We start from the raw sequence: 57,671 nt of genomic DNA on the forward strand, positions 1-57,671 counted from the left end.
TGGGCGGGGGCGGCGAAGGCCAGGAATCCGGTGGCCAGTCCGCCGGCGATGATGGTGGCGAATCCGAACTTGTTCATCTTCTCTACCTCTTCTGCGTCTCTATCGGTCTGGAGGATTTTCCTGGCCGGTCTGACTGCTTCAACCCGCAGGTCAGGGCCATCCATCCCGTTGGCAGTGATTGACCGACGCATGGCAGAAATCCGCCGAGACTGCTGCCAGATCACAAAATCTCGCGAAACGGCGATCTCCCAGCAGTCTCGGCGAAACAGGGCTCAGCCGAGCAGCGCCGCGCGCCAGGTCGCCAGCTTCACCTCGAAGCGCATCGTCTGCGCCGGACTGGTCGACGGCAGCCGCGAGAACTCCAGGTTGAATTCGCCGTCCGCCAGCCGCCGGAAGTTCTTCTCCGCCGCGGCACCGTTGAACAACACCCGCCGAATGGTCGGGTACTCGGCGAAGAACGCCGGAAAATCGTTGACCACCATGCTGTCCGGTCGCACCGCGGAGTCGAGGCTGCCCGCGCGGCGACACGAGCGCAACACATCCCATACGGCGACCCCGTTGGCGATGAGCGCGGCGGTCCGGTCGGGGTACGGGTCGTCGGCGGCGAATCCGTACAGCGTTCCCATGATGCGCCAGAACGCATTCTGCGGATTGCCGTAGTACTGGTGCTTGGCCAGCGCCAGCACGCTCGGCGCGTTCCCGAGCACGAGCACCTCGGGCGCGCCGCCGGCGATCGGCGCGAACCCCTGCACCAGATCCGGTGTGGACGTCATCGCTTCAGTACATCTCCTTGCAGACCTGCAGATGCATCCACGTCTCACTCCACAGCACCTGGGGCAGGGCATTGATCCGGCCGAAGATGTCCGCGGCGTCATCACGGGTCACCCCGTCGACGGTCGCAACGACGTCGAACCGGCCGACCGACGTGACGACCAATTGCAACTCCGGCATCTCGACGAGCTGTTGGAGTCCGGTCGCCACGCCCCGCATGCGGATCCCGATCCCGAAGCGCAGCAGGTTGTCCTCGCCCTGGCGGTTTTGAATGACACCGATGCGCACGATCTGTTCGGCCAGCAGGCGACGCACCCGGGTGCGCGCCGTCGTCACCGAGATATCTACAGCCTCAGCGAGATCCGAGTACGACGCGCGGCCGTTGCGGCGCAGGTGCTGGATCAGGGCACGGTCGAGGTCATCCAACATCGGTGCGGCCACCCGTACCGGTTCGAGAACGTCACGCAGGATCTGCGAGTACATCACCGTGTTGGTGGTGACGACAGACGGGTGCCGACGGATTTCGTCGAGCGTGTGCTGGAAATCGGTCTGTGACTGCGCGCGGATCTCGGCGACGAGGGACATGGCGCCGGCGGTGATGCTGAGGAACACGACGTCGGGCAGGGCGGACAGATCGGCGGCCAGCCGCTTGACGTCCCCGTCGGCGATTACCGAGGCGTGTCCGACGACGTGGAGGCCCTGGACCTGAGGATGGACGACGCCCACGACCTTGACGCCGTCGCTCTCGATGAGCCGGCTGAGGTGCCGGGCCGCCGTCGGGCGCGACACATGGATACGACGAGCGAGTTCTTCCTGGGAAATTCGTCCGTCGCGACGGAGTTCGTGCAGTACGGCGCGGTCGATGTCGTCGATGGTGGGCCTGCCTCGGGTGAAGTGGGCCCACCCTAGACGACGAACAGATCGACCGCCAGTCCGCGATGTGACGCAGAACCGACATGCCCAGACGGCCATCTGAATGTCGAATGATCCGACTGGAGGTCTGTGACGACAAAATAGGAATCTCGCTGATATTCGATCGTTCGTTTTGGTGAGCGGAAAGACGGCGCCACCTGCGTAATGGCGGTGACGGAGCAACAACGGTTCGGCCGCGATTGACAGATTCGCTGATGAGGCGCTTCAGCACGAACGAATCGCTCAGAGGCTGGGCTAGATTCGCCGACCATGACTGGTCTACCTCCCGCGGCCGAACTGCACGGACACGTCGCCGTCGTCACCGGCGCGGCATCGGGCATCGGTGAGGCGTCCGCGCGTCGGTTCGCCGAGGCCGGAGCCGCGGTGGCGGTGCTCGACCTCGACGGAGACCGTGCCGGCGCCGTCGCGCGGGACCTGAGGACCGCAGGTCACACCGCGAAGGCCTTCGCGTGCGACGTCGCCGACGAGCGCGCCACCCATTCCGCCATCGCCGCGGTCGCCGACCACTTCGGCACGATCACGGTCGCGCATGTGAACGCGTCCACCATGATCCCGTCGGGAAACGTGCTCGACATGCCGATCGAGCACTGGGACAGGACCTTCGCCGTCAACTGCCGCGGCGCATTCCTGACCGCGCGTGCGGTGCTCGGCGTCATGGTCGAGTCCAAAACGGCCGGGGCACTGTGCTTCACCGGATCGGACACCGCCCTGCGCACCAGCGCGAACTATCCGGCCTATCTGTCGACCAAGCACGCCGTGATCGGGATCGCCCGCTCCATCGCCGTCGACTTCGGCGACCGCGGGATCCGCTCGAACATCGTGACCCCCGGCGTCACCGACACCCCGGGTTTGCACCGGCTCTACTCGAGCGACGGCCGCGACCCCGCGTCGGTGGTGGCCGACAACGCCCGGCTCAGCGTGCTCGGCCGGATCGCCACCCCGCAGGACGTCGCCGAGGCCGCGGTTTTCCTGTGCTCACCTCGCGCGGCCTACATCACCGGCGCCAACCTCGTCGTCGACGGCGGGATGACCGTCCGCTACGACGCCGAATGACCTTCACCCCCACACGAAAAGGTCCCACATGACTGAACCCGTGGACGCCGTCGGCCGCGTCGAGACGCGCGGCATCGACTACATCCCCAAGGCCGAGCGCCACGCCTCCCCGTGGAACCTCTTCTGGATCCTCATCGGGGGAGACCTCGCATTCAGCCTGATCGTCTTCGGCTGGCTCCCGGTCAGTTTCGGACTCGACTTCTGGCAGTCGGGCTGGGCCATCATCGTCGGCAACCTGATCGGGGCGCTGATCCTCGCGCCGATGTCGCTGTTCGGGCCCCGCACCGGCACCAACAACTCGGTCAGCAGCGGCGCACTGTTCGGAGTCGTCGGACGCATCATCGGTTCGGTGCTCGCGTTGTTCTCCGCGTTGGGCTTCGTGGCGCTGGCCGTATGGACCGGGGGCCAGGCCATGGCGGCCGGCCTCGCCAAACTCGCAGATGTCGACGTCCAACCGTGGATGCTCGCGGTGAGCTATGCGGCCATCGTTTGCGTGGTGGTCGGCATCGCGGTGCTCGGGCACGCGAACCTGGTGCTGGCCAACAAGTTCATGGTCCCCGCCGTCGGTGTCATGCTGCTCATCGGCGTCGTCGTGCTGGCCCCGCAGTTCACCGGCGGCGTCAGCGGGAACTACCTGCTCGGCTCCTTCGTCCCGACCTGGGTGCTCGCCGTGATCACCGTCGCATCGGTCGCCGTCTCCTACGGCCCGTTCGTCGGGGACTGGAGCCGTTACGTCCCGCGTAGCGCATCACCGCGGAAGCTGTTGCTCGCTACGGGATCCGGCGCGTTCATCGGCCTGACCGTCACGTGTCTGTTCGGTGCCTTCACCGCCTCGATGTTCGTCGACCCGGCGACCGACTACGTGCTGGGGCTCACCGACGTCGCCCCCGGCTGGTACGCCGTGCCGATCCTGCTCATCGGGCTGATCGGCGGTTGCGGGCAGGGCGCCATCGGGTTGTACGGCACCGGGCTGGACTTCTCGTCCCTGGTGCCCCGACTGAGCCGGGTCGCCGCCACGCTGACCATCGCCGCGGTCGCCACCGCGCTGGTCTACATCGGTACGTTCGTCGTCGACGCCGTCTCGTTGATCAACGCGTTCGTGGTGATCCTCCTGGTGATCACGACCCCGTGGATGGTCATCATGATCGAGGGGTTCATCTACCGCCGCGGCCTGTTCCACCCGGCCGACCTGCAGGTGTTCAACGAGGGCCGCGCAGGCGGGCGCTACTGGTTCACCGGCGGCGTGAACTACCGCGCGGTGTGCGCCTGGGTGCCCGGCGTCATCGTGGGGCTGTTGTTCACGGCGACAACGGTGTTCACCGGTCCACTCGCCGCGGTGGCCGGTGGTATGGACCTGTCGTTCATCCTCTCCGGTGTCGTCGCCGGAGTCGTGTACGCCGCCGTGCTGAAGGTGGCTCCGGAGCCGCCCGCGATCCGCGGCACGAGCTTCGGATCGCTGACCGCCCGCGACGGCAGCACCGTGCCCGAGGATGGCGAAGACGCGACCCTGATCGGAGAGATGAGCGCATGACCGCAGGCACCCCACGTACCGCCTTCATCACCGGCGCGGGCAACGGCATGGGGAGGGCCCACGCCCTGACCCTTGCCGCGGCCGGATACACGGTGTGCGCCACCGACATCGACGAGAGCGCGGTGACCTCTGTGGCCGACGCGGCCAGCGGACTCGACGGCCGGGTGGTGGCCCGCAAGCTCGACGTCACCGACCGTGCGGAGGTCGAAGCGGTGGCCGAGGGGTTCGCGCAGCTGGCCGGCGGTATCGACGTGCTGGTGAGCAATGCCGGGCTGATCCACACCAATGAGACGCTTGCCGACACCGACGACGACACCTGGCACCGCACCTTCGCCGTCCACGTCGACGGCGCCCTCAACACCAGCCGGGCGTGCCTGCCGTGGCTGAAGGAATCGGGATCCGGACGCATCATCATCATCAGTTCGATCTGGGGCCAAGCGGGCATCGGCCACTCGTATGCCTACTGCGCCGCCAAGGGAGCGCTGATGGCGTTCGCGAAGAACGCCGCCAAAGAGCTGGGTCAGTACGGCATCTCGGTCAACGCCGTCGCACCCGGCGGTGTCCACACTGCCATGACCGCGGAATTCAGTCAGGCCGAACTCGAAGACGACTACCGTACGGTCCCGCTAGGCCGCTACGCCGACCCGGAGGAGATCTCCTACCTCATCGAGTATCTCGCCGGCCCGCGATCGGCGTTCCTGACCGGCCAGACCATCTCCATCAACGGCGGCCAAGTCATCGGGGGCTTCTGACCATGACCCCACCCATCCTGATCACGGCGGCCGGGTTCGCGGGCACCCCGGCACCCGGCATCACCGCCATGGTGGTCCGCAACGGTGTCATCGAAGCCGTCGGCGATGCCGACACGCTGCGCGCACAATGGCCGCACGCGGCGGCCACGGACTACGGATCGGCCTGTGTATTACCGGGCTTCAACGACTGCCACATGCATCTTGGCATGATGGTCTCCCAGTCGATGGGCGTCGACCTCTCACCGGAGCGCACACCGGACCAGGCGGATCTGGCGGCACGGCTGTCGGCCGCGGATCCGGACTCCCGCGGGTGGGTCCGCGCATCGCGCTACGACCACACCCGGACCACCGACGGCGAGATCCTCACCCGCGCAGACCTCGACGACCTGGTGCCCGACGCACCCGCGGTCGTCGGACACATCAGCGCGCACTGGGGCGTGGTCAACAGCGCCGCGCTGCACCGTGCCGGGATCACCGAGGACACCCCCGATCCCGACGGCGGCGCCTACGGCCGCGACGCCGACGGCCGCCTCACCGGGCAGGTGTTCGAGCAGGCCTTCTTCGACTTCGTCTACCCGTCACTGAGCCGCAACCTCGACCTCACGCCCGACATCAGCGGTGACGAGGCGCTGAACGCGTTGCGCGCCAGCGCCGAAACGCTACTCGCCGCCGGGATCACCTCGATCGGCGACGCCATGATGGGACCCGAGGAACTTCGCCTGTTCCAGCGTGCCCGCAACCGTGACGCGCTGCCCGTGCGGGTCAACGCCCTGATGACCTTCCCGCACCTGCCCGCGCTGCGGGCCGTCGGGATCGTCGACGGGTTCGGTGACGAGTGGCTGCGCATCGGCGGTATCAAGGCGTTCGTCGACGGGGCCGTGGCCGGCCGCAGCTGTGCGGTCGCCGAACCGTTCGAAGGCAGCGACGACCGCGGGGTCATGGTCACCGACCTCGCGTCGATCACCGACCTCGCCGCCGACTGCGCCGAGGCCGAGTTGACACTGGCGATCCACGCGAACGGCGAACGTGCCATCGGGCTCGTCCTCGACGCGGTGGAATCGCTGGCGGCGCAGGGACGTCCCACACCGCGCCTGCGCATCGAACACTGTTCGGTGATCACCGACGAAATCCTCACCCGCATGCGGGAACTCGACGCCGGGGCCGCACCGTTCGCCGGCTACCCCTACTACCACGGCGACAAACTGCTGCAGTGGTACGGCGAGGAACGCGTCGAGCGGATGTTCGCGCACCGCAGCTTTCTCGACGCCGGGATCACCATCGGCGGATCATCGGACTACCCCTGCGGGCCACTGCCCCCGCTGGCGGGGATTCAGAGCTGCGTCACCCGCACCAGCGCCGCCGGGATGCCGGTCGGCGTCGGCCAACGCATCACCGTCGAGGAAGCCCTCGATGTCTACACCCAGGGTTCGGCCCGACTCGAGGGCCGCGCCGACGTCAAGGGCAGGCTGCAAGCGGGCCAGCTGGCCGATTTCACGGTGTTGCAGGCCGATCCCCGGACCGCCGATCCGTCCACCATCGCCCAGATCCCCGTCATCGCGACCTGGGTGGCAGGAATCAAGAAATGGGAGAGGAACCCACAGTGACCGTCCACGCCGACGACCTCCGACACCTCGATCGCCACGGATTCGAGGAGGATCCGCGTCCGTTCACCGTCGACGAATACCGCAGCCGCGTCGCCCGCTTCCAGGACGGTATGGCGCAGGCGGGTGTTGACGTGCTGGTGGTGACCACGCCCGAACACCTCAACTACCTCACCGGTTTCGACCCGCTGGGCATCTATCTGTATTCGGCGGTGGTGCTGACCGCCGATGCCGGCGAACCGATCTTGCTGACGCACAAGTGCGAACAGGGTCTGGCGTGGAGCCAGTGCTGGATCAGCGACGTGCGCATCTGGGAACACGGTCAGGATCCCATCGCGATGACCGCCGACGCCGTGCACGAGCAGGGGACGGGTGCCGACGCACGCATCGGGCTCGAGATGGGCAACTGGTACCTGCTGCCCGCCTGGTACGAACAGCTGCGCGCGGCGCTGCCGCAGGCGACGTTCCACGACGCCACCGCGATCGGTCAGGAAGCGCGGATCATCAAGTCGCAGGCCGAGATCGAGCTCATCCGGCGCGCGGCGCACTACGCCGACATCGGCTTCCAGGCCGCCGTCGAGCACCTCCGGCCGGGGGTGTCCGAATTCGAGCTCAACGCGCGCATCCTCGCCGCCATGGCCGACGCCGGTTCCGAATACGCCGCGCTGCCGATGATCATCGGCAGTGGGCCGCGCAGCGGACTGTTCCACGCCGCACCCAGCGCGCGCATCGTCGAGGACGGCGACCCGGTGATGTTCGAGATCAGCGGGGTCTCGGCCCGGTACAACAGCAACATCGTGCGCACGATCGTGGCCGGCCGGGCGGGCGACGAACTCGCGCAGTTGCACAAGATCGTGCTCGACTCCTTCTGGGAGCCTTTCGAACTGGTGAAACCCGGGGTGAGCGTGGGGGAGTTGGACCGGCTGAGTCGCCAGATCCGGAGCCGCTACGCCGAATACATCCCGGCACGGGTCGGGTTCGGCATGGGGCTGGCCTACCCTCCGGTGTGGGTGGGGCGCCCCGACATCCTCGACGGTGACGAGCATGTCCTCGAACCGGGCATGGTGTTCTCGATGGAACCCTCGATCGCCCACTACAAGGGCATGAGCGTCATCTACGGGTACAACATCCTGGTCACCGAAACCGGGGGAGAGATCCTCCATTCCACGCCCCGCGACCTGTTCGAGGTGCTGAAGTAGCGGAAGCCGCCGCCCGATCCTGGGTATACGTTGGGGCGTGACCGAAGCCCGCGAGACCACGAATCGTGACGACGACGACGTCGAGGCGCTCCTCGACGGGCTGGCCGGGTCGGCGCGCACCGAACGCGCCGAACTGATCGACTGGTTGCTCGACCGCGGCTTCAGCATGACCGAGGTGCGCGAGGCGATCGCCCCGATGCTGCTGGCCTCGCGCAGACACGTCGGCGACGACGGCGTCTACGTCTCCGCCCGGGAGACCAGCGAGAAGTTCGGCATCGACTTGGACCTCTTGCAGCGGGTGCAGCGGGCCATGGGTCTGTCGCGCGAGGACGATCCCGACGCCGTCGTGCACCTGCGCGCCGACGCCGAGGCCGCCGCCCTCGCCCAGCGGTTCATCGACTTCGGGCTCGACCCCGACCAGGTCGTTCAGGTGGTGCGGGTGCTCTCAGAGGGCCTGGCCAAGGCCGCCGAGGTGATGCGCTACACCGCGTTCGCGGCGGTGCTGACGCCCGGCGCGTCGGAGTTGGAGATCGCCAAGAAGTCCGAGGCGTTGGTGCGTGAGCTCGCACCGATGCTGGGCCCGATGGTCGAGGACATGCTGCTGCTGCAACTGCGGCACGCGATGGAGACCGAGGCCGTGTCGGCCACCGAGCGGGCGGAAGGTGTGCCGCTACCCGGCGCCCGCGAGGTGTCGATCATGTTCGCCGACCTGGTCGGATTCACCCGGCTGGGCGAGGCGCTGCCGCCGGAGAAACTCGAGCAGCTGGCCCGCCGACTCGGCGATCTGGCGCGCGAGCTCGCCGTGGCGCCGGTGCGGTTCGTCAAGACCATCGGCGACGCCGTCATGCTCGTCAGCACCGATCCGGCGGCCCTGCTCGATGCGGCGTTGGCCCTGCTCGACGCCGCGACCAGCGACCAGGACTTCCCACGGCTGCGGGTCGGGGTGGCCGCCGGACAGGCGGTCAGCCGGGCGGGGGACTGGTTCGGCAGTCCCGTCAACCTCGCGAGCCGGGTGACCGGCGCGGCCCGCCCCGGAACGGTGCTGGTCTCTCAATCAGTGCGCGACGCGATCGGCGACGACGAGCGGTTCTCCTGGTCGTTCGCCGGCGCCCGTCACCTCAAGGGCATCAAGGGCGAGACGAAGCTGTTCCGCGCCCGCCGTCCCTGACCGTCACCGCGACGGCGTGAATGCCCGCAGCCGCAGGCTGTTGGACACCACGAACACCGAGCTGAACGCCATCGCCGCACCCGCGATCAGCGGGTTCAGCAATCCGAGCGCGGCCAGCGGCAGTGCCGCCACGTTGTAGGCGAACGCCCAGAACAGGTTTCCCTTGATCGTGCGCAGCGTGGCGCGCGACAGCCGGATCGCATCGGGGACGGCACGCAGGTCGCCGGTCACCAGCGTGAGGTCCGACGCCTCGATCGCGGCGTCGGTGCCGGTGCCCATGGCCAGCCCAAGGTCGGCTTGGGCGAGCGCGGCGGCGTCGTTCACCCCGTCGCCGACCATCGCCACGACCTTGCCGTCGCGCTGCAGCCGACGCACCGCGTCGAGTTTGTCCTCAGGCAGCACCTCGGCGAGCACGGTCTCGACGCCCACCCGCCCGGCCACCGCCTCGGCCGCGCGCCGGTTGTCACCGGTGAGCAGCACCGGGGTCAGCCCGAGTGTGCGCAGGTCGGCGATCGCGTCGGCAGCGTGGTCCTTGACCGTGTCGGACACCACGACGACCCCGCGGATCGCGCCGTCGGCGGCGAACCACACCGGGGTCTGACCCTCGGCCTCGGCGGCGTCGGCGATCTCCCGCAGGTTGTCGGGCACCGGCGCGTTCAGCCACTCCCGACGGCCGGCCGCGACGCGGTGCCCGTCGACCACCCCGCGAACCCCGCTGCCGCCGTGGTTCTCGAACTCCTCGACGGCGGACAGTTCCCCACGCGTCGCGGCGTATCCGGCGATCGCCCGGGCGATCGGATGCTCCGACGCGTTCTCCAGCGCGCCCAGTAGCCGCAGTGCCTCGTCGTCGCAGTGGGAGGCGACCACGGCCATCTGCCCGGTGGTCACCGTCCCGGTCTTGTCCAGCACCACGGTGTCCACCCGACGCGTCGACTCCAGCATCTGCGGACCCTTGATCAAGATGCCCAGCTGGGCGCCGCGGCCGGTCCCCACCAGCAGCGCGGTCGGCGTCGCGAGTCCGAGCGCACACGGGCAGGCGATGATCAGCACCGCCACCGCTGCGGTGAACGCCGCGTCGACCGCCGCCCCGCTCACCAGCCACCCCGCCAGGGTCAGCACCGCCAGGCCGATCACCACCGGGACGAACACCGCCGACACCCGGTCGGCCAGGCGCTGCACCTCGGCCTTACCGCTCTGCGCCTCGTTGACCAGCCGCGCCATCTGCGCCAGCTGGGTGTCGGCGCCGATCCGGGTGGCGCGCACCGTGAGCCGGCCGCCGACGTTGACGCATCCGCCGACGACATCGTCGCCTGGCCCCTTCTCGACGGGTACCGATTCGCCGGTGAGCATCGACGCGTCGACGGCCGACGAGCCGGACACCACCACCCCGTCGGTCGCGATCTTCTCGCCGGGTCGCACCACGAACTCGTCGCCGACCGCCAACTGGTCTATCGCGATCCGGTCCTCCCCGGAATCCCGCAGTACCGCAACGTCTTTGGCGCCCATGTCGAGCAGGGCGCGCAGCGCTGCGCCGGAGCGCCGTTTGGCCCGGGCCTCGAAGTAGCGGCCCGCGGTGAGGAACGTCGTCACCGCGGCGGCGACCTCGAAGTACAGGTGGGGTTCGGCGGCGTTCGACGGCAGCAGGTCGAACGCCATCGTCATCCCCGGCATCCCGGCGTGGGTGAAGAACAGCGCCCACAGCGACCATAGGTAGGCCGCGGACACCCCGACGGAGATCAGCGTGTCCATGGTCGCGGCGCGGTGGCGGAGGTTGGTGAGCGCGGCCCGGTGGAACGGCCAGGCGCCCCACGCCACGACCGGTGTGCTCAACGCGAGCGCCACCCACTGCCAGTAGTCGAACTGCAGCGCGGAGACCATCGACAGCAGCACCACCGGGAGGCTCAGCGCCGCGGAGACCAGGAGTCGCAGACGCCACGGTGCGGCCTCGTCGGTGTCGGGCCGGTCTGGGGTGGGCAGCGTCGCGGTGTACCCGGTCGCCTCGACGGCGGCGACGAGGTCCTCCGGCCGCACGGTGTCGGGGTAGGAGACGGTCGCCTGTTCGGTGGCGTAGTTGACCGCGGCGCTCACGCCCTCGATCCGGTTCAGCTTCTTCTCGACCCGCGCCGCACAGGAGGCGCAGGTCATCCCGCCGACGGTGAGGACGACCGAGGTCATGCCGCGGAGTTGACGTCGTATCCGCAGTCCTCGATCGCCGCGACGACGGCGCCCTGCTCGGGGGTGCCGGACACGGTGACGGCGGCGGCGTCGAGGTCCACCGTGACGCCGGTGACGCCGGGCAGCGGTTCGACGGCCTTGGTGATGCTCGAGACGCAGTGCGCACAACTCATACCGGCGACGTTCAACTTCAGGCTCATGCCGTCGACTATACCCCTAGGGGGTATGACGAAACGGGTCAGGCGAAGTCTGCCGCCAGTGACCGCTTGTCGATCTTCTCCCCGGCCAGCGTCGGCAACGGTTCGCTGCGGATCAGCCAGCGGGTCGGCACCGCGAACGAGGACACCACACCGGCGAGGTGCGCGCGCAGCTCGGCGTCGGTCGGCGGTGGTGCCCCGGTCCGGTAGACGACGACGGCGGCGAGCTCCTCGCCGAGATCGGGGTGGGGCAGGCCGAGTGCGGCGGCTTCGACGACGGCGGGATGGCGGGTGAGTGCCGCCTCGACGTGCGGACACGCGATGTTCTCGCCGCCGCGGATCACGATGTCCTTGCTGCGGCCGTCGATGTAGAGGTAGCCGTCGGCGTCGAGGTGGCCCAGGTCGCCGGTGTGCAACCAGCCGTCGGCGTCGACGGCCTGGGCGGCGCCGCCGCCGGCATAGCGGAGCATCACCGTGGGGGAGCGGGCCAGCACCTCGCCCACACCGTCGGCGTCGGGCCGGTCGATGCGCAATTCAACGACGGGGTACGGCTTTCCGACCGTCCCGGGGCGGTCCCGCAGGTCGCGGCTGTCGGCGACGGTGAGGAATCCGCCCGCCTCGGTCATGCCCCAGGTGTTGGAGAGGCCGCGGTCCCGCAGGTTCGGCAACTTCTCCCGGATCCGTTCCAGCAGGGCCGGACTCACCTGCGCACCGCCGAGCGGCCACGACCGCAGACTGCTGAGATCCCGCGTACCGAAGTCGGGGTGTTCGAGTACGCGGACGGCCATGGTCGGCACCGCACCCCAAACCTGGATGCGCTCGCGTTCGATCAGCGCCATCACCTGTCCGGCGTCGAACCGGCCCTGCGCCACAACGATTCGGCCGCCGGTGAGGAAGTGGGTGAACAGGCTCGACACCCCGCCGATGTGGAACATCGGTGTGCTCGCGAGGCTGATCGCCTGCGGGGAGTCCGCGTCGAGCAGGTGCGGCAGCCTGCCGTTGCGGGTCAGGATGTTCTGCTGGTTGGCGATGATCGAGCGCCGGGACAGCTCAACGGCTTTCGGCATCCCCGAGCTGCCGGAGGTGAACAGCACCATCGCGACGTCGTCGATGTCGGAGTCGACGCCCGGGGTCTCGATTCCCGGTGCCTCGAACGTGTCGGCGAGGTCGGTCAGCGGGCTGGTGGGTACGGGCGTGTCCAGCGCGGTGTCGGTGAGGATGTGCCGCAGATCCAGAGTATCGACGGCGTGGGCCACCTCGGCGCGACTCCACCAGCGGTTGCCGAGGACCGGAACCGCCCCGTCGAGCAGCAGGGCGAACACCGCGGCGACCCATTCGGGGCTGTTGTAGCCGAACACCAACACCCGGTCGCGGGGCCGGATGCCGAGGGCGGCGAGGTGTACGCGCACGCGGCCGACCGCCCCGCGGAACCGCGCGTAGGAGATCCGGCGGTCGCCGTGGACCAGGAACTCGCGGTCGGTCCAGCATTCCGTGCCCGCGACCAGTTCGGTGATCGTGGTGGGGCCGCGGCGGTAGAGGCGCCCGCGATGGCCGGCATAGCACCCGCTGACCGCCTCGGTGTCCCAGTTGCTCACGCGCCGACACTACGGTTCGTGACGCTTTTCCCGCCGAATCCGTCAACAACCGTAGTGTCGCGGCCGGGTTTCGCCCGTGGTGAAACTCTTCTACCTGCGATGCAACGGTGTAATCATGTAATCATGAAGACACATCATCACCGCCGCCCAGGGCGGCCGGGCGGGTGGCAACAGGCCGACCAACCCGATGCGAGCGACGCCGCGGACTGGTTCGCCGGCCGCGTCCCCGACGAATGGTTCGCGGGCGACCCCACCGTGGTCGTCGACCGCGAGGAGATCACCGTGATCGGCCGGTTGGCCGAATCCGACGTCCAGGACAGCGAGGCCAAGGCATCGGGCCGCGCCGCCCGATTCCGGGAGCAGACCCGCCCCGAGCGCATGCAGATCGCCGACGAGGCCGAGGCCCGCTACGGCCGCAAGGTGTCCTGGGGCGTCGAAGTCGGTCCGGCCGAGCACACTGAGCGGATCCTGTTCACCCACATCGCCGTTCCCGTCATGACCCGGTTGCGGCAACCCGAACGGCAGGTGCTCGACACCCTGGTCGACGCCGGGGTCGCGCGGTCACGGTCGGACGCACTGGCCTGGTCGGTGCGGCTGGTGGGGCAGCACGCCGACGAATGGCTGGCCCAGCTGCGCGAGGCGATGGCCAAGGTGGACGATCTGCGCGTCGAGGGCCCACAACTCTGACGGCGCCGAGACTACGGAAGATGACGGATTTCGCGAAAAATCCGTCAACAACCGTAGTCTCGCGGGGGGTCAGCGCACGCGTTCGATCCCCACCCACGCCGCGCTGAGCGTCGAGGTCTGCGACAGCGGGTCCAGCCCGCCGCCGTCCACGAGCAGGTTGCGGTTGACGCCGAACGACTGGGGCCCGGCCTCACCGCGCGGGTCGAAAACCCGTGACCCCCAACCGTGGTCGAGCACAACGAGACCCCGCCGCGGCTGATCGCTGACCGCGGCGCACACCTCGACGGCGCCGACGGGGGAGAACACCCGCACCAGGTCGCCGTCGCGCACACCGAGGGTCGACGCGTCGTCGGGGTGGATGACCACCTCATTGCGCTTCCCGCCCGGATGCAGCCCCGGCAGGTCGTTGAGCCATGAGTTCATCGAGTGGCGGTTGCGCCGGCTGCCCAGCTGGAACGGGTATCCGGCAGGCGCGATCGGCGGTGCCGAGGCGAGCAGTTCCCGTGTGCGCGCAACGAATTCGGGCGGTGCGGCGTGCACCTTCTTGTCCGGGGTGCGCAGCGCGCCGCGGAAGTGGCCGAACTCCCGCGGCCCGAGCACCAGGCCGTGCGGGCTGCCCACCACGTCACGCCACCGCAACCTGTGGCCGTTGACCTTTCGCGCTGTCGCGATGAGAACACGGTTCAGCCACTGCGGCCCGAACTCGAGTGCGGGGCGACGAGTGAGCGCCGCGGCGCGCCGGGTGGCCCGCACGAAGGCGTTCATCCCTTTCACCCCGAACAGCGGCCGCCCCATCGCCAGGGTCAGGTCGGTGAAGATCCGCCACTCCTCACGCGCCCCGGGCGGCGGGTCGACGGCCCGGCGCCCGTACTGCACGAACGGTTCGTCGTGCATGCTGCTGGTGAACGCCAGCAGATCGTCACGCTCGAGCCAGTGCGCGGCGGGCAGCAACCAGTGCGCGTGCCGGTGGCTCTCCCGCTGCACCAGATCGATCACGACCAGCAGGTCCAGCGTCGCCAGCGCGCGGTCGAGTTTCGCGCCGTCCGGACCCGACACCACCGGATTGCCGCAGTTGATCAGCATTGCCTTGATCTGACCCGGCCCAGGGGTGGTGATCTCGTCGGGCAGCTCCGCCAAAGCGTGTGCGCCCGAGACCATCTCCCGGCCGGCCACCCGGCTCACGTGGGGGTCGCCCTTGGCGAGGTCGGCCAGCCGCAGCGCGTCGACGTAGCCGGGTTCGAACCGCCGCCCGCCGGGCCGGTCCATCCGGCCGGTGATGACGTTGAGCACATGGCCGAGCCATTCGGCCACCGTGCCCGCCGCGTGCAGCGACACCCCGGTGCGGGTCACCACCATCGCGCCCTCGGCGGCCGCGAAGTCCCGCGCCACCCGTTCGATCGTCGTGCGGTCGACACCGCACCGCGCCGCGAGGTCGTCGAGGTCGGCCTCGGCGACCAGCCGGCGCAGCTCCGGCACCCCCACCGCGAGCTCGGTACAGTCCTCGCGGTGCTCGAGTCCCTCGGCGAGAACGACTTTCACCAACCCCAGCATCAGCGCCCAGTCCTGACCGGGCCGCACCGCGAGGTGCAGGTCGGCATGGTCGGCGGTCTCGGTGCGCACCGGGTCGACGACGACGATCGTCGCACCGCCCTTCTGCCGCTCCAGCGCGCGGCGCCAACCTCCCGGCACCGTCTCCAACCAATTCCACGCGCTCACAGCGGGATTGGTACCGACGAGCAGGAAATAGTCGCAGTTGTCGACGTCGGACACCGGCGCCATCAGCATCGACCCGTACATCGCCTCGGCCACCACGTGCATCGCGTTCTGGTCGACCGACCCGACGAAGTAGCGGTTGCGGGTGCCGACCGCGTCGAGCCAGGCGTTCATGAAGATGACGTTGGATCCGGAGAACCCGGTGGGGTTGCCGTAGTACGCACCCACTGCGTCGGGGCCGTCCGCGGCGATCGCGGCGTTCATCCGGGCCGCGATGTCGGTGATCGCCTCGTCCCACGTCGCCTCGACGTAGCGGTCACCGACCCGGCGCATCGGGGTGCGGATGCGGCGCGGGTGCTCGACGAGTTGTGCGGCGGTGCGGCCCTTGGCGCAGAAGTCGTGCCAGCTGTGCGGGTTGAGCCTGTCGGGTGCGACCTTGCGAACCCGGTTGTCCTCGACGGTGACCTCGACACCGCACGACGCCAGGCAGTAGCGGCAGAAGGTGTGCACGGTGGTGCTTGGCATACCGCGCATCCTGCCCGACCGCGCGGATCGGCGATGCGGAATCGCAGGCAGCGAAGTGCTTAAACCTGTGTCATGGACCAGTATTCGCCGCGGCGGGCCACCAGCTCCTCGTGCGTGCCGCGTTCGACGATGCGTCCGGCCTCCATGACCAGGATCAGGTCGGCGTCGCGGATCGTGGACAGCCGGTGGGCGATGATGAAACTCGTGCGGTCGCGGCGCAGTTCGGCCATCGCGTGCTGGATCAACAGTTCGGTGCGGGTGTCGACCGAACTGGTCGCCTCGTCGAGGATCAGCAGCTGTGGTTGGGCCAGCACCGCCCGCGCGATCGTGATCAGCTGCTTCTCGCCGGCGCTGATCGAGCCGCCGTCGTCGCTGACCCGGGTGTCGTAGCCGTCGGGCAGGCTGTGGACGAAGCGGTCCACGTACGCGGCCTTGGCGGCGGCGATCACCTCGTCCGGGCCGGCGTCGGGTCTGCCGTAGGCGATGTTGTCGTAGATCGTGCCCGCGAACAGCCAGGTGTCCTGCAGCACCATGCCGATCCGCGAGCGAAGCGACTGGCGGCCGACGGTCGAGATGTCCACACCGTCGAGCAGGATCCGGCCGGAATCGACGTCGTAGAACCGCATCAGCAGATTCACCAGCGTGGTCTTACCCGCACCCGTCGGCCCCACGATGGCCACGGTGCTGCCCGGTTCGGCCACCAGCGACAGATCCTCGATGACAGGGGTGCCCTGCTGGTAGGCGAAGTGCACGTGCTCGAACTCCACCCGACCGCGCAGCGCGGGCAGCCCCGGCGCCGGATCCGGGGTCTGCTCCTCGGCGTCCAGCAACTCGAAGACCCGTTCGGCGCTGGCGATCCCGGACTGCAGCGTGTTGTACATGCCTGCGACCTGGCCCAGCGGCTGGTTGAACTGGCGGACGTACTGGATGAACGCCTGGATGTTGCCCAGCGTGATCTGCCCGGTCGCCACCTGCAGCCCGCCCACCACCGCGACCGCCACGTACCCGAGGTTGCCGATGAACCCGGTCGCCGGGCCGACCAGGCCGGAGAAGAACTGCGCGCCGAAACTGGACTGGTACACCTCGTCGTTGAGTTCGCGGAAGCGCTGCTGCGCGGCCGCGCGGTGCCCGAACGTCTTGACGATCGTGAACCCGCTGTAGGTCTCCTCGATGTGCGCGTTGAGCCGGCCGGTGTTGCGCCACTGCGCCACGAACAACCGCTGGGAGCGCCGGGTGATCCAGCGGATCGCCAACAACGACAGCGGCAGCGTGATCACCGTGATGAGCGCCAGCAGCGGCGAGATGGTCAGCATCATCACCAGCACCGCCACGAGCGTCAGCAGCGCGGTCAGCAACTGGCTGATCGTGATGGTCAGCGAGGTCTGGATGTTGTCGACGTCGTTGGTGACGCGGCTGAGCACCTCACCGCGTTGCCGGGTGTCGAAGTAGGACAGCGGTAGCCGGTGCACCTTGTCCTCGACGTCGGCGCGCAACCGCACCATCGTGCGCTGCACGGTCACGTTGAGCAGCCGCGCCTGGATCCAGACCAGCAGCGCCGCAACCAGATACAGGCCCAGCGCCAGCGCCAGCGTGCGGGCCACCGCGCCGAAGTCCACGCCCTGACCGGGCACCACGGCCATCCCGGAGAGCAGATCGGCGAACGCGTCGTCCCCGCGGGCGCGGGCCGCCTCGACGGCCTGCTCCTTGGTCAGACCCGCGGGCAGACCTCGGCCGATCACCCCGTTGAACAGCAGGTCGGTGGCGTGTCCGAGGATCCGGGGCCCGATCACCCCGAGCGCGATACCGGCGATGCCGAGCCCGATCACCGTCGCCGTCAGCGTGCGCTGCGGGGTGAGCCGCCGGATCAGCCGCACGGCCGAACCCTTGAAGTCGCGGGTGCGTTCGGGCGGCGGCTGCGGCAGACCGCGCATCGGGCGGCCCATCGGTCCGGTCACGGTCGGCCCCCGACGTCGGCGCCGACGGACTGCGATTCGGCGAACTCGGCGTAGGTCGGGCAGTCACGCAGCAGCTCGTCGTGCGTGCCGATGCCGACGACGCGGCCGTCCTCGACGACGATCACCTGCTCGGCCTGCGCGACGGTCGACAGCCGCTGCGACACGACGACCACGGTGGCTTCGGCCGACACCTCGCGCAGTGCGGCGCGCACCCGGGCATCGGTGTGCACGTCGAGGGCGGAGAACGCGTCGTCGAACAGGTACACCGCGGGTCTGCGGACGACGGCGCGGGCGATCGCCAGCCGTTGCCGCTGCCCGCCGGAGAAGTTCATCCCGCCCTGGGCGACGCGGCGCTGCAGCCCGTCGGGATGGGCGCGGACGAAGTCGTCGGCGGCGGCCACCCGCAGCGCCTCCCACATCTCGTCGTCGGTGGCGTCGTCTTTGCCGTACCGCAGGTTGTCGGCGATCGTGCCGGTGAACAGGTAACCCCGCTGGGGCACCAGCCCGATCAGCGACCACAGCCGGTCGATGTCGTAGTCGCGCAGGTCGACACCGTCGATGCGGACCGCGCCCGCGGTCACGTCGTAGAGGCGGCAGATCAGCGAGATCAGTGTCGACTTGCCCGACCCGGTCGACCCGACGATCGCGGTCGTCGTCCCGGGGCACGCGGTGAACGAGACGTCGTCGACGACCGGCTGTTCGGCGCCGGGGTAGCAGAAGGTGGCGGACTCCAGCCGGATCTCACCGCGCACCGCGTCGGGCCGCACCGCATCGGCCGGGGTCTCGATGCCCGGCCGGGTGTCGAGCACCTCACCGATCCGTTCGGCGCACACCGCCGCCCGCGGGATGACCATCAGCATGAACGTGGCCATCAGCACGGCCATCAGGATCTGCATGAAATAGGACAGGAACGCGATCAGCGAACCGACCTGCATCTGCCCGGCGTCGATGCGCAGCCCGCCGAACCAGATCAGCGCGACGCTGGAGACGTTGATGACCAGCGTGGTGACCGGCAGCATCAGCGCCTGCCAGCGGCCCGCCTCGAGTGCGGTGTCGGACAGGACCTGGTTGGCTGCGCCGAAGCGCTCGCGCTCGAGCGGTTCGCGGGCGAACGCCCGGATGACCCGGATGCCGGTGAGCTGATCGCGCATGACGCGGTTGACGTTGTCGATGAGCTGCTGCATGCGCCGGAAGATCGGCAGCAGGTGCGAGACGATCCAGTAGTTCGACAGCGCCAGCACCGGAACGCTGATCAGCAGCAGCCACGACAGCCCGGCGTCCTGGTGAATCGCCATGAAGATGCCGCCGACCGACATGATCGGCGCGGTGATCAGCATCGTGGCCGTCATCTGGACGAGCAGCTGGATCTGGCCGACGTCGTTGGTGGTGCGGGTGAGCAGCGACGGCGCCCCGAAGCGGGCGGTGTCCTCGGCGGAGAACCGCGTGACTCGGTCGAAGACCGCCGCCCGCACATCGCGGCCGAACCCCATCCCGGCCCGGGAGCCGAAGTACACCGCGCCGACCGCGCACACCACCTGCAGCGCGGTGACGCCGAGCATCACCATGCCCAGTTCGACGATCGTGGCGGTGTCACCCTGGGCGACCCCGTCGTCGATGATCGCGGCGTTGACGGTGGGTAGGTAGAGCGACGCCAGCGTGCTCACGATCTGGAGCGCGGCGACCACCGAGAGTAGCCCGCGGTACGGCCGCACATACCGCCGCAGCAGGCCCCAGAGCATCCCGCTACTGTCGCACACCCGACGAACTTGCAGGTCAACCGGCATGTCGGTGGTTCACGATCAGTGCTGCCGCTACAGTGCATGGCGTGAACCCCAGCATGGGACCGACCCGCACCGCGAAAGCGCTGGCCGCGCTGGCGACGGCCGTGCTCCCGCTGTTGGCCGCATGCTCCGGCTCGGAGGAACCGGCGGCCCCCGGCGAGGCGCCACAGAGCACCCAGGCCCAGCAGGACATCAAGCACGGTCCGTTCTTCCCGCAGTGCGGCGGCATCAGCGACCAGACCATCAGCCAGCTGACCGAGGTGCCGGGGCTGGTGAACACCGCCACGACCTCGGTGGGCTGCCAGTGGCTGGCCGGCGGGAGCATCGTCGGGCCGCACTTCTCGTTCACCCACTTCCGCGGCAGCCCGATCGGGCGGGAACGCAAGACCGAGGAGCTCTCGCGCACCAGCGTCGAGGACATCAACATCGAGGGCCATGACGGGTTCATCGCCACCGGTGACGATCTGACGCTGGGCACGAACCTCTGCGAGATCGGCATCCAGTTCGACAACGACTTCATCGAGTGGTCGGTCAGCTTCGCCCAGAAGCCGTTCCCGGACCCGTGCGAAGTGGCCAAGGAACTGACCCGTCAATCGATTGTGAACTCCGAATGACCCGGACCCTGGCCGTCGTCGCGGCACTGCTCGCGACGTTGACGATGTTGGTGGGCTGCACCCGCACCGTGGAGGGCACCGCGGCGCGCGCCGGATCCGGCGGCGGCCCGAGCAACAACGACTCCGAAGAGCAGTACCCGAACCTGCTCAAGGAGTGCGACGTCCTGACCGAGGACATCCTCGCCGAGACCGTCGGCGCCGATCCGCTCGACATCCAGAGCACGTTCGTCGGGGCGGTCTGCCGCTGGCAGGCGGCCAACCCCGCCGGGCTGGTCGACATCACCCGCTTCTGGTTCGAGGAGGGCAGCCTCGACAACGAGCGCTCGACGGCCGAAAAGCTCAAGTATCAGATCGAGAACCGGTCGGTGGCCGGCGTGCCGTCGTTCGTCATGCGGCCGAACGACCCGAACGGCTCGTGCGGCGTGGCCAGCGACGCGGGCGGTGTGGTCGGTTGGTGGGTCAACCCGCAGGCCCCGGGAATCGACGCCTGCGGGATGGCGATCAAGCTGATGGAACTCACGCTCGCCACCAACTCCTAGCTCCTGGCGATTTCGGTGTAGTTGGTTGCGGTGAGCGCAACGAACTACACCGAAATCACGGCTGCCGGGGGATGTGGAAGGTGACCAGTGCGGCGCCGCCCAGCCCCAGCTCCGCCCACGGCTGCTCGGTGCGCAGCACCGCGATCGCCGAGGTCGGGAACTTCGCCGCGATGCCGTCGGCGGCCTGACGGTCGCTGTCCTCGGCGTCGGCCAGTCCCAGGGCGACCGCCGACATCGCGGGTTCGTGGCCGACCACCAGCAGGGTGTGCACCGGGTGGTCGAAATGCTGTGTCACCTTGGTGATCTCGTCGATCACGATGCCGGGCGTGGCGTCATAGAGCCGGTCGAGGTGGCGTACCGGCGCCTCCACGCCGGTGCGTTCCAGCGTCTGGCGCGTCCTGGTCGCCGTCGAGCAGAGCACCCCGTCCAGCGGCGGGACGTGCGCGCGCAGCCAGTCGCCGGCCAACGCGGCCTCGCGGCGTCCGCGCGCGGCCAGCGGCCGGGCGTGGTCGTCGACGCCGTCGGGATAGTCGGACTTGCCGTGCCGGAGCAGAACCAGGGTGCGGACGTGCGAATTCACACCCCCCACGTTAGGTCGCCCGCCCACATGCCGGTCGAGGTCCGAGGACTTGTCGGTGCCCGGCCATACACTCGCCATGCGCCCGAACGAGGGACATGACGAGGGGAAAGGTACGGGGCCACATGCGATTTGTGCACACCGCCGATTGGCAGCTCGGTATGACCCGGCATTTCCTCAACGGCGAGGCGCAGCCGCGCTACTCGGCGGCGCGGCGCGAGGCGGTCGTGGCGGTCGGTGAGCTCGCCGCCGAATCCGGCGCGGAGTTCGTGGTGGTCGCCGGTGACGTATTCGAGCACAATCAACTCTCCCCGCGCGAGATCAGCCAGTCGCTGGAGGCGATGCGCACCATCGGTGTCCCGGTCTACCTGCTGCCCGGCAACCACGACCCGTTGGACGCCTCGTCGGTCTACACCAGCGCGCTGTTCACCGCCGAATGCCCGGACAACGTCACGGTGCTCGACCGCGCCGGCGCGCACCAGGTGCGGCCCGGTCTCGAACTCGTCGCCGCCCCGTGGCGGTCGAAGGCCCCCACCAGCGACCTCGTCGGCGACGTGCTCGCCGATCTGCCCGCCGACGGGGTGACGCGCGTCGTGGTCGGCCACGGCGCCGTCGACGCGATCGACCCCGGTAAGGACAAAGCTGCGCTGATCCGGCTGGCCGCGGTCGAGGCGGCGCTGGCCCGCGGCGCGGTGCACTATGTCGCGTTGGGCGACAAGCACTCTCGCACCGACGTCGGCGCTACCGGCCGGGTCTGGTACTCCGGGTCGCCGGAGGTCACCAACTACGACGACATCGAATCCGCCTCGGGTCACGCACTCGTGGTGGACATCGACGAGGACGACGCCCGGCGCCCGGTGCAGGTCACCGCGAAGCGGTTGGGCCGCTGGCGGTTCGTCACGCTGACCCGTTCGGTCGACGACAGCCGCGACGTGGCCGACCTCGACATGAACCTCGACCTGATGCCGGACAAGGAACGCACGGTCGTGCGCCTGGGCCTGACCGGTTCATTGACCGTGACGGACAAGGCCGCGCTGGATGAGTGTCTGCTCAAGTACTCCCGGCTGTTCGCGGCGCTCACCGAGTGGGAGCGCGGCACCGACATCGCGGTGCTGCCCGCCGACGGGGAATTCGACGACCTGGGCATCGGCGGGTTCGCGGCCGCGGCCGTCGACGAACTCGTCGAGGCCGCCCGGGCCGACGGCGACCACGCCGACGACGCCCGCGCCGCACTGGCGTTGCTGCTGCGCCTGGTCGAACGGAGTGATGCCGCATGAAGTTGCACCGCCTGGTGTTGACCAACTATCGCGGGGTCAGCCGCCGTGAGATCGAGTTCCCCGACCGCGGCGTCGTGGTGATCAGCGGCGCCAACGAGATCGGCAAATCGTCGATGATCGAGGCGCTCGATCTGCTCTTCGCCGCCAAGGACCGGTCCACGAAGAAGGAAGTGAAGCAGGTCAAACCCACCCACGCCGATGTGGGTGCCGAGATCAGTGCCGAGATCTCCACCGGGCCATACCGCTTCGTGTATCGCAAACGCTTCCACAAGCGGGCCGAGACGGAGCTGACCATCCTCGCTCCGCAGCGTGAGCAGCTCACCGGCGATGAGGCGCACGAGCGGGCACTGGCGCTGCTCGAGCAGACCGTCGACATGGATCTGTGGCAGGCGCAACGGGTCTGGCAGTCGACGTCGACGGCACCGGTCGACCTCTCGGCTTCCGATGCGCTGGCCCGCGCCCTCGACGTCGCCGCCGGCGAGGCCGACACCCTCTCCGGGACCGAACCGCTGCTGATCGACCGGATCGACGGGGAGTACGCCCGCTACTACACCGCCACCGGCCGAGCGACGGGCGAGTTGGCCGCCGCGAAGAAGCGGTTGGACTCCGCCGAGGCCGAGGTGGCCCGGTGCACCGAGGCGGTCGGGGAAGTCGACGCGGCGGTGCGCCGCCACGCCGCGCTGACCGAACAGCTGGCCGAGCTCACCGCGCAGCGCGCCGCCCTCGCCGAGGAGTCGGCGGCGGCGCGCGAGGCCGCGCAGGCGGTGGCGGCGCTGCGCCGCCAGGTGGCGGAGGCCGAAGTCCTCGCCAAGGCCGCGGAGGCCACCCGCACCGCATCGTCCGCGGCGGTGACCGAACGGCGGCGGTTGCGCGCGGACATCGACCAGCGCGGCGCCGCGGTCACCGATCTGCAGGCCGCCGTCGCCGCCGCGGTCGAGGAGGAAGCCACCGCGCGGGAAGTCGCGGAGGCAGCCGAACAGGCCGCCGCGCAGGCGCGCGCGGCGGTGGAGGACCACCATGCGCGGGTCGATGCGGCTCGCGATGTGGCGCAACGCCTTTCCGACCGTGACGAGGCCGACCGGCTGGCGGCGCGGCTGACGAAGATCGACGCCGCGGTGCGTGAGCTGGCGGCCGTCGACGCGGAGCTGGCGGGCATCACGGTCACCGACGCCGCGATGCGCGCGGTCGACGTGGCCGCTCTGGCCGTCGAGCGGGCGGCGGGTCAGGCCGAATTGGCCTCCGCCCGAATCGAACTCGATGCCCTCGGTGCGGTCGAGGTGCGGGTCGGCGACGACTCCGTCTCATTGGCCGCCGGGCAGGACTGGGCGGTCAACGCGACCTCGCCGACCGAGATCGTCGTGCCGGGCGTGCTGACCGCGCGGGTGGTGCCGGGGACGCCCGCCGCGGAGACCCAGGCGCGGTTGGACGCGGCGACCGCGGATCTGGCAGCCGCGTTGGCTGCCGCGGGGGCCGAGGACGTCGCCGGCGCGCGCAGTCTTCACGAGCGGCGGCGCGAATTGAAGCAGGTGAAGGCCACGCAGCGCGCCACGGTCGCCGCGCTGACCGGTGAGGACACCGCCGAACAGCTGCATGCCCGCCTCGCCGAACTCCGCGACAGCCAACCCGACGAGGACGGTCTGTTCGAGCTCGAGGGCCCCGCCGACGCCGCGACGGCCCGCGCCGCGCTCGACGCCGCAGTCGCCGCGCACCAGCGGGCGATCGGTGTCTGCGAGACGCACCGCAAGGTCGCGGTGGCGGCGTCGATGCGGTTGAACGAGAAGGCGACTCGGCTCGGGGTGGTGCGGGAGAAGCTCGCGGCAGCGCAGACCGAGCTGACCACGGCGACCGATCGACTGTCCGCGGCACGGGCGCTCACCGACGACGAGGCGCTGTCGGTGGCCGCCGAGGCCGACCGCGAGGCCGCCGAACGCACCGCCGCCCACGTTACGCAACTGCGCGAGGAACTCGCCGGCTGCGCCCCGGATGCGGTGGACGCCGCGCTCGACGATGTGACGCGTCGCGAGCGGGTGCTGCAGGCCCGGCACGAGGATGCGACCGAATCACTGCGCGAGGTCACCGCGGCCCTGAAGGTGTACGGCACCGAAGGCAGGCAGGGACAACTCGACAACGCCCACACCGAACGCGAGCACGCCGAGTCGGATTACCTGCGGGTGCACCGTCGGGCCCGCGCGGTCGACCTGCTGCGCTCGGTGATGAACCGGCACCGCTCCGCGACGCGGGAACGCTATGTCGAACCTTTCCGCCGCGAGGTCGAACGGCTCGGCCGGCTCGTGTTCGGCGAGAGCTTCGAAGTCGAGATCGACAGCGATCTGCGGATCAACAACCGGACCCTGGCCGGCCGCACGGTGCCGTATGAATCGCTGTCGGGCGGGGCGAAGGAGCAGTTGGGCATCGTGGCCCGCCTCGCGGGGGCGGCGCTGGTGGCCAAGGAGGATTCGGTGCCGGTCGTCATCGACGATGCGCTGGGCTTCACCGATCCCGACCGATTGACCAAGATGGGCACGGTCTTCGACGTGATCGGCGGTGACGGGCAGGTCATCGTGCTGACCTGCAGCCCGCAGCGGTATGCGTCGGTGCCCGATGCGCACCACATCGAGTTGACCGTCTGAGCGAGGGTTTTCGCCTTATCGCCGCATGTGCGTGGCGCGAGACACGTGAGGTATCCGCGAAAACGGGTATGGGGCCTAGAACGCATACCTGAAACGGGAGGCCAAAGGTGTCATCAGAAGACACGTCAGGAGACAAGGGCGCGCTGCAGCAGCGCGTCACCGATCTGCTCACAGCCGTGGGGGCTGCGCTCGGTGACCTCACCCAACGCGCGCGCGACGCGGTCGAGGGCGCCGCCGAACGGGTCGGCATCGGGTCGTCCTCCGACAGCGACGGCGATGACCGTCCCGCGGCGTTGCCGTCGTCCGACGCGAGCCAGGCGCCCACACCGGCCGCCACGGCGCCCGCGAAGAAAGCCCCGGCCAAGAAAGCCCCCGCCAAGAAGGTTCCGGCCAAAAAGGCTGCGGTGAAGGCCACGCCCACCAAGACCGAAGCGGCCAATTTGGCGCCGGCGAAAGACACTCCGGCCGCCAAGAAGGCCGCCCCGGCCAAGAAGGTGGCCCCGGCGAAGAAGTCGGCACCGGCCAAGGCCACACCGGTGAAGGCGCCACCCGCCAAGACCGAGGCCGCCAAGACCCCGGCGAAGAAGGCCCCGCCGGCCAAGGCACAACCGGCGAAGGCAGAACCGGCCAAGGCACAACCGGCCAAGGCACAACCGGCGAAGGCCGCCGCCAAGAAGACGCCCGCCAAGAAGGCACCCGCGAAGAAGGCCCCGGCCAAGAAGGCGACCAAGCGCCCCGGCGCCACCAGCTGAGCGGCTCAGACTCAGAAGTAGGCGTTCGCCGGCACCGGCGTCCCGTGCAACAGGTTCTCGCCGATCACTTTCGCCTTGTAGGCGACCAGGTTGTGCAGCGTGATCGTGCGGATATTGCGCCAATGGCGGTCGAGGTTGCGCTTGCGGCTCGCGGCGCTGGCGCCGCCCAGCTCCAACAGTCGGGTGGCCGCTTCCGGCGCCACCCGGTCCAGATGCACTTTCACCTTCGCGACGGCCAGCTGCGCCTCCTGAGCCAACGTTGCATCCGGCACCCCGTCGACCGCTGAGTCGGTCGCCGCGCCGATGGTCGCCGCAGCGTCGAGCACCGCGGCACGCGCCACGTAGGCCGTGCTGGCCAGTTCCCCCAGCTGACGCTGCAGCAGCGGATCGTCGGTGGGCCGCTCGGCCACCGCATGGCTGAAGTTGCGCTCACGGGACTCCAGCAGCGCGACACCGTCCTCGACCACGTTCTGCAGGATCCCCGCCACCACCGCGTGGATGAACAGCTGCAGCGAGGCGTACTGCACCGTGGGCGCCGCTTCCGCGTCGTACGGCGAATCGGTGAGCACCTCGTCGGCCGACACCGAGACGTCGGTGAACGTCGTCGTGCCGGTCCCGGTCCGGCGCTGACCGAAGCCGTCCCAGTCGTCCACCACGCCGACGCCGTGACGGTCGGTGGGCACCACGACGGTCGCGACCGAATCGTGGTCGGTGGTCGCGGTGACGGTCAGGTAATCCGAGAACAGGGTACCGGTGCTGTAGTACTTCTCGCCGGTGAGCCGGTAGCCGCCATGACCGTCGGGCAGCAGGCGCGTGTTGAACACCAAGCTGCCGACCGCCAGGCCGCCCTTCTCGCTGAACGCGTTGCCGAAGATCTTGCCGTCGACGACCCTGTCCAGCCACCGCCGCGACGCCGGATCGTCGAGGGTGCGCAGCCGCTCCTCGACGAACCAGAAGTGGGTGCGGAAGATGTGCGCGACAATAGGATCGGCGGCCGCCACGTCGATGATCGTCGAGAACAGTTGCGGCACAGTCAGACCCGCGCCGCCGAGGGCTTCGGGCAGTCGCAGGGTGCCGAACCCGGCGCGTTTGAGCGCCGCCACCTGATCGAAGGGGTTCTCGTCGGCCAGGTCCCGCTGCCGTGCGCCCGCGGCGATCTGGGCCAGCAGCACGGCGAATTCCGGTGAGCCGGGCAGTGCCCGGGCGTTCTCCACAGTCGTCATGGCTCGGTTCTACCGAGGTGACGCCGCGGGGAGCACCGTTTGGATCAGCGAGACCCGAACTGCGGGCCCTACTTCATGAAGCCGATCTTGGTGTAGTCCAGATCGCCGATCCCGGCGGGCCCGTAGTTGGCCAGGCTGCTGCGCACCGCGACGTTGCCTGCCGACTGGAACAGCGGCAGGCTGTGCACCTCCGCCCACAGCATCTTGTCCAGTTCGTTGGCCTGCGCGCGGGCCTTGGCGGCATCGAGTTCGGACAGCGTCTTCTCGATCTGCGCGTCGATCTGCGGGCTGCCGATCTTGCCGACGTTGCCCTCACCTCCGGAGGCGTAGATCTGCGTGAGGCTCGACAGCGCGAAAGCGTCGCCGGCGTAGGCGAACTGCGCGATGTCGAAGTTGCCCGGCGTCACGTACTGGGTGAACAGCGCGCCGCCGGGGGCGGCGATCAGATCGAGCTTGACCCCGATCTGCGCCAGCAGGTTCTGGGCGATCTGGGCGATCTGCCGGGTGCTCTGCGCGTCGTAGAACACGTCGCGGATCACCAGCTGCTTACCGTCCTTCTCCCGGAACTGCCCGTTCAGCCGCCAGCCCAGCGCGTCGAGTTCGCGTTTGGCGGCCTCCGGGTCGAACGGGATGCCGTTGCTCTCGTACCCCTCCTGGCCGGCCACGTAGATGTGGTTGTCCAGCGTCGTGGGGGTGTTCACCAGCCCACGCTGGCTGACGTCGGCGATGACCTGCCGGTCGATGCCCTTGGCGACGGCCATCCGCAGCGCCGGATCGCTCAGGACCGAACCCGGGGCGCCGTTGAACGTGAGGTGGTACCAGCTGGCCGCGGGGGCCCGGCGGATCGATACCCCTGCGGTGCGCTGCGCGATCGTCAGATCGTCGAGCGACGCCAGCCCCACCGCGTCGAGCGCGTTGTTCTGCAGCGCCGGGATCTTGGCCGCGTCGTCGAGCACCGTGTAGGTGATCGTGTCCAGCCGCGGCGGCGCGCCCCACCATTTGGGGTTGCGGCTCAACGTGATCCGCTGCGCGGCTTTGTCGACGTTGCTGACCAGGAACGGTCCTGCCGAGGGGCCGGGGCCGTTGAGCTGAGCCTTGTTGAACGCCTCTGGCGTGGCGGTCATGCTCTTCGGATAGAGCATGGTGTTGCCGGCGAACATGCCCTTCCAGTCGGCGTAATGCTTGGCGAACGTGACGACCGCCTGTCGGTCGTCGGCGCCGCGGGTCACCGAGGCGACGCGCTCGCTGCCGTTCGGGGCGGCGATCAGGTACGCCGGGTCCTCACCCTTGGTGGCATTGATCTGGCTCGCGATGTCCTCCCAGGTGATCGGCGTGCCGTCGCTCCACACCGCCTTGGGGTTGATCGTGTAGGTGACCGTCTGCGGATCGGTCCTTGTCAACTCCACGTTGGTGAAGTAGTCGGGGTTGACGGTGGCCTCACCCGACGGCGAGATGACGAACGCGCGCGGCATCGTCGGGCGCAGCAGCGAGCCGAGCTCGCCGAGGTTGCCGTCGATGTGCAGGGTGTTGAAGTTCGGCGGGAAGCCGCTGAGCGCGAGCCGCAGATTACCGCCGTCGCGCAGGTTCGCCGGGTCCTGCGGGTTGATGTCGTTGGTGGCGCCCAGTTCGGCGTTGCCGCCGGGTGACGGGGCGCCGTCGGGGTTGTCGGTGGAGCAGCCGGCCAGCAGCAGTGCGGCGGCGAGGGCGGCCGCAGCCAGGCGTCGCATCGTCATGCGCACAAACTTTAACGTTGCCCGACGCTCGGTTGCGGGACCGCGGCCAGGAGGCGCCGGGTGTACTCATGGCGGGGTGCGGTGAAGATCTGGTCGCCGTCGCCCTGTTCGACGATCGTGCCCCTGTGCATGACCGCCACCCGGTGGGCCAGATGGCGGACCACCGACAGGTCGTGCGAGACGAACAGGTACGACAGCCCGAACCGCTCCTGCAGGTCCAGCAGAAGGTTGATGATGCCGGCCTGGATCGACACGTCGAGCGCCGAGACCGGTTCGTCGAGGGCGAGGATCTTCGGCTGCGTCGCCAACGCCCGCGCGATCCCGATGCGTTGCTTCTGCCCGCCGGAGAACTCGGCCGGGTACCGGCTGGCGTCTTCCCGTCGCAGCCCCACGATGCCGAGCAGCTCGGCCACCCGGTTGTCGATGCGTGACTTGTCGAAACCATTGGCCTGCAATGGTTCTGCCAATACTTCGAAGACCGGCAGGCGGGGGTCCAGCGAGGCCACCGGATCCTGGAACACCACCTGCAGGTCACCGCGCAGCGCGCGGCGCTGCCGGGCGTCGAGTGTGGCCACGTCGGCGCCGAGCACTTCGATCGACCCGCCCTGCGGTGCGGTCAGGTCGAGGATCTGGTGCAGGGTCGTGGACTTGCCCGAGCCGGATTCGCCGACGATTCCGAGCGTGCGGCCCTGCTGCAGGTCGACGCTGATGCCGTCGACGGCGCGCACCTCGCCGATCTTGCGCCGGAACACCGCGCCGGCGGTCAGCGTGTAGGTCTTGACCAGATCGGTCACCCGCAGCACGACCGGGGCGTCGGCGTTCGGCGGTGCCGCCGCCGGTGCGGTCGACACGCCGTACACCTCGTCGGCGCGGCGACCCGCGACGTGCTCGGTGCGGATGCACGCGGCCCGGTGACCCGGGCCCACCTCGATCAACTCGGGTTCGGCGGCCCGGCACTCGTCGATCGCCAGGGGACAGCGCGGTGCGAACGGGCAGCCCGGCGGCAGATCGGCCAGCGACGGCGGGGCGCCGGGGATCGGCACCAACCGCGCACCCTGGGCGGCGTCCAGGCGCGGCACCGACCCGAGCAGCCCGACGGTGTAGGGCATCCGGCGCGCGGTGTACAGGTCGGAAACCGAGGCGATCTCGACGGCCCGGCCCGCGTACATCACCAGCGCGCGGTCGGCGAACTCGGCGACCACCCCGAGGTCGTGGGTGATGATCAGCACGCCCGCCCCGGTGACGTCGCGGGCGGTGCGCAGCACGTCGAGGATCTGGGCCTGCACGGTCACGTCGAGCGCGGTGGTGGGCTCGTCGCAGATGATCAGGTCCGGGTCGTTGGCGATCGCGATCGCGATGACGACCCGCTGCCGCTCACCGCCGGACAGTTCGTGCGGGAACGCCCGCGCGCGGCGTTCGGGCTGTGCGATGCCGACGAGTTCGAGCAGTTCGACCGCGCGGGTGCGCGCCGCCCGCTTGCCGAGGTCGCGGTTGTGCACCCGCAGCGCCTCGGCGATTTGATCGCCCACCGTGTAGACCGGGGTCAGCGCCGACATCGGATCCTGGAACACCGTCCCGATGCGACGGCCCCGGATCCGCGACATCTCCGCGTCGGTGAGCGTCAACAGCTCTTCACCGTCCAACCGCACCGACCCCGACACCTCGGCGTGTTCGGGCAGCAGCCCGGCCACCGCCATCGCCCCCGCCGATTTGCCCGCGCCCGATTCGCCGACCAGCGCCACCACCTCACCGGCGTCGACGTGGTAGTCCAGCCCCCGCACCGCGGCCACCCGCTCGGTGTCGGTCGCGAACGTCACGGTCAGCCCGGACACTTCCAGCAGGCTCACTTCGTCGCCCCCTTCCGGGGCGGCCTGGCCGCGGGGTCCAGCGCGTCGCGCAGGCCGTCGCCGATCAGGTTCGCGCACAACACGATCAGGATCAGTACCCCGGCCGGGAACAGGAACACCCAGGGGAACGTGGTCACCGAGGGGGTGCCGTCGGCGATCAACGTGCCCAGCGACACGTCGGGCCGCTGGACACCGAATCCCAGGAAGCTGAGCCCGGTTTCGGCCAGGATCGCCACCCCGACGTTGAGGGCGGTGTCGATGATGAGGATCGACGCGACGTTGGGCACGATGTGGCGCACGATGATCCGCCAGTGCGACACCCCCATGTAGCGGGCGGCGACGACGAACTCGCGGTCGCGCAGGCTCATCGTCAACCCGCGCACGATGCGGGAGCTGATCATCCAGCTGAACGCCGCCAGCAGCAGGATCAGCCACAGGATGGTGCCGGAGTCGCGGGTCCTGGGGGTGACGATGGCGATGAGGATGAAGCTCGGCACCACCAGCAGCAGATCGACCAGCCACATCAGCGCACGGTCGCGCCAGCCGCCGAAGTAGCCCGCGACCGCGCCGACCGTGGCGGCGATGATCGTCGAGATGAACGCCACCGCGACGCCGATGAGCATCGACTTCTGCATCCCGCGCAGGGTCTGCGCGAACAGGTCCTGCCCGAGTGCGTTGGTGCCGAACCAGTGGTCGCCCGACGGCGGCTGCTGCAGCGCGTAGTAGTCGAGTTCGGCGTAGCTGTAGGGCAGCAGCGGCGGCAACAGGTAGCAGCCGGCGAACATCAGCACCAGCAGGATCAACGCGATGACCGCCTGCCGGTTGCGCAGGAACCGGCGCAGCACCAGCGTCCGCCGCGAAGCGAACCGCTCGGTGTGCAGCCCCGAGCGCGCTGCGGTACTCGTCGAATCGCTCATCACCTGGTCACCCGCACTCTCGGATCCAGCGCCGCGTAGATGACGTCCGACAGCAATCCCGCCAACAGGATCGTGGTCCCGGTGAACACCGTGATCGCCGCGACGATGTTGGTGTCCTGAGTGGCGATACCCTGCACCACCCACTCACCCATGCCGTGCCAGCCGAAGATCCGCTCCACGAACACCGAACCGGTGACCAGCCCGCTCACCCCATACGCGAACAGCGTCGCCATCGGGATCAGCGCGGTGCGCAGCCCGTGTCTGAACAGCGCCTGTCTGCGCGTGAGCCCCTTGGCGCGGGCGGTGCGGATGAAATCCTGGCCCAGCACGTCGAGCATCGCGTTGCGCTGATAACGGCTGAAGCCGGCCGCGGCGGCCAGCGCGAGCGTCACCGTCGGCAGCACCAGATGCTGCAACCGGTCGACGAACTGGGCCGCGGGCCCGCCCACAGCGTCCGCTGAGGTCTCCCCGGTGTACTGGAACAGCTGTACGCCCAGCCACGAGTTCACGTTCAGCGCACCCAGGATCAGCAGGCTCGCGATGACGAATGAAGGCGTCGAGATCACCAGCAGCGAGATAATCGTGATCACCCGGTCCGACAGCCGGTACTGCCGTACCGCACCCCACGCGCCGACCACCACGCCGACGATCGTGCCCAGCACCGATCCGATGACCAGCAGCCGCAGCGTCACCCCGATGCGCCGCCACAGCTCCTCGCCGACGGGCTGACCGGTCACGGTGGTGCCGAAGTCGCCGCGCACCGCGCCGGAGACCCAGTCCGCGTAGCGCAACGGGATCGGCTGGTCGAGGCCGAGTTCGGCGGACTTGGCGTCGATGACCGCCTGCGGCGGGCGGGGGCTGCGCTCCAGCAGGCTGTCGAGCGGTTCGAAGGTGAGCGAGGTCAGCGTGAACGTCAGGAACGACGCGAGCATCAACAGCGCGATGTAGTTGAGCAGCCGGCGCGCCAGGAAACGCGTCATCGGCGACTGCCGCTGCTGGCCTGCATGGGCTAGAGGGTAGAAGACCCTCGCGGAATCAGCGCTGCGGCGGTGGCGGCGCGCCGGGGCCGTCGGGACCGCCTGGACCCCCGAAGCCGCCGGGCGGTGGGCCGAACTGGTGCGACCCCGGCCCGACCGACGGTTGGTCGGTGGCCGCGTAGATCACCCCGCCGCCCAGGGCGGCGATGACGGCGGCAACGGCGATCGCCGCTGCGGTCTCCCGGCCGCTCCATCGCCCGCCGCCGGGCGTGCCCCACACATCACTCATGACGCCATCGTGCGGGCCGGACATGGGTGTGCGCTGTGAGCCGCATGTGAGATACGGGTTTCACAGCGGGCGCATAGGCACGGCACAGGGTCGGCCCATCGCGGCGCGAATAATGGCATTCATGAGCCCCAACCAGACCGACGCCGACCGGTCGGTCATGCGCCGCGCCGACGGCAACCCGGTGCGGGTGCTCGTCGTCGACGACGAACCGGTGCTCGCCGAACTCGTCTCGATGGCGCTGCGCTACGAGGGCTGGGACATCTCCACCGCGGGTGACGGCGCCACCGCGATCGCGCTGGCGCGCGAGAACCCGCCCGACGTCGTCGTCCTCGACGTGATGCTGCCCGATATGAGCGGTCTCGAGGTGCTGGCCAAACTCCGCGAGCAGATCCCCGGCCTGCCGCTGCTGCTGCTCACCGCGAAGGACTCCGTCGAGGACCGCATCGCCGGGCTGACCGCGGGCGGCGACGACTACGTCACCAAACCGTTCTCCCTCGAAGAGGTGGTGTTGCGGCTGCGGGCGCTGCTGCGGCGCACCGGGGTCAGCGAGACCGGCGGCGCCAAGATCGTCGTCGGCGATCTGGTGCTCGACGAGGACAGCCACGAGGTCACCCGCGGCGGTGACCCGATCACGTTGACCGCCACCGAATTCGAACTGCTGCGCTTCATGATGCGAAATTCCAAGCGGGTGCTGAGCAAGGCCCAGATCCTCGATCGGGTCTGGAGCTACGACTTCGGCGGCCGCTCCAACATCGTCGAGCTGTACGTGTCGTATCTGCGCAAGAAGATCGACAGCGGACGCGAACCGATGATCCACACGCTGCGCGGCGCCGGGTATGTCCTCAAACCCGCCGCCCGCTGAGCCGGTCGGCCGGTCGCGGATCCTCTCCCCGCGCACGTGGTCCCTGCGCGGCCGGCTGCTGGCGACCCTGATCGTGCTGCTCGCGCTGGTGTGTGCGGCGGTCGGCGTCGGCACCGAACTGGCCTTGAAACGGTTCCTCGACACCCAGCTCGACACCCAACTCGCCGAGACCGGACGCCGGTCGGCCGGGCTCTATGAATTCGGTCCGCCGCCGGTCAGCCCGCCGATGATGATGCCAGGCCCGCGCCACCGCCTGCCTCCCGTACTCCGGCGGCCCGGCTTCCGCGAGGACAACGGACCCGGCCCCGCCTTCCTCAACGCGCCCGGACAGGCCGCCCGCACCGTCGGGGCGGTGGTCTCGCGCGACGGCGCCGTCGACGCCGGGATCATCACCGCCGACGGCGCCCGCCAGGAGATCGGGGACACCGCCGCCCAGCAGCTCGCCGCGGTCCCCGCCGACGAGACACCGCGCTCGCTCGACCTCGACGGGCTCGGCCGCTACCGGGTGATCGCGTTGCCCGCCCGCGGCCCGGCCGACGCGATCGTCACCGGGCTGCCGACCTCCGACGTCGACGACACCCTGCTCACGGTGCTCGTCATCTTCTGCGTGGTGGGGGCGATCGCGCTGATCGGCGCGACCGCCGCCGGGGTGTGGATCATCCGCAGACAGCTGGCCCCGCTGTCGCGGGTGTCGGCCGCCGCGCGCGAGGTCGCCGACCTGGAACTCGACCGCGGCGAGGTGCGGCTGCCGACGCCGATCGTCGCCGTCGACCCCGCCAGTGCGCACACCGAGGTCGGCCAGCTCGGCACGTCGCTGAACCGGATGCTCGACCGCATCGCGGGGGCCTTGTCGGCGCGGCACGCCAGCGAGACCCGGGTACGCCAGTTCGTCGCCGACGCCAGCCACGAACTGCGCACCCCGCTGGCCGCGATCCGTGGTTACACCGAACTGGCACAACGGAAATCGGATGTGCTGCCCGACGATGTCGCGCACGCGATGAACCGGGTGGAGTCCGAGACCGCGCGGATGACCCAGCTGGTCGAGGACATGCTGCTGCTCGCGCGCCTCGACGACGGACGGCCGCTGGAGTGCGAACCGGTCGACCTGTCGCGGCTGGTGGTCGACGCGGTGAGCGACGCCCACGCCGCGGGCCCCGACCACGTCTGGTCGCTGGACCTGCCCGAGGAGCCGGTGGTGGTGGCCGGCGACGGGGCGCGGCTGCATCAGGTGCTGGCCAACCTGCTCGCCAATGCGCGGGTGCACACCCCGCCCGGCACCTCGGTGACGACGGCGCTCGCGGCCGCGCCCGGCGGTGGTGCGGTGCTGACCGTCACCGACGACGGCCCGGGCATACCGCGCGACCTGCAGCCGGAGATCTTCGAGCGGTTCGCCCGCGGGGATTCGTCGCGCTCGCGCCGGGGCGGCAGCACCGGGTTGGGCCTGGCGATCGTCGCCGCGGTGGTCCGTGCCCACGGCGGCCGCATCGACGTGGACAGTGCCTCCGGCCGCACCGAATTCGCGGTGACGCTGCCGGGCGGCGCACAGCTGACACACAGGCAGGACCAATCCGAGGCCTAGCGTCGTCGGGAAACATGGCCGAGTGACCCTCGTTCTCCCTGCCGACCAGACACAGATTCGCGCGATCGATGCCCCGAACGCGCGAATCTCTGTCTGGTCGCACAGGCTCGCGTTCGGGGTGTTGCTCACCGCGACCGCAGTGCTCTACCTGTGGAACCTCGCCGCCAGCGGATGGGCCAACGCGTTCTACTCCGCCGCCGCGCAGGCCGGTGCCCAGAACTGGACGGCGATGCTGTTCGGCTCCAGCGATGCGGCCAACGGCATCACCGTCGACAAGACCCCGGCCGCGCTGTGGGTGATCGACGTCTCGGTGCGGCTGTTCGGGCTGAACTCGTGGAGCATCCTCGTGCCGCAGGCGCTGATGGGGGTGGCCGCCGTGGCGGTGCTGTACGCCGCGGTGCGCCGGGTCAGCGGACCCGGCGCCGCGCTACTCGCCGGCGCCGTCCTCGCGTCGACCCCGGTGGCGGCGTTGATGTTCCGGTTCAACAACCCCGACGCGCTGCTGGTGCTGCTGCTGGTCGTCGCCGGGTACTGCGTGACGCGGGCAACCGAGCGCGACGCCGGACGGTGGTGGCTGCTCGCGGCCGGGGTGGCCGTCGGGTTCGGATTCCTGGCCAAGATGATGCAGGCGCTGCTGGTGCTGCCCGGTTTCGCCGTGGCTTACCTGGTGGCAGGCGCCGGTTCGGTGCGGCGCCGACTGGCGGCCCTGCTCGGTGCCGCGGCGGCATTGGTGATCGCGGGTGGCTGGTATCTGGTGCTCGCCGAGCTGTGGCCCGCCGACTCGCGGCCCTACATCGGCGGATCGCAGCACAACAGCATCGTCGAACTCGCCCTGGGTTACAACGGCATCGGCCGGCTCACCGGTAACGAGGTGGGCGGCCTCGGCAACCTCGACCACGACGTCGGGCCGGGCCGGCTGTTCGGATTCGGGATGGGCCTCGACATCGCGTGGCTGCTGCCCGCCGCACTGATCTGCCTGGCCGCCGGGGTGGCGCTCACCTGGCGCGCCCCGCGCACCGACGTTCGCCGGGCCGCGCTGCTCCACTGGGGCGGATGGCTGCTGGTGACGGCAGTGGTGTTCAGCTTCGCGGGCGGGATCGTGCACTCGTACTACACGGTCGCGTTGGCGCCCGCGGTCGGCGCCGTCGTGGGGATCGGCGCACACCTGTTGTGGCAGAACCGGTTCCGGCCATGGTGTGCGGTCGCGCTGGCCGGCGGTGTGTTGGTGACGACGGTGCTCGCGGCGGTGCTGCTGTCGCGCAATGTGGACTGGCAGCCGTGGCTGCGCGCGGCCGTAGCCGTCGGGGGAGTGGGCGCGGCGGTGCTGCTGGTCGTGGTGGGGCGGCTGCCCGACCGTGTCGCCCGCGCCGTGGCGGGCCTGGCCGTCGTCGCGTGCCTGGCGTCCCCTGCGGCGTACGCGGCGGCCACCGCGGCGACCCCGCACACCGGCGCCATCCCCGGCGTCGGCCCGGGTGGCGGTTTCGGTGGCGGGCCGCCCGGGCTGCTGAGTTCGCCGGAGGCCGGCGCGCAGCTCAGCGCAGCGCTGGCCCGCGATGCGCAGGACTACCGCTGGGCGGCCGCGGTGGTCGGGTCCAACAACGCGGCCGGTTACCAATTGTCGAGTGGTGCAACGATTTTGGCGCTGGGCGGGTTCAACGGCACCGACCCGTCGCCCACCCTCGAACAGTTCCAGCGCTACGTGGCCGACGGTGAGGTGCACTACTTCATCGGCGGCCGGTCGCACCTGGGATTCGGCCGGGCCCCGCAGAGCGGCAGTCGCGCCGCGACGGACATCGCCGAGTGGGTGCAGGCGCACTACCGCGCGCAGACCATCGACGGCGTCACCGTCTACGACCTCACCGAGGGCCGCGCATGACTCACAGCGGCCACATAGCTTCGGCCCATCGTCGCCACACGCGGAGCGGCCACCATGGATCGCATGACAGGTACCGCCGTGGAACTCGACGCTGACCGCGCAGGCCGACCCGATGTCGTGGCGGAAGCACGCTCGGCCGGTGTGCCCGTGCTCGACGTCGTCGTCCCCGTCTACAACGAGGAGGCCGCGCTGGCCGCGTCGGTGCGCCGCCTGCACCGCCACCTCGACGCCCACTTCCCGTTCCCGGCCCGCATCACGATCGCCGACAACGCCAGCGTCGATGCGACCCCGAAGATCGCCGCGGAACTGGCGGCCGAACTGCCCGACGTGCGGTTCGTGCGGCTCGAAGAGAAGGGCCGCGGCCGCGCACTGCACGCGGTGTGGTCGGAATCCGACGCCCCGGTGCTCGCCTACATGGACGTCGACCTGTCCACCGATCTGGCCGCCCTCGCGCCGCTGGTCGCCTCGCTGATCTCCGGGCACTCCGATCTGGCGATCGGCACCCGGCTGAGCCGCGGTGCCCGCGTGGTGCGCGGGGCCAAACGCGAGTTCATCTCCCGCTGCTACAACCTCATCCTGAAATCCACACTCTCGGCGCGCTTCTCGGACGCCCAGTGCGGGTTCAAGGCGATCCGCGCCGACGTCGCGCGGCAGCTGCTGCCGTACGTGTCCGACACCGGCTGGTTCTTCGACACCGAACTGCTGGTGCTGGCCGAACGCAGCGGGCTGCGCATCCACGAGGTGCCGGTGGACTGGGTCGACGATCCGGACAGCCGGGTCGACATCGTCGCGACCGCGACCGCGGACCTCAAGGGCATCGGCCGGCTGCTGCGCGGCTTCGCCAACGGTTCGATCCCGGTCCAATTGCTCGCCGCGCAACTGGCGCCGTCGCGGTCGGCCGCACCGGCGGGTTCGCTGCTGCGCCAGGCCGTACGGTTCGGCGCCATCGGCGTGTTCTCCACGCTGGCCTACCTGCTGCTGTTCGTCCTGACCCGCGGCTGGCTGGGCGCGCAGGCCGCCAACCTGATCGCCTTGGCGGTGACGGCGGTCGGCAACACCGCGGCCAACCGCCGGTTCACCTTCGGGATCGCCGGACGCAGCGGCGCCGCGCGCCACCATCTCGAGGGCCTGATCGTGTTCGTGATCGCGCTCGGCATCACCAGCGGGTCACTGGCGGTCCTGCACACCGTCACCGCCGAACCGCACCGGTTCGTCGAACTGGCGGTGCTGGTGGCCGCCAACCTCGCCGCCACCGTCATGCGCTTCGTCCTGTTGCGCGGCTGGGTCTTCCATCCCCGGCGTACCCGCTGACCCACCCACCGACATCGAGGATTCTGTTATGACCGTGACCGCCGACGCGCCGCTCGAGACGGCGCCCGCCGCGTCCGACTCCCGTCCGCGCTGGGTACGTCCCGCGCTGCTGGCCCTGCTGGCCGCCACCGCCGTGCTCTACCTGTGGGGGCTGGGCGCCTCCGGGTGGGCCAACGAGTACTACGCGGCCGCGGTCCAGGCCGGCACCAGGAACTGGACGGCGTGGCTGTTCGGTTCGCTGGACCCGGGCAACTCGATCACGGTCGACAAACCCCCGGCGTCGCTGTGGCTGATGGTGTTGTCGGCCCGACTGTTCGGGTTCAGCGCGTTCACCATGCTGCTGCCGCAGGCGCTGATGGGCGTGGCCTCGGTCGGGGTGCTGTTCGCCGCGGTGCGACGGGTGAGCGGTCCGGCGGCCGGGCTGATCGCCGGTGCGGTGCTGGCCGGGATGCCGGTGGCGGCGTTGATGTTCCGGTTCAACAACCCCGACGCCCTGCTGGTGCTGCTGCTCGTCGTCGCCGCCTACGCGATGGTGCGGGCGATCGAGACCGCGAGCACCCGCTGGATGGTCCTTGTCGGCTGTGTCCTGGGCTTCGCGTTCCTGACCAAGATGCTGCAGGCGTTCCTGGTCATGCCCGGGCTGGCGCTGGCGTTCCTGGTGGCCGCACCGGTGGGTTTGTGGCGCCGGATCGCCACGCTGCTGGCCGGTGCGGGGGCGATGGTGGTCTCCGCGGGCTGGTTCTTGGTGCTGGTCGAACTGTGGCCTGTGGCGTCGCGCCCCTATATCGGCGGGTCGACCGACAACAGCCTGCTGCAGTTGGCGTTGGGCTACAACGGTATTCAGCGCATCGCAGGCGGTGGCGGACCGGGTGGCGGCCACGGTGGTCCGCCGTCGGGCGGCGGTCCCGGTGACGGTCCGGGACGCGGAGCGAACCTGTTCTTCGGTGGCGAGCCGGGTATTGGCAGGCTGTTCGGACACTCGATGGGTGTCGAGGCGTCGTGGCTGCTACCCGCCGCGCTGATCGCATTGGCCGCGGGCATCTGGTTCACCCGCCGTGCCGCGCGCACCGACTCCGTGCGGGCAAGCCTGCTGCTGTGGGGTGGTTGGCTGCTGGTGACCGGTGCGGTGTTCAGCTTCATGGACGGCATCGTGCACCCGTACTACACAGTGGCGTTGGTGCCCGCGGTGGCGGCGCTGGTCGGTATCGCGAGCGCCGAGGCGTGGCGGGGGAGAGGGTTCGTGGCGCCGCGGCTGGTGCTGGCCGCGATGATGGCGGCCACCGGCGTGTGGGCGTTCGTGCTGCTGGGCCGCACGCCGGACTGGGTGCCGTGGCTGCGCTGGGCGGTGCTGGTGCTCGCGGTGGTGGTCGCCGCGGTGCTCGCCATCGGTGCGCACCGCCTGGGCCGGGCGACGGCGGTCGTCGTGTTCGCCGCCGCTGTCGCCGGGCTGGCCGCACCCACCGCGTTCGCGATCTACAACGTCGCGCATCCGTCGGGCGGGCCTGGCACCATGTCGGGCCCGGCGCGCGGGGACGGTTTCGGCGGCATGCCTCCTGGCGGGATGCCTGGTCCTTTCGGGCAGCGGGACGACGCCGCCCTGCAGCAGCTCGTCCGCGGTGTCGACAACCGTTGGGCCGCAGCCAGTATCGGCTCGATGGGGTCGGCGAATCTGCAGTTGCAGACCGGTGCGTCGATCATGGCGATCGGCGGGTTCACCGGGTCGGACGACTCACCGACACTCGCGCAGTTCCAGCAATACGTCGCCGACGGTGAGGTCCGCTACTTCATTGATGGCGGCCGCGGCGGCCCACCCGGATTCGGCCGCGACGGCGCCGCGCAGCAGATCGCGGCCTGGGTCAAGGAGCACTACACGCCGCAACAGGTGGGCGGCAGCACGGTGTACGACCTGCAGGCGCGCTGATCACGCCATCCGATCTGCCTGATTTTCACCGGTGTGCCGGTGCGCGCGGGCTGCTATTTTCACGCCATGTCGGTGACCGATGACTACCTGAAGAACAACGAGGAATACGCGAAGACGTTCAGCGGCCCGTTGCCGCTGCCGCCGAGTAAGCACGTCGCGGTGGTCGCGTGCATGGACGCCCGGCTCGACGTGTACCGGATCCTGGGCCTGGGCGACGGCGAGGCACACGTCATCCGCAACGCAGGCGGTGTCGTCACCGACGACGAGATCCGCTCGCTGGCGATCAGTCAGCGGCTGTTGGGGACCAAGGAGATCATCCTGATCCACCACACCGACTGCGGCATGCTGACGTTCACCGACGACGAATTCAAGAAGTCGATCCAGGACGAGACCGGTATCAAACCGGAGTGGGCGGCGGAAGCCTTCAGCGACCTGGAAGAGGATGTGCGCCAATCGATCCGGCGCATCGAGGCCAGCCCGTTCGTCACCAAGCACGAGTCGGTGCGCGGGTTCGTGTTCGACGTCGCGACGGGCCGGCTCACCGAGGTGACGCTCTAGCGTTCCTCGTTCGCTCGGAGTCTTAGAAGGGTGGCGGGTCGTCGCCGTGGTCGAGCGGGTCTGGTGGTGGATGCTCGGGTTTGGCCGTTGCTTGTTTGGCCGTTGCTTGTCGGGCCGACGCTCGTTGCGCGGCGTTGTGGGCGCGTTCGGCGGCGATACGCGCGGCGTTGTCAGCGGCGCGAGTGCGTCGTCGTTTGGGCATTTTGGCGATGCGGTCGGTTTCCGGCGGCGGTTGGGCCGGTGGCGGCAACTCGGCGGTGGTGGTGTCCCAGGCGGGGAAGAACAGGCGGCTGCCGGGCGCGGTGGTGTAGCGCTGTCCGGCTGGGGTGGTCCAGACGATCGTGCCGTCGGGTGATTGTTCTTCCCGCCAGCCGTGGTCGAAAGTCTTGCCGAGGTGGTGGGTGCGGCATTTGCAGTGCAGATTCGAGGCGTGAGTCGGTCCGTAGGGCCACGGGATGACATGGTCGATATCGCAGCGTTCAGCGGGAACGGTGCAGCCCGGGAAGCGGCAGAACAGGTCACGGGCGCGCACGAAGGCGGCCAGTTTGGCCGACGGCCGGTAGTGCGGTTCGGGATCCGGGCCGGGCAGCCACAAGGGTTTGATCGTCGCCCCGCCGCGGATCGCCTCGGCCAACGCCGCGATCGGCAAGATCTTCGCCCCCGGCGACAACGCCACGCCGCAATCCCGCGGGCACGGCTCGGGATTCGGCACGTCCGGCGCGGACTCAGGTCCTTCGTGCGGCTCGGGGTCGCTCTCCACCTTCGGCTCAGGGTTCGGCTCTGCCTGCGCCTGCGCCTGCGCCTGCTCCTGCTTCTGCGGCTCGGGATCGGGTTGTTCGTCCGCGTGCGGTTGTTGTTGTCGGTCTTCGTCGGCGATCAGCTTCTGGGCGGCTGCGATTGCGGCGGGGTCGGCGATGACGGAGACGGTCACCTTCGACTTGGGTGGCGGGGTTGCGGTGCAGTCGGGGGAGCCGCACCGGCAGGGTAGGTGGTCCTGGCCTTGGATGATGGCGCCCATGGCACACGAGCGCCGCTCGCCCATGGTGCGGGGGTCACCCTTGCAGATTCCGTTGAGCATCGCGGCGATCCGCGCCGACAACACTGCGGCGTCACAGCCCAGAAGTCGGCCCCATACGGTGACCAGTTCGTCGGGGTCGTCATGGGCCCCGATCCGGAAGTCGCGGGTCTTGACGGCGTCTTGGGCTCGGGTGACCGCGTCCGGGTCGAAGCGGGTGATCAGCGCGTCGATGGCCCGCACCAACGCCGCATCCGACAGCGACCCCCACCGCAGCGCCTTGTCGGCCAGTGCGGCGTCGAGGAGGGCCAGCGCCTGCCAGTCCTCGACGAGGCGGGTGCGCCATGTGATTTCGGAGATCAGCCGGAAGCTGAGCCGGCCCTGTAGATACCGCTCCGCGACCGTGGGCAGCCGGTCGCGCAGCGCGACCGCGATCCGCATCTGCCCGGAGGCTCGTTTGTGCCCCACGCTCAACACCGCGCCGACCTCCGTGGCCGTCGCCGCCCAGGAGTCATAGGCCCACCGGTCACGCGCTTCGTCGTAGGTCACCGACATATGCGCCAGCTGGGCGATCGCGGCCATCTTGCGCGCCCCGGCCTCGGCTTCTTCACGCGCGGCCTGCCCGATCGCAGCGATCACCGCGGACTCATCCAGCTCCGCGAACACCGTACCGAACATACGTGCGACTTTACCGAGGCCCACTGACAAGCCGATGAACCGATGGACGCTGGATCGCCTTGACACCGGTCTGATCACGCCGGTAATTTCCGGTAATCTGCGTAATCTGGCAAGATCGACCAACTTAAAGAGGTAAGCGATGACAGCCGCTCAGGTCGCCGCACCGGAGCCGGGCCAGTACGAGCTGAGCCATCTGCGCTCGCTGGAGGCCGAGGCCATCCACATCATCCGCGAGGTCGCCGCCGAGTTCGAACGCCCGGTGCTGCTGTTCTCCGGCGGTAAGGACTCGATCGTCATGCTGCACCTGGCGATCAAAGCCTTCGCCCCGGCGCGGCTGCCGTTCCCGGTCATGCACGTCGACACTGGCCACAACTTCGACGAGGTCATCGAAACCCGCGACCGGCTGGTCGCCGAGAACGGCGTCCGCCTCGTCATCGCCTCGGTGCAGGAAGACATCGACGCAGGCCGCGTGGTCGACAACGGCCCGTCGCGCAACCCGCTGCAGACCGTCACTCTGCTGCGCGCCATTCGGGAGAACCGCTTCGACGCGGCCTTCGGCGGAGCGCGCCGCGACGAGGAGAAGGCCCGCGCCAAGGAGCGGGTGTTCAGCTTCCGCGACGAGTTCGGGCAGTGGGATCCGAAGGCGCAGCGGCCGGAGCTGTGGAACATCTACAACGGCCGCCACCGCAAGGGTGAGCACATCCGGGTGTTCCCGCTGTCCAACTGGACCGAGTACGACATCTGGGCCTACATCGGCGCCGAGGGCATCACGCTGCCCGCCATCTACTACGCGCACACCCGCCCGGTGTTCCAGCGCGACGGCATGCTGCTCGCGGTGCATCCGTTCATGGCGCCGCGCGACGGGGAAGAGGTCTTCGAGACCAGCGTGCGGTTCCGCACCGTCGGCGACGTCACCTGCACCGGCTGCGTCGAATCGACCGCGTCGACCGTCGACGAGATCATCGCCGAGACCGCGGTGTCGCGGCTGACCGAACGCGGCGCGACCCGCGCCGACGACCGCATCTCCGAGGCGGGGATGGAAGACCGTAAGCGCGAGGGGTACTTCTGACATGACGACGCTTCTGCGCATCGCCACCGCCGGATCGGTCGACGACGGCAAGTCCACCCTGATCGGCCGGCTGCTGTACGACAGCAAGGCCGTGATGGAGGATCAGCTTGCCGCCGTCGAGCGCACCTCCAAGGAACGCGGGAACGACTACACCGACCTCGCCCTGGTCACCGACGGGCTGCGCTCCGAGCGCGAACAGGGCATCACGATCGACGTCGCCTACCGCTACTTCGCCACGGCAAAGCGGAAATTCATCATCGCCGACACCCCGGGCCACATCCAGTACACCCGCAACATGGTGACCGGCACGTCGACCGCACAGCTGGCGATCGTGCTCGTCGACGCCCGCCACGGATTGCTCGAACAGTCCCGGCGCCACGCGTTCCTGGCGTCGTTGCTCGGTGTCCAGCACATCGTGCTGGCGGTCAACAAGATGGACCTGATCGACTGGAATCAGGAGAAGTTCAACGACATTCGCGACGAGTTCCACGCGTTCGCCGCACGCCTGGACATCCACGACGTCACCACGATCCCGATGTCGGCGCTGCAGGGCGACAACGTCGTCACGAAATCCGACAAGACCCCGTGGTACGACGGACCCGCGCTCCTGAGCCACCTCGAAGAGGTCTACATCGCCGGTGACCGCAACCTGACCGACGTCCGGTTCCCGGTGCAGTACGTGATCCGGCCGCAGACCCGCGACCACGCCGACCACCGCAGCTACGCCGGTACCGTCGCCAGTGGCGTGATGCGGGTCGGGGACGAGATCGTCGTGCTGCCCAGCGGCAAGACCAGCAGCATCACCGCGATCGACTCGCCGACCGGTCCGGTCACCGAGGCGTTCCCGCCGATGGCGGTGTCGGTCAGCCTCGCCGACGACATCGACATCTCCCGCGGCGATGTGATCGCCCGGGTGAGCAACCAGCCGCACGTGAGCAACGAGTTCGACGCGACGGTGTGCTGGATGGCCGACGCCAGTGCGCTCGAACCCGGCCGCGAGTACCTCATCAAGCACACCACCCGGGTGACCCGCGTGCGGGTGGCGGCGCTGGACTACCGCCTCGACGTCAACACGCTGCACCGCGACAAGTCGGCCACCGCGCTCAAACTCAACGAGCTCGGGCGCGTCACGCTGCGCACCCAGCAGCCGCTGCTGCTCGACGAGTACTCGCGCAACGCCGCGACCGGGTCGTTCATCCTCATCGACCCCGACACCAACGGCACCGTCGCCGCGGGCATGGTCCGCGACACCACGCCGGTGGCCAACCGCAGCGCCACCCCGAACACGGTGCGCCATCAGTCGCTGGTCAGCGCCCAGGACCGCCTGTCGAAGGGCCGCACCGTGTGGTTCACCGGCCTGTCCGGGTCGGGCAAGTCGTCGGTGGCGATGCGCGTCGAACAGAAGCTGCTCGAACGCGGTTGTCCGGCATACGTTCTCGACGGGGACAACCTGCGGCACGGGCTCAACGCCGACCTCGGCTTCTCGATGGCCGACCGGGCCGAGAACCTGCGGCGCCTGGCCCACATCGCGACGCTGATGGCCGATTCCGGGATGACCGTGCTGGTGCCTGCGATCAGCCCGCTGGTCGAACACCGCGAACTGGCTCGCGCCGTGCACACCGACCAGGGCTACGACTTCTTCGAGGTGTTCTGCGACACCCCGCTGGAGGACTGCGAACGGCGGGATCCCAAGGGCCTCTACGCCAAGGCCCGCGCGGGGGAGATCACCCACTTCACCGGTATCGACAGCCCGTACCAGCGGCCGAAGAACCCGGACCTGCGGCTCACGCCCGATCGAGACGTCGACGCACTGGCTCAGCAGGTCATCGACATGCTCGACGGCGCCCGGTGAACGACCACGAACTGGCCGCCCGGTTGGCCACCCGCGCCGGTGATCTGCTGCTCGACGTGCGCGCGGAGTTCGCCGGCGCGACCGTCGAGGAACGAAAAGCCGCGGGCGACAAGCGGTCCCACGACTTCTTGATGGCCGAGCTCACCGAGCAGCGCCCCGGCGACGCCGTGCTGTCCGAAGAGGGCGCCGACGACCCCGTCCGGCTGCGGTCTGAGCGGGTGTGGATCGTCGACCCGCTCGACGGCACCCGCGAGTTCTCCGAACTCGGCCGCGAGGACTGGGCGGTGCACGTGGCGCTGTGGCAGTCCGGTGAACTGGTCGCCGGCGCCGTCGCCCTGCCCGCGCAGAACACCACGCTCGCCACCCCCGAGGTGGCGCTGCCCCGCCCGCACGACGGGCCGCCGCGGATCGTGGTGTCGCGCACCAGGCCGCCGGCGATCGCGCTCGCGGTGCGCGACGCCCTCGGCGGCACGCTGGTCGAAATGGGTTCCGCGGGAGCGAAAGTCGCATCCGTCATGCAGGGCTTGTCGGATGTGTACGTGCACGCAGGCGGGCAGTACGAGTGGGACTCGGCCGCACCGGTGGCCGTCGCACGCGTCGCCGGCTTGCACACCTCACGCATCGACGGCTCCCCGCTGGTCTACAACCGCGAGGACCCGAGGCTGCCCGATCTGGTGGTGTGCCGGCCGGAACTGGCCGAGGCGGTACTCGCGGTGACCCGCTGAGTAGGCTCACACTCGTGGCGAATCCAACTCTGCGTGTCCTGGCCGACCTGCCGCAGCAGCCGGTCAACCTGTCCCAGTCGACGCTGGTGCTCATCGACTGCCAGAACACCTACACCCGCGGCGTGATGGAACTCGAAGGCGTGCAGGCCGCGCTCGAGGAGGCGGCCTCGCTGCTCGACCGGGCCCGCACCGCGGGCATCCCGGTCATCCACATCCAGCACTCCGACGGCCCGGATTCGCTCTACGACATCGAGGGGGAGAGCGGTGCGATCGTGCCGCTGGTCGCCCCGCGCGAGGGTGAGCCCGTCATCGTCAAGAACTATCCGAACTCGTTCGTCCAGACCGACCTCGACGACCAGCTCAAGGTCGTCGGCGCCTCGAATCTGGTGCTGGCCGGCTTCATGACGCACATGTGCGTGAACTCGACCGCGCGCGGCGCGTTCAACCTCGGCTACGCGCCGACCGTCGTCGCCGCCGCGACCGCGACGCGCGCGCTGCCCGGGCTGGGCAGCGACGACACCGTGCCCGCGGCGGCGCTGCAGACGGCGAGCCTCGCCGCGTTGGCCGATCTGTTCGCGGTGGTGGTCCCCAGCGCGCAGGACATCCCCGACTGAAGCTGGATTGTCGGACTCCTCAACGCGGCTCCTCCGTCGCCGCTTGATCGTCGTCCGACTAGCCTGGCCATCATGCGGATGTCGGCCAAGGCGGAGTACGCCGTCCGGGCCATGGTGCAACTGGCCACGGTCGACGACGGTGTGCTCGTCAAGACCGACGATCTGGCTAAGGCGCAAGGCATTCCGGCGCAGTTCCTCGTCGACATCCTGTCCGACCTGCGCACTGACCGCCTGGTGCGCAGCCAGCGCGGCCGCGACGGCGGCTACGAACTGGCGCGTCCCGCGGCCGACATCAGCATCGCCGACGTCCTGCGGTGCATCGACGGGCCGCTGGCCAGTGTCCGCGACATCGGGCTCGGTGACCTGCCGTACGCCGGTCCGACCGCCGCCCTGACCGACGTGTGGCGCGCGCTGCGGGCCAGCATGCGCTCGGTGCTCGAACAGACCAGCCTGGCCGACGTGGCCGCGGGTGCGCTTCCCCAGCACGTGGCGTCGATGGCCGGTGACTACCTCGAGCAGGAGCGCAAGCGAGGTCACCGCACCCGCGTGGAGTCACGGTGACCGCTGAACGCTCCGACGGCACGGCCCGGCGCCGCCGTGCCCTGAATTTGTACCTGCGCGGCCGCCGCGACCCCCCGTCGGGAGCCGGGCAGCGCAGGCGTGTCTCCGGTGGGCTCGACGACCGGCACACCCGCAAGGTCCTCGACCTGACGATCCGCCTCGCCGAGGTGATGCTGTCCTCCGGGTCGGGCACCGCCGACGTCGTCGCCACCGCACAGGACGTCGCGCAGGCCTATCAGCTCACCGACTGCGTCGTCGACGTCTTCGTCACCACGATCTTCGTCTCGGCGCTGCCGACCGCCGACAGCCCACCCGTCACCATCGTGCGGGCGGTGCACGCGCGGTCGACCGACTACTCGCGGCTGGCCGAACTCGACGAACTGGTGCGGCGCATCACCTCGGGCGGCGTGTCCGTCGACGAAGCCCACGACGCGATGGACGAGCTGAGCGAGCGGCCGCACCCGTACCCCCGCTGGGTGGCCACCGCCGGCTGGGCCGGCTTCGCGCTCGGCATCGCGATGCTGCTCGGCGGCAGCTGGCTGACGTGGATCATCGCCGCCGTGTCATCGGCGCTGATCGATCGCGTCGGCCGGATCCTCAACCGGAGAGGCACCCCGTTCTTCTTCCAGCAGGTCGCCGGCGCCTTCATCGCGACGATGATCGCGGTCGGGGCCTATCTGTACTTCGGTCTCGGACCGACCGCGCTGGTCGCCACCGGGATCGTGATGCTGTTGGCCGGGATGACCCTCGTCGGCTCCGTGCAGGACGCGCTGACCGGGTACATGGTCACCGCCGTCGCGCGGCTCGGGGACGTGCTGTTCCTCACCCTGGGCATCGTCGTCGGCATCGTGGCCGCTCTCCAGGTGGCAGCCCTGGCCGGTATCCAGATCGAGCTCCACGTCGACGCCACCGAGTCGTTCGTGATGCCGAACCGACCGGTCACGATCGCGCTCGCGGTGCTGGGGGCGGGCCTGGCCGGGGCCTGTCTGACCATCGCCAGCTATGCCCGGTGGCGTTCGGTGCTGACCGCGGCGGTCGCCGCGGCATCGGCCGAACTGCTGATCATCGGCCTGGCTGCCGGTGGGGTGGGCGGTGTCGTCGCCACCGGCACCGCCGCGGTCGGGGTCGGTTTGCTCGCCACGCTGATCTCGATTCGTAGGCAGGCGCCTGCCCTGGTCACCGCGACCGCGGGCATCACCCCGATGCTGCCCGGTCTGGCAGTCTTCCGCGCGGTGTTCCTGTTCGCCGTCGACAAGAACGTTCCCGCCGGGATCGCGCAGGCTCTGGGCGCGGCCGCGATCGCGCTGGCGATCGGCGCGGGTGTGGTGATGGGTGAGCTGCTCGGCTCGCCGCTGCGTTACCGCGCGGGCCGTCTCGGTGCTTTCCTGCGGGTGGAAGGGCCGCCCGGACTTCGCCGCGCGGTGGGCAATGTGGTTGCCCTGCGGCCCTCGGCCGATCAGCAGCAGGGGCGCACCCCGCACCGTCGTTCGTTGAGCGTCGCGCTCGAACCGGAGTCCGCCGGTACCACCGACGAGGACACCGGTGACGTTTCGGGCCCCCCGAGTGGGGAACAGCCGGAGCGGTAACGTCGGGCGGCGACTACGAGGAGGAATCAGTTGAACTCCGAAGAAGCTCGACAACCCGCCCCCGAACGGGAAGCCAGCCCGGCGGTTCTGAAGAAGGCGATCACCGCCTCGGCCATCGGCAACGCCACCGAGTGGTTCGACTACGGCATCTACGCCTACGGCGTGAGCTACATCTCCGCGGCGATCTTCCCCGGCGACGCGGCCAACGCGACGCTGCTGGCGCTGATGACGTTCGCGGTCTCGTTCCTGGTCCGCCCGCTCGGCGGATTCGTCTGGGGCCCGCTCGGCGACCGGCTCGGCCGCAAGCGGGTGCTGGCCATCACGATCGTCCTGATGGCCGGTGCGACGTTCTGCGTCGGCCTGGTTCCCAGCTACGCCACGATCGGGATGTGGGCACCGTTCCTGCTGGTGCTCCTGCGCATGGTCCAGGGCTTCTCGACCGGCGGTGAGTACGGCGGCGCCGCGACGTTCATGGCCGAGTACGCCCCGAGCCGTCGCCGCGGTCTGCTCGGCAGTTTCCTGGAGTTCGGGACCCTCGGTGGATTCTCGTGCGGCGCCCTGCTCATGCTCGGCTGCTCGCTGGTGCTGACCGACGACCAGATGCACAGCTGGGGTTGGCGGTTGCCGTTCCTGGTCGCCGCACCGCTCGGCCTGATCGGGCTGTACCTGCGGAGCCGGCTCGAGGACACGCCCGTGTTCCGGGAGCTGGAGGAGGAGGGCGCCACCGAGCAGGAGACCTCGACCCAGTTCCGCGACCTGCTCGCGCGTTACTGGCGGCCGATCCTGCAGCTCGGCGGTCTGGTCGTCGCGCTGAACGTGGTGAACTACACGCTGCTGACCTACATGCCCACGTATCTGGAGACGCAGATCGGGTTGAGCGCGGATCAATCGCTGATCGTGCCCGTGATCGGGATGTTGTCGATGATGGTGTTCGTCCCGTTCGCGGGGCTGCTCAGCGACCGGGTGGGACGCAAACCGATGTGGTGGTTCTCGCTGATCGGTCTGTTCGTGGCAGGGGTGCCGATGTTCCTGCTGATGGGCACCAACATGGCGGGCGCGGTGATCGGGTTCGCGGTGCTCGGACTGCTGTATGTGCCTCAGCTGGCGACGATCTCGGCGACCTTCCCGGCGATGTTCCCCACCCACGTGCGCTATGCCGGGTTCGCGATCGCCTACAACGTGTCGACGTCGCTGTTCGGCGGCACCGCCCCGGCCGTCAACGACTGGCTGACCTCGAGCACCGGCGACATGCTGTTCCCCGCCTACTACATGATGGGCGCGTGCGTGATCGGGGCGATCGCGCTGCTGAAGGTGCCCGAGACCGCGCGGTGCCCCATCGGCGGCACGGTCACGCCAGGCACCGAGGAGGCGCCCGATCCGGTGCCCTACGAGAAGGTGTCCTAGCCGCCGGACCCGTAGGGGCGGGTGATGATCTCGAGCTGGTGTCCCGACGGGTCGGGGAAGTACACGCCGCGGCCGCCGTCGTCGTGGTTGATCTCCCCGGGCCGACGGCCCAGCGGATCGGCCCAGTGCCGCAGACCCCGCACCCGGATGCGGCCGTAGATCGCGTCGAACTCGTCTTCGGACACCAGGAAGGCGTAGTGCTGGCGCTGCACGGTCACCTCGGGTGCCACCTGCATGTAGTCGAGTGTGACGCCATGGTCGAGCTGCACCGCGAGGAACGGCCCGACCTCGCGGGCCGGGGGCAGACCGAACACCTCGGTGAAGAAGTCGGCGGACTCCCGACGGTCCTTCGCGCCGACGATCGTGTGGTTGAACGTGATGGCCATGGCCACCTCAGTGAAGCAGTCACGGTTCCGCGGCGGCAAGAGTCGACGGCACGAAAAAGGGGCCACCCTCAACGGGTGGCCCCTCGGGGGGTTCCGGGGTCAGCGGACGGTGACGTAGACGACGCGGTCGTCGTTGTCGTACCGGACCGAGACGATGCTGGACTGGTCGAGCGGCTTGACCATGCCCTGGTGGTTGACCCGCACCGCGTAGCCGCGGTCGTCGAGTTGCGCGATGGCGTTCTCGGCGTTACCGGGTCCGGCCGGGGCGGCCTGGGCGGGGGCGGCCAGGCCCAGCAGGGCGGTGGTGGCGGCGCCGGCGAACAGGGTGGTGGCTGCGAACTTCGTCATCTTTCTCACTTCTCTGGCTTGGTGTTCGAGCCGTGGCGGTCGTCGCGGTTCGGACGTTTTCGTTGTTTCCTGACTGGTAGAACCGGCACGTCGTGCCGATGATTTCCGTTGGCAGCGATTGACCCGCGATTGGCAGGATCGCTACCGCGAACGGCGCCAGCCGCCGTCGCTCTCCTCGATCACCACACTCCCGTTGTCCGAACGTGCGGTGATCTCGCCGGCCGCCTGGGCCGGGTTCGAGGTCTCCGGTACCCGCACCCGGGTGTAGTCCCCGGACTGCGCGCGGATGAGGTAGGGCCCGCCCTGGGGCAGCCCGAGTGCGATGTCGCCGCTGCGGGTGACCGCCTCGACGGTCTCGGGGGCGGCGTCGCGGAAGTCGACGGCGATGTCACCCTCGGATGTGGTGGCGGCGAACCGTTCCCGCACCGAGATGGGGTCCCGCGCGGTGACCTCCCCGTCGACGGTCTGCACCTCCACCCGGCGAGCGGATCCGCTGAGGATCACCGCGCCGTCGGTGGTGTGGGCGATCAACTCGTCGACGTCGGCCTGCGCCAGTACGACGCCGGTCTGCTGCTGGGTGCGGACGCTGAGGCGGCGCGCCTGCTCGGGCGGCAGCGTCACGGTGATCTCACCGCCGCGGGCCCACCCGAAGGTGGGCGACGGCTGCCCCTCGAGGACGATCCGGGTCTCGGGTCCTGCGGTGGTGGTGGCGAGCCGGTGATCCCCGCCGCCGGAGGTGTTGACCAGACGCAGGCTCGCCCGCGCCTCGCGGGCGTTCGGGTCGGCCGATATCCGGATCGCGACCGGGATGTCGGCGGTGTCGACGACCAGCGACCGCATCGTCGCAGGCAGCGTCTGGCTGTCGCTGAGGACCCGCACGGTGCTCAGCCCCCACGCGGTCACCGCGAGCGCCGCGACACTGCCGACCACCAGCACGGCGGCCACGGCGACCAGGACACCCCGGATCGCGGTGCGTCCGCCGGCAGACAGGGCGGGCGGCTCACCGACCGGGGCGGGAGGTGGGGGCGCCATGATTGTCATCGGGGATTCCTTCCGCGCGTTCATGATTCGAGGTACCGCAGGACGGCCAGCACCCGGCGGTTCTCGGCGTCGTCGGGGGCGAGGCCGAGCTTGGTGAAGATCGAGGCGATGTGTTTCTCGGCCGACCCGACCGAGATGTGCATGTGGCCGGCGATGCCCGAGTTCGTCTTGCCTTCGGCCATGAGTTGCAGCACCTCGTGCTCCCGCGGGGTCAGCTGGTCGAGGACCGCGCGACGGTGGCTGCGCACCAGGATCTGGGACACGACTTCCGGGTCGAGCACGGTGCCGCCGTTGCCGACCACCTCGACGGCGTCGAGGAAGGCGGGTACGTCGGCGACGCGGTCTTTCAGCAGGTAGCCGAAACCCTTTGTGTCCGAAGCGATCAACTCGGCCGCATAACGTTGTTCGACGTAGTGTGACAGGACGAGCACCGGCGACTCCGGATTCTGGGTGCGCAGCAGCGCGGCGGCGCGGATGCCCTCGTCGGTGAAGGTGGGCGGCATCCGCACGTCGAGGATCGCGAGGTCCGGACGGGTGTCGTTGACCAGGCGCAGCAGGTTGGTGGCGTCGGGGACACCGGCGACCACCTCGTGGCCCGCGTCGGCGAGGATGCGTTCGATTCCGGCGCGCAGCAGGGCGGAATCCTCGGCGATCACGATCCGCATGGCAGCACCGCCGTGACGATGGTGGGGCCGGTGGCGGGGCTGGAGACACTGAACGTGCCGCGCGCCGCGCGCACCCGTTCGTCGAGCCCCCGCAGGCCGGTGGCGTTCTCGTCGTCGGTGATCGACGCACCGCCGCGGCCGTCGTCGAAGACCGAGACGTGCAGGGTGTCGGACTGCTCGTCGAGTCGCACCGTGATCACCGCCTGGGTGGCCCCGGCGTGTTTGGCGATGTTGGTCAGCGCCTCGGCCACCACGAAGTAGGCGACGGACTCCACCTCGTCGGGTAGCCGGCGCGGCAGGTGCAGGTCGAGTGTCGTTGGCACACCGGAGTTCTCGGCACGCTGCACGACCGCCGAAAGGGCGGCGTCGAGTCCGCGGTCGGCGAGGATCGTCGGCGCGATACCGCGCACCACGTTGCGCAGTTCGACCAGTGCGTTCTTCGCTTCGTCGTGCGCCTCGGCGATCAGCTGCCGGGCCGCGGGCAGATCGGTGTCGAGTTTGGTCTGCGCCAGGCCGATCGCCATCGCCAGGGACACCAGCCGCGGCTGGACGGTGTCGTGCAGGTCGCGTTCGATGCGGTGACGTTCGGTCTGCGCCGACGACACCGCGCCGGCCCTGGCGTCGCTGAGCGCGCTGACCTCGTATTTCAGTGCGGCCGTGGGGGACGGGGTGAGTAGCCAGCGGTCGATGACCGCGTCGATCCGGGGTGCGAAGACCAGGATCGCGATCGACGCCGCGACCGCCACGACGGCCAGCGGCCACGCGAGGGCGGGCGGGAGGAACGCCAGGCCCGCGGCGTCGTCGCTGGCGTCGATCGCATGCGCGGCGGCGGGCGCCAGGAACCCGAAGGCCAGGAGTGCGAACGCCAGCGCGGTGGCGAGGATGTCGTAGGTCAAACGTAGGTAGTGGTGGGCCAGGATCTTCCAGAAGCGGGCGCTGCTGACGTCGAGCCACAGCTGGTGCGCCCAGCCCTGGAATCCGGTGTAGGGCGTGGGACGGCGGAACGGCTGACCGATGCCCAGCCCGAACACCGCTTCGCTGCGCACCCGCTCCACCCGGTCGATACCGCGCACGAGGTACACGAAAACCACTGCAGCCAAGAGGAATCCGATCACCGAAGGGATCGAGGACACACCGATGACGAAGAGTCCGAGCGGAATCCAGAACCACACCGCGCCGAGGGCGGCGCCGACGACCATGGACGCGGTCGCGACGAGGCCTGCGGTGCGGCGTGGGGCCTGCGCGGGTGCGTCCGGCGCGTGCGGGGGGCTTGCGGAGATGGCGACCATGCCTCCAACTTATGGAGTGCGCGTGCGGTGCGACACAGCGTTTTCCGCCGAGTCGGCCGGGGGTTAACCCCCGGATGCCAGAATCGCGGGTGTGCGCATCGGAATGACGCTGCCCGTGATGGAACCCGATCTGGATCGCGCGACGCTGCGCGACTGGGCACGGGCGGTCGACGAGGGCCCGTTCTCGGCCCTGTGCTGGGGTGAGCGGATCGCTTTCGACAATCCCGACAGCTTGACGCTGCTGGGGGCGGTGGCGGCGTGGACCGAACGGGTCCGGTTGGTGACGACGGTGATCGTGCCGCAGCTGCACGATCCGGTGCTGCTGGCCAAGGCGCTCGCGACCGGCGATCTGGTCAGCGATGGCCGCTTGACGGTGGGGATCGGGGTCGGCGGCAGGCACGAGGACTACGCGGCCGTCGGCGCCGATCCGGCCACCCAGACGATGCGCCAGATGGCCGACCGTGTCGCGGTGATGAAGCGGGTGTGGGCGGGGGAGAAGGTCACCGATTCGGTGCTGCCGGTCGGCCCGCCCCCGGTGCAGCCGGGCGGCCCGCCGCTGCTGGTCGGCACGATCGGACCGAAGACCGTGCGCAGCGCGGCAGCCTGGGCCGACGGGATGGCGGGCACGATCCTCGATCTCGACCCGGTCAAACAGGACGAGCTGTTCGATGTCGCGCGCACCGCGTGGGCCGAGGCCGGGAAACCGGAACCGCATCTGGCGACGTCGTTCTGGTTCGCCCTCGGGGAACCGGAGGAGGCGCGCGTCCAGGTGCACCGCCACCTGCGGCGCTACATGAACTGGATACCGGGTGAGTTCGTCGACGCGATGGCGCCGACGACCGGTTTCGCGGGCACCGAGGACGATCTGCTGGCACTGCTCGACCGGTTCGAGCGGATCGGCACCGACGAGGTGCACCTGATTCCGACGAGCGCGGATTCGGATCAGCTCAAACGCGTCGCCGACGTGGTGCGGGACCGGGGGTAGCGGTGGCCACCGACCCGCTCCCGCCGATCGTCTCCCGCGACGAGTGGGAGCGGGCGCGCGCCGAACTGCTGTTGCGGGAGAAGGAACTGACCCGGCTCAAGGATGAGGTGAGCGCGGCGCGACGCCGCCTGCCCATGGTCGAGGTGACCGAACCGTACGTGTTCGACACCGAGAGCGGCCCGTTGGCACTGGTCGACCTGTTCGACGGCAGGCGGCAGCTGATCGTGCAGCACTTCATGTTCGGCCCGGACTGGGAGCAGGGCTGCGAAGGCTGCTCGATGATGGCCGACCACCTCGGCCCGCTGTCGCACCTGCACGCCAAGGACACGTCGCTGGTGCTGGTGTCACGCGCGCCGGTCGGCAAGCTGCTGGCCTTCCGCGACCGCATGGGCTGGGACCTGCCGTGGGTGTCCTCCGGCGCGTCGACGTTCAACGAGGACTACGGCGTCACCGTGGACGGCGAGGAACGCCACGGCATCAGCGTCTTCCTGCGGCACGGCGATCGTGTGTTCCATACGTGGTCCACCTACCGCCGCGGTGAGGAGCCGTTCATGCTCGTCTTCGACCTGCTCGACCTCACCCCCTACGGCCGTCAGGAGACGTGGGAGGACTCACCCGACGGCTGGCCGCAGCGCCCGCCGTATGAGTGGATGCGCCTGCACGACGAGTACTGACCGCAGACACGACAGTGGCCGCCTCGCGTGATGCGAGGCGGCCACGATCGTCTGGTTCAGCGCCGGATCAGAATCCGATCTTCGGCAGCTTCAACGGATTGTTGGGCGGACCCAGGTTCAGCGGGTTGTTCGGCGGCCCGAGCTTCGGGGCGGGCAGGTTCACGCTGGGCATGCCGACGCCGGGCACGTTGACCGCGGGCGGGTTCAGGATGAACGGCACGCTGATGTCGGGCACCACGTCGGGGAGCACGAAGTCCGGAAGGCCGACCGAGACCGGGACGCTGGCGTTGGCCTCGACGGGCGACGGCAGGTTCGCGACGTTCTTGGCCACCTCACGGGACCAGGCCTCGGGAATCTGGATCGGCGCCTTGTTGGCCGTGTTCTTCTTCTCCGCAGGCTTCTCCTCCGGCGCCCGCTCACAGGCGGCCGGGTCGGCGCACTCCGGATTCGCGACAGGTTCGGCTGCGGCGACCCCCACGCCCAGGAACCATGCCGGCAGGCCGACGACACCGACGATCGATGCCCCGGCGAGTACTCGTTTGATATCCACAATCAACCCCTCAGTAGGAAATCGCTTAGATCGTATCCCTAATGCGCAAATCGCGCTGCCGCTTACTTCCTCCGGACCCCCGATACGACGGCGTTCGCCCTGCCCCGGGAGCCCCCTGGCGATCTGCGCAAATGTGCTCAACCATCGACTTCGAGGCGAACTTCGACTTGCGGCAAACGCCTCCCTTTCGGGTGCCCTCCGATCGTTGCAGACAGAAGCTCTGGTCATGGAGGCCAGCAAATTCAGCGTCAAGGACCTTCGAGCGTTGCGGACGTGGGGTGTGAGGCTGCGGTGCGATATCGGACTCATTTGTTGCGTTAGCTGGATAGGCTCTCGCCACATGCGAGTTCGTCGACGGCTGGCGGCGCTGACGCTGGCAACAACCGCCTTCGTCGCCGCGCCGCCGGTGATGGCGCAGGCACCGGATCTCACCGCCGCACTCGACCGGGCGATCGAGGCGCGGCTGGCCCAGATGGGCGTCCCCGGCGCGATCGTCAGCCTGTCGATACCCGGAGAGATCGACTACGTGAAGGCGTTCGGCGTCGGCGACACCGCGACCGGTGCGCCGATGCTGGTCGACGACCACACCCGCATCGGCAGCGTCACCAAGACGTTCACGGGCACGGCGATCCTGCAGCTGGTCGATCAGGGCCGGATCCGGCTGAGCGATCCGATCTCCCGGTACGTCGAGGGCGTGCCGTCGGGCGACGTGATCACCCTCGACCTGCTGGGCCGGATGCGCAGCGGACTGCCCGACTACACCGAGACCGACGCTTTCATCGACCGCGTCTACCGCGAGGCGCCGACCGGGCCGGACGCGTTCACCGCCACGCCGCGCGAACTCGTCGACGCCGCGTTCACCCAGCCGCGGAACTTCCCGCCGGACACCGACTACGAGTACTCGAACACCAACACGGTGCTGCTCGGGATGGTGGTCGAGAAGGTCACCGGGATACCGCTGGGCGGCTACCTGCAGCAGCACGTGTTCGGTCCGCTCGGCCTGACCCAGACCAGCTACCCGGTCAACGGCCTGCTGCCGGCGCCCTACCCGCACGGCTACAACAAGGCGCCCGACGGGCGGATCCTCGACACCACGCTGTGGAATCCGTCG

50 protein-coding genes (1 of these 50 running past the window's edge) are annotated in these 57,671 nt (G+C 69.6%); 28 read left to right on the forward strand and 22 right to left on the reverse strand.

The features are described 5' to 3' along the window. Nucleotides 1-272 precede the first annotated feature (272 nt). Nucleotides 273-773, reverse strand: coding sequence for a DNA-deoxyinosine glycosylase (locus tag AU194_RS14475; RefSeq protein WP_059089955.1), 501 nt, complete (start codon nucleotides 771-773; stop codon nucleotides 273-275). A 4-nt stretch (nucleotides 774-777) separates the two neighbouring features. Then, a complete protein-coding gene (locus AU194_RS14480; protein WP_082698655.1) occupies nucleotides 778-1,743 on the reverse strand; it encodes an Lrp/AsnC family transcriptional regulator in 966 nt (321 codons plus the stop codon). A 210-nt stretch (nucleotides 1,744-1,953) separates the two neighbouring features. Here AU194_RS14480 and AU194_RS14485 point away from each other — a divergent pair, with 210 nt between their 5' ends. From AU194_RS14485 to AU194_RS14510, 6 genes are read left to right on the forward strand one after another with little or no spacing between them, the layout of a single operon-like run. Continuing rightward, nucleotides 1,954-2,757, forward strand: a complete 804-nt coding sequence (locus tag AU194_RS14485) for an SDR family NAD(P)-dependent oxidoreductase (RefSeq protein ID WP_059089956.1) — start codon at nucleotides 1,954-1,956, stop codon at nucleotides 2,755-2,757. A gap of 28 nt (nucleotides 2,758-2,785) precedes the next feature. Next, entirely contained in the window at nucleotides 2,786-4,288 is a 1,503-nt protein-coding gene (locus AU194_RS14490) for a cytosine permease (protein ID WP_059089957.1), read from the forward strand. Further along, nucleotides 4,285-5,040 (forward strand): SDR family NAD(P)-dependent oxidoreductase, encoded by a 756-nt coding sequence (locus AU194_RS14495; protein ID WP_059089958.1) that lies wholly within the window; start codon nucleotides 4,285-4,287, stop codon nucleotides 5,038-5,040. Before AU194_RS14490 ends, AU194_RS14495 begins: the two co-directional genes overlap by 4 nt. A gap of 2 nt (nucleotides 5,041-5,042) precedes the next feature. Then, entirely contained in the window at nucleotides 5,043-6,644 is a 1,602-nt protein-coding gene (locus tag AU194_RS14500; protein ID WP_059089959.1) for an amidohydrolase, read from the forward strand. Further along, nucleotides 6,641-7,840, forward strand: coding sequence for a Xaa-Pro peptidase family protein (locus AU194_RS14505; protein ID WP_059089960.1), 1,200 nt, complete (start codon nucleotides 6,641-6,643; stop codon nucleotides 7,838-7,840). Before AU194_RS14500 ends, AU194_RS14505 begins: the two co-directional genes overlap by 4 nt. A 37-nt stretch (nucleotides 7,841-7,877) precedes the next feature. Continuing rightward, nucleotides 7,878-9,008 (forward strand): adenylate/guanylate cyclase domain-containing protein, encoded by a 1,131-nt coding sequence (locus AU194_RS14510; protein ID WP_059089961.1) that lies wholly within the window; start codon nucleotides 7,878-7,880, stop codon nucleotides 9,006-9,008. A gap of 3 nt (nucleotides 9,009-9,011) precedes the next feature. Here the strand turns inward: AU194_RS14510 and AU194_RS14515 are convergent, their stop codons facing one another. The 3 genes from AU194_RS14515 to AU194_RS14525 are packed head-to-tail and all read right to left on the reverse strand — an operon-like array spanning nucleotide 9,012 to nucleotide 12,975. After that, nucleotides 9,012-11,183, reverse strand: coding sequence for a cation-translocating P-type ATPase (locus AU194_RS14515; RefSeq protein ID WP_059089962.1), 2,172 nt, complete (start codon nucleotides 11,181-11,183; stop codon nucleotides 9,012-9,014). Beyond that, nucleotides 11,180-11,383, reverse strand: a complete 204-nt coding sequence (locus tag AU194_RS14520) for a heavy-metal-associated domain-containing protein (RefSeq protein WP_059089963.1) — start codon at nucleotides 11,381-11,383, stop codon at nucleotides 11,180-11,182. The genes AU194_RS14515 and AU194_RS14520 overlap by 4 nt, the downstream gene beginning before the upstream one ends. A 38-nt stretch (nucleotides 11,384-11,421) precedes the next feature. After that, complete coding sequence (locus AU194_RS14525; protein WP_059089964.1) at nucleotides 11,422-12,975, reverse strand: class I adenylate-forming enzyme family protein; 1,554 nt, start codon at nucleotides 12,973-12,975, stop codon at nucleotides 11,422-11,424. Between the two features lie 123 nt (nucleotides 12,976-13,098). On the opposite strand from AU194_RS14525, the gene AU194_RS14530 reads away from it, so the two are divergent. After that, on the forward strand, nucleotides 13,099-13,662 hold the full coding sequence (locus AU194_RS14530) for a hypothetical protein (protein ID WP_059089965.1): 564 nt from the start codon (nucleotides 13,099-13,101) through the stop codon (nucleotides 13,660-13,662). A gap of 69 nt (nucleotides 13,663-13,731) precedes the next feature. Here AU194_RS14530 and AU194_RS14535 read toward each other — a convergent pair whose 3' ends face one another. From AU194_RS14535 to AU194_RS14545, 3 genes are read right to left on the reverse strand one after another with little or no spacing between them, the layout of a single operon-like run. Beyond that, entirely contained in the window at nucleotides 13,732-15,900 is a 2,169-nt protein-coding gene (locus AU194_RS14535; protein WP_059090023.1) for a molybdopterin-dependent oxidoreductase, read from the reverse strand. 59 nt (nucleotides 15,901-15,959) lie between these two features. Beyond that, nucleotides 15,960-17,843 carry an ABC transporter ATP-binding protein gene (locus AU194_RS14540; RefSeq protein ID WP_059090024.1) on the reverse strand — a complete coding sequence of 628 codons (1,884 nt, stop codon included), beginning with the start codon at nucleotides 17,841-17,843 and terminating at the stop codon, nucleotides 15,960-15,962. 8 nt (nucleotides 17,844-17,851) lie between these two features. After that, entirely contained in the window at nucleotides 17,852-19,594 is a 1,743-nt protein-coding gene (locus tag AU194_RS14545) for an ABC transporter ATP-binding protein (RefSeq protein ID WP_157576092.1), read from the reverse strand. 98 nt (nucleotides 19,595-19,692) lie between these two features. On the opposite strand from AU194_RS14545, the gene AU194_RS14550 reads away from it, so the two are divergent. Beyond that, a complete protein-coding gene (locus AU194_RS14550; RefSeq protein ID WP_369804125.1) occupies nucleotides 19,693-20,250 on the forward strand; it encodes a DUF3558 domain-containing protein in 558 nt (185 codons plus the stop codon). Then, nucleotides 20,247-20,789 carry a DUF3558 domain-containing protein gene (locus AU194_RS14555; protein WP_059089968.1) on the forward strand — a complete coding sequence of 181 codons (543 nt, stop codon included), beginning with the start codon at nucleotides 20,247-20,249 and terminating at the stop codon, nucleotides 20,787-20,789. The genes AU194_RS14550 and AU194_RS14555 overlap by 4 nt, the downstream gene beginning before the upstream one ends. Nucleotides 20,790-20,844: 55 nt before the next feature. Here AU194_RS14555 and AU194_RS14560 read toward each other — a convergent pair whose 3' ends face one another. Continuing rightward, the gene (locus AU194_RS14560) at nucleotides 20,845-21,369 is read right to left on the reverse strand and encodes a histidine phosphatase family protein (protein ID WP_059089969.1); all 525 of its coding nucleotides are present in this window, start codon (nucleotides 21,367-21,369) and stop codon (nucleotides 20,845-20,847) included. 122 nt (nucleotides 21,370-21,491) lie between these two features. On the opposite strand from AU194_RS14560, the gene AU194_RS14565 reads away from it, so the two are divergent. The 3 genes from AU194_RS14565 (at nucleotide 21,492) to AU194_RS14575 (ending at nucleotide 26,025) form a co-directional block, all read left to right on the forward strand. Next, the gene (locus AU194_RS14565; protein WP_059089970.1) at nucleotides 21,492-22,643 is read left to right on the forward strand and encodes an exonuclease SbcCD subunit D; all 1,152 of its coding nucleotides are present in this window, start codon (nucleotides 21,492-21,494) and stop codon (nucleotides 22,641-22,643) included. After that, nucleotides 22,640-25,273 (forward strand): ATP-binding protein, encoded by a 2,634-nt coding sequence (locus AU194_RS14570; protein WP_059089971.1) that lies wholly within the window; start codon nucleotides 22,640-22,642, stop codon nucleotides 25,271-25,273. Before AU194_RS14565 ends, AU194_RS14570 begins: the two co-directional genes overlap by 4 nt. Before the next feature lie 107 nt (nucleotides 25,274-25,380). After that, nucleotides 25,381-26,025: a hypothetical protein gene (locus AU194_RS14575; RefSeq protein WP_059089972.1), complete on the forward strand. Its 645-nt coding sequence runs from the start codon at nucleotides 25,381-25,383 to the stop codon at nucleotides 26,023-26,025. 11 nt (nucleotides 26,026-26,036) lie between these two features. Here the strand turns inward: AU194_RS14575 and AU194_RS14580 are convergent, their stop codons facing one another. The 6 genes from AU194_RS14580 to AU194_RS14605 form a co-directional block, all read right to left on the reverse strand. After that, nucleotides 26,037-27,248 (reverse strand): acyl-CoA dehydrogenase family protein, encoded by a 1,212-nt coding sequence (locus AU194_RS14580; RefSeq protein ID WP_059089973.1) that lies wholly within the window; start codon nucleotides 27,246-27,248, stop codon nucleotides 26,037-26,039. 68 nt (nucleotides 27,249-27,316) lie between these two features. Then, nucleotides 27,317-28,981 carry an ABC transporter family substrate-binding protein gene (locus AU194_RS14585; RefSeq protein WP_059089974.1) on the reverse strand — a complete coding sequence of 555 codons (1,665 nt, stop codon included), beginning with the start codon at nucleotides 28,979-28,981 and terminating at the stop codon, nucleotides 27,317-27,319. A gap of 11 nt (nucleotides 28,982-28,992) precedes the next feature. Then, the gene (locus AU194_RS14590; protein ID WP_059089975.1) at nucleotides 28,993-30,828 is read right to left on the reverse strand and encodes an ABC transporter ATP-binding protein; all 1,836 of its coding nucleotides are present in this window, start codon (nucleotides 30,826-30,828) and stop codon (nucleotides 28,993-28,995) included. Beyond that, nucleotides 30,825-31,745, reverse strand: coding sequence for an ABC transporter permease (locus AU194_RS14595; RefSeq protein WP_059089976.1), 921 nt, complete (start codon nucleotides 31,743-31,745; stop codon nucleotides 30,825-30,827). The genes AU194_RS14590 and AU194_RS14595 overlap by 4 nt, the downstream gene beginning before the upstream one ends. Further along, nucleotides 31,745-32,725: an ABC transporter permease gene (locus AU194_RS14600; RefSeq protein WP_059089977.1), complete on the reverse strand. Its 981-nt coding sequence runs from the start codon at nucleotides 32,723-32,725 to the stop codon at nucleotides 31,745-31,747. The genes AU194_RS14595 and AU194_RS14600 overlap by 1 nt, the downstream gene beginning before the upstream one ends. Before the next feature lie 55 nt (nucleotides 32,726-32,780). Beyond that, nucleotides 32,781-33,011 (reverse strand): hypothetical protein, encoded by a 231-nt coding sequence (locus tag AU194_RS14605; protein ID WP_059089978.1) that lies wholly within the window; start codon nucleotides 33,009-33,011, stop codon nucleotides 32,781-32,783. 157 nt (nucleotides 33,012-33,168) lie between these two features. Here AU194_RS14605 and AU194_RS14610 point away from each other — a divergent pair, with 157 nt between their 5' ends. From AU194_RS14610 to AU194_RS14635, 6 genes are all read left to right on the forward strand, one after another. Continuing rightward, complete coding sequence (locus AU194_RS14610; protein WP_059090025.1) at nucleotides 33,169-33,873, forward strand: response regulator transcription factor; 705 nt, start codon at nucleotides 33,169-33,171, stop codon at nucleotides 33,871-33,873. Next, nucleotides 33,848-35,452 (forward strand): cell wall metabolism sensor histidine kinase WalK, encoded by a 1,605-nt coding sequence (locus tag AU194_RS14615; protein WP_059089979.1) that lies wholly within the window; start codon nucleotides 33,848-33,850, stop codon nucleotides 35,450-35,452. Before AU194_RS14610 ends, AU194_RS14615 begins: the two co-directional genes overlap by 26 nt. A gap of 22 nt (nucleotides 35,453-35,474) precedes the next feature. After that, nucleotides 35,475-37,328, forward strand: coding sequence for a glycosyltransferase family 39 protein (locus AU194_RS14620; protein ID WP_059089980.1), 1,854 nt, complete (start codon nucleotides 35,475-35,477; stop codon nucleotides 37,326-37,328). 54 nt (nucleotides 37,329-37,382) lie between these two features. Continuing rightward, nucleotides 37,383-38,639 carry a bifunctional glycosyltransferase family 2/GtrA family protein gene (locus AU194_RS14625; RefSeq protein ID WP_059089981.1) on the forward strand — a complete coding sequence of 419 codons (1,257 nt, stop codon included), beginning with the start codon at nucleotides 37,383-37,385 and terminating at the stop codon, nucleotides 38,637-38,639. Nucleotides 38,640-38,667: 28 nt separating this feature from the next. Next, on the forward strand, nucleotides 38,668-40,560 hold the full coding sequence (locus tag AU194_RS14630) for a glycosyltransferase family 39 protein (RefSeq protein ID WP_059089982.1): 1,893 nt from the start codon (nucleotides 38,668-38,670) through the stop codon (nucleotides 40,558-40,560). Nucleotides 40,561-40,626: 66 nt separating this feature from the next. Further along, the gene (locus AU194_RS14635; protein WP_059089983.1) at nucleotides 40,627-41,118 is read left to right on the forward strand and encodes a carbonic anhydrase; all 492 of its coding nucleotides are present in this window, start codon (nucleotides 40,627-40,629) and stop codon (nucleotides 41,116-41,118) included. 22 nt (nucleotides 41,119-41,140) lie between these two features. Here the strand turns inward: AU194_RS14635 and AU194_RS14640 are convergent, their stop codons facing one another. Further along, entirely contained in the window at nucleotides 41,141-42,811 is a 1,671-nt protein-coding gene (locus AU194_RS14640) for a DUF222 domain-containing protein (RefSeq protein WP_059089984.1), read from the reverse strand. Nucleotides 42,812-42,950: 139 nt separating this feature from the next. Here AU194_RS14640 and cysD point away from each other — a divergent pair, with 139 nt between their 5' ends. From cysD to AU194_RS14675, 7 genes are all read left to right on the forward strand, one after another. Next, entirely contained in the window at nucleotides 42,951-43,880 is a 930-nt protein-coding gene (gene cysD / locus AU194_RS14645) for a sulfate adenylyltransferase subunit CysD (RefSeq protein WP_059089985.1), read from the forward strand. A 1-nt stretch (nucleotide 43,881) separates the two neighbouring features. Then, entirely contained in the window at nucleotides 43,882-45,732 is a 1,851-nt protein-coding gene (gene cysN, locus AU194_RS14650; RefSeq protein WP_059089986.1) for a sulfate adenylyltransferase subunit CysN, read from the forward strand. Then, nucleotides 45,729-46,457 carry a 3'(2'),5'-bisphosphate nucleotidase CysQ gene (locus tag AU194_RS14655; protein ID WP_059089987.1) on the forward strand — a complete coding sequence of 243 codons (729 nt, stop codon included), beginning with the start codon at nucleotides 45,729-45,731 and terminating at the stop codon, nucleotides 46,455-46,457. Before cysN ends, AU194_RS14655 begins: the two co-directional genes overlap by 4 nt. Nucleotides 46,458-46,471: 14 nt before the next feature. Beyond that, nucleotides 46,472-47,071, forward strand: a complete 600-nt coding sequence (locus AU194_RS14660; RefSeq protein WP_059089988.1) for a cysteine hydrolase family protein — start codon at nucleotides 46,472-46,474, stop codon at nucleotides 47,069-47,071. A gap of 72 nt (nucleotides 47,072-47,143) precedes the next feature. After that, nucleotides 47,144-47,632, forward strand: coding sequence for an RrF2 family transcriptional regulator (locus tag AU194_RS14665; protein ID WP_059089989.1), 489 nt, complete (start codon nucleotides 47,144-47,146; stop codon nucleotides 47,630-47,632). After that, complete coding sequence (locus AU194_RS14670; RefSeq protein ID WP_059089990.1) at nucleotides 47,629-49,218, forward strand: threonine/serine exporter ThrE family protein; 1,590 nt, start codon at nucleotides 47,629-47,631, stop codon at nucleotides 49,216-49,218. Before AU194_RS14665 ends, AU194_RS14670 begins: the two co-directional genes overlap by 4 nt. A 30-nt stretch (nucleotides 49,219-49,248) precedes the next feature. After that, nucleotides 49,249-50,622: an MFS transporter gene (locus tag AU194_RS14675; RefSeq protein ID WP_059089991.1), complete on the forward strand. Its 1,374-nt coding sequence runs from the start codon at nucleotides 49,249-49,251 to the stop codon at nucleotides 50,620-50,622. Here the strand turns inward: AU194_RS14675 and AU194_RS14680 are convergent. From AU194_RS14680 to AU194_RS14700, 5 genes are all read right to left on the reverse strand, one after another. Beyond that, nucleotides 50,619-51,008, reverse strand: coding sequence for a VOC family protein (locus AU194_RS14680; RefSeq protein ID WP_059090026.1), 390 nt, complete (start codon nucleotides 51,006-51,008; stop codon nucleotides 50,619-50,621). The two genes, AU194_RS14675 and AU194_RS14680, sit on opposite strands and share 4 nt — an antisense overlap. Nucleotides 51,009-51,107: 99 nt before the next feature. Continuing rightward, nucleotides 51,108-51,356, reverse strand: coding sequence for a hypothetical protein (locus tag AU194_RS14685; protein ID WP_059089992.1), 249 nt, complete (start codon nucleotides 51,354-51,356; stop codon nucleotides 51,108-51,110). A 141-nt stretch (nucleotides 51,357-51,497) separates the two neighbouring features. Next, nucleotides 51,498-52,397 carry a DUF4097 family beta strand repeat-containing protein gene (locus AU194_RS14690; RefSeq protein ID WP_059090027.1) on the reverse strand — a complete coding sequence of 300 codons (900 nt, stop codon included), beginning with the start codon at nucleotides 52,395-52,397 and terminating at the stop codon, nucleotides 51,498-51,500. 20 nt (nucleotides 52,398-52,417) lie between these two features. Further along, nucleotides 52,418-53,062 carry a response regulator transcription factor gene (locus AU194_RS14695; RefSeq protein ID WP_059089993.1) on the reverse strand — a complete coding sequence of 215 codons (645 nt, stop codon included), beginning with the start codon at nucleotides 53,060-53,062 and terminating at the stop codon, nucleotides 52,418-52,420. Next, nucleotides 53,050-54,351, reverse strand: coding sequence for a sensor histidine kinase (locus AU194_RS14700; RefSeq protein ID WP_059089994.1), 1,302 nt, complete (start codon nucleotides 54,349-54,351; stop codon nucleotides 53,050-53,052). The genes AU194_RS14695 and AU194_RS14700 overlap by 13 nt, the downstream gene beginning before the upstream one ends. A 103-nt stretch (nucleotides 54,352-54,454) precedes the next feature. On the opposite strand from AU194_RS14700, the gene AU194_RS14705 reads away from it, so the two are divergent. Together AU194_RS14705 and AU194_RS14710 are read left to right on the forward strand one after the other, a co-directional pair. Further along, a complete protein-coding gene (locus AU194_RS14705) occupies nucleotides 54,455-55,336 on the forward strand; it encodes an LLM class flavin-dependent oxidoreductase (protein ID WP_059090028.1) in 882 nt (293 codons plus the stop codon). A 2-nt stretch (nucleotides 55,337-55,338) separates the two neighbouring features. Further along, nucleotides 55,339-56,010, forward strand: a complete 672-nt coding sequence (locus AU194_RS14710; RefSeq protein WP_059089995.1) for a DUF899 domain-containing protein — start codon at nucleotides 55,339-55,341, stop codon at nucleotides 56,008-56,010. 67 nt (nucleotides 56,011-56,077) lie between these two features. Here AU194_RS14710 and AU194_RS14715 read toward each other — a convergent pair whose 3' ends face one another. Continuing rightward, a complete protein-coding gene (locus AU194_RS14715; RefSeq protein WP_059089996.1) occupies nucleotides 56,078-56,560 on the reverse strand; it encodes a hypothetical protein in 483 nt (160 codons plus the stop codon). 340 nt (nucleotides 56,561-56,900) lie between these two features. Between AU194_RS14715 and AU194_RS14720 the strand changes: the two genes are divergently transcribed. Further along, on the forward strand, nucleotides 56,901-57,671 hold the 5' portion of the coding sequence (locus AU194_RS14720) for a serine hydrolase (protein WP_059089997.1). 390 nt of this gene lie beyond the right edge of the window; 771 of the gene's 1,161 nt are visible here — the first part of the coding sequence; its start codon is at nucleotides 56,901-56,903; its stop codon lies beyond the right edge, outside the window.

It is taken from the genome of Mycobacterium sp. GA-2829 (assembly GCF_001499965.1).
Taxonomy (GTDB): Bacteria; Actinomycetota; Actinomycetes; order Mycobacteriales; family Mycobacteriaceae; genus Mycobacterium.

Excerpts from the sequence above, each read along its gene's own strand:
- AU194_RS14705 (WP_059090028.1), top strand. The coding sequence starts at position 54,455 with ATGACGCTGCCCGTGATGGAACCCGATCTGGATCGCGCGACGCTGCGC.
- AU194_RS14610 (WP_059090025.1), top strand. The coding sequence starts at position 33,169 with ATGCGCCGCGCCGACGGCAACCCGGTGCGGGTGCTCGTCGTCGACGAC.
- AU194_RS14680 (WP_059090026.1), bottom strand. The coding sequence starts at position 51,008 with ATGGCCATCACGTTCAACCACACGATCGTCGGCGCGAAGGACCGTCGG.
- AU194_RS14605 (WP_059089978.1), bottom strand. The coding sequence starts at position 33,011 with ATGAGTGATGTGTGGGGCACGCCCGGCGGCGGGCGATGGAGCGGCCGG.
- AU194_RS14685 (WP_059089992.1), bottom strand. The coding sequence starts at position 51,356 with ATGACGAAGTTCGCAGCCACCACCCTGTTCGCCGGCGCCGCCACCACC.
- cysN (WP_059089986.1), top strand. The coding sequence starts at position 43,882 with ATGACGACGCTTCTGCGCATCGCCACCGCCGGATCGGTCGACGACGGC.
- cysD (WP_059089985.1), top strand. The coding sequence starts at position 42,951 with ATGACAGCCGCTCAGGTCGCCGCACCGGAGCCGGGCCAGTACGAGCTG.
- AU194_RS14540 (WP_059090024.1), bottom strand. The coding sequence starts at position 17,843 with ATGGGCCGCCCGATGCGCGGTCTGCCGCAGCCGCCGCCCGAACGCACC.
- AU194_RS14535 (WP_059090023.1), bottom strand. The coding sequence starts at position 15,900 with ATGCCAAGCACCACCGTGCACACCTTCTGCCGCTACTGCCTGGCGTCG.
- AU194_RS14600 (WP_059089977.1), bottom strand. The coding sequence starts at position 32,725 with ATGACGCGTTTCCTGGCGCGCCGGCTGCTCAACTACATCGCGCTGTTG.
- AU194_RS14490 (WP_059089957.1), top strand. The coding sequence starts at position 2,786 with ATGACTGAACCCGTGGACGCCGTCGGCCGCGTCGAGACGCGCGGCATC.
- AU194_RS14520 (WP_059089963.1), bottom strand. The coding sequence starts at position 11,383 with ATGAGCCTGAAGTTGAACGTCGCCGGTATGAGTTGTGCGCACTGCGTC.
- AU194_RS14495 (WP_059089958.1), top strand. The coding sequence starts at position 4,285 with ATGACCGCAGGCACCCCACGTACCGCCTTCATCACCGGCGCGGGCAAC.
- AU194_RS14515 (WP_059089962.1), bottom strand. The coding sequence starts at position 11,183 with ATGACCTCGGTCGTCCTCACCGTCGGCGGGATGACCTGCGCCTCCTGT.
- AU194_RS14695 (WP_059089993.1), bottom strand. The coding sequence starts at position 53,062 with ATGCGGATCGTGATCGCCGAGGATTCCGCCCTGCTGCGCGCCGGAATC.
- AU194_RS14530 (WP_059089965.1), top strand. The coding sequence starts at position 13,099 with ATGAAGACACATCATCACCGCCGCCCAGGGCGGCCGGGCGGGTGGCAA.
- AU194_RS14480 (WP_082698655.1), bottom strand. The coding sequence starts at position 1,743 with ATGGCCGTCTGGGCATGTCGGTTCTGCGTCACATCGCGGACTGGCGGT.
- AU194_RS14585 (WP_059089974.1), bottom strand. The coding sequence starts at position 28,981 with ATGACGATGCGACGCCTGGCTGCGGCCGCCCTCGCCGCCGCACTGCTG.
- AU194_RS14625 (WP_059089981.1), top strand. The coding sequence starts at position 37,383 with ATGGATCGCATGACAGGTACCGCCGTGGAACTCGACGCTGACCGCGCA.
- AU194_RS14555 (WP_059089968.1), top strand. The coding sequence starts at position 20,247 with ATGACCCGGACCCTGGCCGTCGTCGCGGCACTGCTCGCGACGTTGACG.
- AU194_RS14580 (WP_059089973.1), bottom strand. The coding sequence starts at position 27,248 with ATGACGACTGTGGAGAACGCCCGGGCACTGCCCGGCTCACCGGAATTC.
- AU194_RS14485 (WP_059089956.1), top strand. The coding sequence starts at position 1,954 with ATGACTGGTCTACCTCCCGCGGCCGAACTGCACGGACACGTCGCCGTC.
- AU194_RS14545 (WP_157576092.1), bottom strand. The coding sequence starts at position 19,594 with ATGCTCTGGGGCCTGCTGCGGCGGTATGTGCGGCCGTACCGCGGGCTA.
- AU194_RS14640 (WP_059089984.1), bottom strand. The coding sequence starts at position 42,811 with ATGTTCGGTACGGTGTTCGCGGAGCTGGATGAGTCCGCGGTGATCGCT.
- AU194_RS14565 (WP_059089970.1), top strand. The coding sequence starts at position 21,492 with ATGCGATTTGTGCACACCGCCGATTGGCAGCTCGGTATGACCCGGCAT.
- AU194_RS14700 (WP_059089994.1), bottom strand. The coding sequence starts at position 54,351 with ATGGTCGCCATCTCCGCAAGCCCCCCGCACGCGCCGGACGCACCCGCG.
- AU194_RS14500 (WP_059089959.1), top strand. The coding sequence starts at position 5,043 with ATGACCCCACCCATCCTGATCACGGCGGCCGGGTTCGCGGGCACCCCG.
- AU194_RS14550 (WP_369804125.1), top strand. The coding sequence starts at position 19,693 with ATGGGACCGACCCGCACCGCGAAAGCGCTGGCCGCGCTGGCGACGGCC.
- AU194_RS14665 (WP_059089989.1), top strand. The coding sequence starts at position 47,144 with ATGCGGATGTCGGCCAAGGCGGAGTACGCCGTCCGGGCCATGGTGCAA.
- AU194_RS14635 (WP_059089983.1), top strand. The coding sequence starts at position 40,627 with ATGTCGGTGACCGATGACTACCTGAAGAACAACGAGGAATACGCGAAG.
- AU194_RS14570 (WP_059089971.1), top strand. The coding sequence starts at position 22,640 with ATGAAGTTGCACCGCCTGGTGTTGACCAACTATCGCGGGGTCAGCCGC.
- AU194_RS14630 (WP_059089982.1), top strand. The coding sequence starts at position 38,668 with ATGACCGTGACCGCCGACGCGCCGCTCGAGACGGCGCCCGCCGCGTCC.
- AU194_RS14475 (WP_059089955.1), bottom strand. The coding sequence starts at position 773 with ATGACGTCCACACCGGATCTGGTGCAGGGGTTCGCGCCGATCGCCGGC.
- AU194_RS14690 (WP_059090027.1), bottom strand. The coding sequence starts at position 52,397 with ATGACAATCATGGCGCCCCCACCTCCCGCCCCGGTCGGTGAGCCGCCC.
- AU194_RS14615 (WP_059089979.1), top strand. The coding sequence starts at position 33,848 with ATGTCCTCAAACCCGCCGCCCGCTGAGCCGGTCGGCCGGTCGCGGATC.
- AU194_RS14595 (WP_059089976.1), bottom strand. The coding sequence starts at position 31,745 with ATGAGCGATTCGACGAGTACCGCAGCGCGCTCGGGGCTGCACACCGAG.